At 59.7% G+C, this 55,047-nt stretch carries 59 protein-coding genes and 6 pseudogenes (3 of these 65 running past the window's edge); 28 read left to right on the top strand and 37 right to left on the bottom strand.

Features of this window, described 5'->3' with window-relative positions; genetic code table 11:
• Positions 1-2 carry a 2-nt sliver of a PhzF family phenazine biosynthesis protein gene (locus ACOZ32_RS13535; protein WP_424335310.1) on the bottom strand. It extends 415 nt beyond the left edge of the window, so just 2 of its 417 coding nucleotides fall inside the window; the start codon is cut by the window's left edge — 2 of its three bases fall inside, at positions 1-2; its stop codon lies beyond the left edge, outside the window.
• Positions 1-1,386: the 5' portion of an IS66 family transposase gene (tnpC, locus tag ACOZ32_RS13530; RefSeq protein ID WP_203227929.1), read on the bottom strand. The gene continues 51 nt to the left of window position 1, outside the view; 1,386 of the gene's 1,437 nt are visible here — the first part of the coding sequence; its start codon is at positions 1,384-1,386; the stop codon falls past the left edge of the window. Before tnpC ends, ACOZ32_RS13535 begins: the two co-directional genes overlap by 53 nt.
• Positions 1,387-1,534: 148 nt before the next feature.
• On the bottom strand, positions 1,535-2,098 hold the full coding sequence (locus ACOZ32_RS13525) for a PhzF family phenazine biosynthesis protein (RefSeq protein WP_424335309.1): 564 nt from the start codon (positions 2,096-2,098) through the stop codon (positions 1,535-1,537).
• 298 nt (positions 2,099-2,396) lie between these two features.
• On the opposite strand from ACOZ32_RS13525, the gene ACOZ32_RS13520 reads away from it, so the two are divergent.
• From ACOZ32_RS13520 to ACOZ32_RS13495, 6 genes are all read left to right on the top strand, one after another.
• Positions 2,397-2,573 (top strand): hypothetical protein, encoded by a 177-nt coding sequence (locus ACOZ32_RS13520; RefSeq protein ID WP_010904223.1) that lies wholly within the window; start codon positions 2,397-2,399, stop codon positions 2,571-2,573.
• A 20-nt stretch (positions 2,574-2,593) separates the two neighbouring features.
• Entirely contained in the window at positions 2,594-3,739 is a 1,146-nt protein-coding gene (locus ACOZ32_RS13515; protein ID WP_010904222.1) for an RNA-guided endonuclease TnpB family protein, read from the top strand.
• 701 nt (positions 3,740-4,440) lie between these two features.
• Complete coding sequence (locus ACOZ32_RS13510) at positions 4,441-5,340, top strand: OB-fold nucleic acid binding domain-containing protein (protein WP_010904220.1); 900 nt, start codon at positions 4,441-4,443, stop codon at positions 5,338-5,340.
• Positions 5,341-5,513: 173 nt separating this feature from the next.
• Positions 5,514-6,026, top strand: coding sequence for a winged helix-turn-helix domain-containing protein (locus ACOZ32_RS13505; RefSeq protein WP_010904219.1), 513 nt, complete (start codon positions 5,514-5,516; stop codon positions 6,024-6,026).
• Positions 6,023-6,487 carry a hypothetical protein gene (locus tag ACOZ32_RS13500; protein WP_010904218.1) on the top strand — a complete coding sequence of 155 codons (465 nt, stop codon included), beginning with the start codon at positions 6,023-6,025 and terminating at the stop codon, positions 6,485-6,487. Before ACOZ32_RS13505 ends, ACOZ32_RS13500 begins: the two co-directional genes overlap by 4 nt.
• Positions 6,478-7,299: an SWIM zinc finger family protein gene (locus ACOZ32_RS13495; protein ID WP_010904217.1), complete on the top strand. Its 822-nt coding sequence runs from the start codon at positions 6,478-6,480 to the stop codon at positions 7,297-7,299. The genes ACOZ32_RS13500 and ACOZ32_RS13495 overlap by 10 nt, the downstream gene beginning before the upstream one ends.
• A gap of 45 nt (positions 7,300-7,344) precedes the next feature.
• Here the strand turns inward: ACOZ32_RS13495 and ACOZ32_RS13490 are convergent, their stop codons facing one another.
• From ACOZ32_RS13490 to ACOZ32_RS13480, 3 genes are read right to left on the bottom strand one after another with little or no spacing between them, the layout of a single operon-like run.
• Complete coding sequence (locus ACOZ32_RS13490; RefSeq protein WP_010904216.1) at positions 7,345-7,896, bottom strand: DUF7342 family protein; 552 nt, start codon at positions 7,894-7,896, stop codon at positions 7,345-7,347.
• 11 nt (positions 7,897-7,907) lie between these two features.
• Complete coding sequence (locus ACOZ32_RS13485; protein ID WP_229732376.1) at positions 7,908-8,405, bottom strand: type II toxin-antitoxin system VapC family toxin; 498 nt, start codon at positions 8,403-8,405, stop codon at positions 7,908-7,910.
• Between the two features lie 6 nt (positions 8,406-8,411).
• On the bottom strand, positions 8,412-8,723 hold the full coding sequence (locus ACOZ32_RS13480; protein WP_049892658.1) for a hypothetical protein: 312 nt from the start codon (positions 8,721-8,723) through the stop codon (positions 8,412-8,414).
• A 148-nt stretch (positions 8,724-8,871) separates the two neighbouring features.
• Here ACOZ32_RS13480 and ACOZ32_RS13475 point away from each other — a divergent pair, with 148 nt between their 5' ends.
• The 5 genes from ACOZ32_RS13475 to ACOZ32_RS13455 all read left to right on the top strand — a co-directional run bounded on the left by ACOZ32_RS13475 (position 8,872) and on the right by ACOZ32_RS13455 (position 11,356).
• Positions 8,872-9,003, top strand: a complete 132-nt coding sequence (locus ACOZ32_RS13475; protein ID WP_012289749.1) for a hypothetical protein — start codon at positions 8,872-8,874, stop codon at positions 9,001-9,003.
• Between the two features lie 256 nt (positions 9,004-9,259).
• A complete protein-coding gene (locus ACOZ32_RS13470; RefSeq protein WP_010904212.1) occupies positions 9,260-10,183 on the top strand; it encodes a transcription initiation factor IIB in 924 nt (307 codons plus the stop codon).
• A 72-nt stretch (positions 10,184-10,255) separates the two neighbouring features.
• Positions 10,256-10,567, top strand: a complete 312-nt coding sequence (locus ACOZ32_RS13465; protein ID WP_010904211.1) for an AbrB/MazE/SpoVT family DNA-binding domain-containing protein — start codon at positions 10,256-10,258, stop codon at positions 10,565-10,567.
• A complete protein-coding gene (locus ACOZ32_RS13460; protein WP_012289748.1) occupies positions 10,564-10,992 on the top strand; it encodes a PIN domain-containing protein in 429 nt (142 codons plus the stop codon). Before ACOZ32_RS13465 ends, ACOZ32_RS13460 begins: the two co-directional genes overlap by 4 nt.
• 190 nt (positions 10,993-11,182) lie before the next feature.
• Positions 11,183-11,356 (top strand): hypothetical protein, encoded by a 174-nt coding sequence (locus ACOZ32_RS13455; protein ID WP_010904209.1) that lies wholly within the window; start codon positions 11,183-11,185, stop codon positions 11,354-11,356.
• 102 nt (positions 11,357-11,458) lie between these two features.
• Here ACOZ32_RS13455 and ACOZ32_RS13450 read toward each other — a convergent pair whose 3' ends face one another.
• On the bottom strand, positions 11,459-13,171 hold the full coding sequence (locus ACOZ32_RS13450; protein ID WP_012289747.1) for an L-lactate permease: 1,713 nt from the start codon (positions 13,169-13,171) through the stop codon (positions 11,459-11,461).
• 172 nt (positions 13,172-13,343) lie between these two features.
• Between ACOZ32_RS13450 and ACOZ32_RS13445 the strand changes: the two genes are divergently transcribed.
• The 5 genes and pseudogenes from ACOZ32_RS13445 (at position 13,344) to ACOZ32_RS13425 (ending at position 17,728) form a co-directional block, all read left to right on the top strand.
• Positions 13,344-13,850, top strand: coding sequence for a LutC/YkgG family protein (locus tag ACOZ32_RS13445; RefSeq protein ID WP_012289746.1), 507 nt, complete (start codon positions 13,344-13,346; stop codon positions 13,848-13,850).
• Complete coding sequence (locus tag ACOZ32_RS13440; protein WP_010904206.1) at positions 13,851-16,034, top strand: LUD domain-containing protein; 2,184 nt, start codon at positions 13,851-13,853, stop codon at positions 16,032-16,034.
• 170 nt (positions 16,035-16,204) lie between these two features.
• A pseudogene (locus tag ACOZ32_RS13435) lies at positions 16,205-16,573 on the top strand (DUF7558 family protein).
• A gap of 49 nt (positions 16,574-16,622) precedes the next feature.
• Entirely contained in the window at positions 16,623-17,222 is a 600-nt protein-coding gene (locus ACOZ32_RS13430) for a DUF7437 domain-containing protein (RefSeq protein ID WP_012289745.1), read from the top strand.
• Positions 17,219-17,728, top strand: a complete 510-nt coding sequence (locus tag ACOZ32_RS13425; RefSeq protein ID WP_012289744.1) for a hypothetical protein — start codon at positions 17,219-17,221, stop codon at positions 17,726-17,728. Before ACOZ32_RS13430 ends, ACOZ32_RS13425 begins: the two co-directional genes overlap by 4 nt.
• A 2-nt stretch (positions 17,729-17,730) precedes the next feature.
• Here the strand turns inward: ACOZ32_RS13425 and ACOZ32_RS13420 are convergent, their stop codons facing one another.
• Positions 17,731-17,991, bottom strand: coding sequence for a winged helix-turn-helix domain-containing protein (locus ACOZ32_RS13420; RefSeq protein ID WP_008526012.1), 261 nt, complete (start codon positions 17,989-17,991; stop codon positions 17,731-17,733).
• A 121-nt stretch (positions 17,992-18,112) separates the two neighbouring features.
• On the opposite strand from ACOZ32_RS13420, the gene ACOZ32_RS13415 reads away from it, so the two are divergent.
• Positions 18,113-18,373 (top strand): HalOD1 output domain-containing protein, encoded by a 261-nt coding sequence (locus ACOZ32_RS13415; RefSeq protein ID WP_010904202.1) that lies wholly within the window; start codon positions 18,113-18,115, stop codon positions 18,371-18,373.
• A gap of 41 nt (positions 18,374-18,414) precedes the next feature.
• On the opposite strand, the gene ACOZ32_RS13410 is transcribed toward ACOZ32_RS13415, so the two are convergent.
• A complete protein-coding gene (locus ACOZ32_RS13410) occupies positions 18,415-19,779 on the bottom strand; it encodes a restriction endonuclease (protein ID WP_012289743.1) in 1,365 nt (454 codons plus the stop codon).
• Between the two features lie 162 nt (positions 19,780-19,941).
• Between ACOZ32_RS13410 and ACOZ32_RS13405 the strand changes: the two genes are divergently transcribed.
• Positions 19,942-20,193 (top strand): AbrB/MazE/SpoVT family DNA-binding domain-containing protein, encoded by a 252-nt coding sequence (locus ACOZ32_RS13405; protein ID WP_010904200.1) that lies wholly within the window; start codon positions 19,942-19,944, stop codon positions 20,191-20,193.
• Positions 20,194-20,628 carry a PIN domain-containing protein gene (locus tag ACOZ32_RS13400; protein WP_012289742.1) on the top strand — a complete coding sequence of 145 codons (435 nt, stop codon included), beginning with the start codon at positions 20,194-20,196 and terminating at the stop codon, positions 20,626-20,628. It begins immediately after the preceding gene.
• 37 nt (positions 20,629-20,665) lie between these two features.
• Here the strand turns inward: ACOZ32_RS13400 and ACOZ32_RS13395 are convergent, their stop codons facing one another.
• The gene (locus ACOZ32_RS13395; protein ID WP_136361160.1) at positions 20,666-21,589 is read right to left on the bottom strand and encodes a MarR family transcriptional regulator; all 924 of its coding nucleotides are present in this window, start codon (positions 21,587-21,589) and stop codon (positions 20,666-20,668) included.
• Positions 21,590-21,727: 138 nt separating this feature from the next.
• On the opposite strand from ACOZ32_RS13395, the gene ACOZ32_RS13390 reads away from it, so the two are divergent.
• Entirely contained in the window at positions 21,728-22,051 is a 324-nt protein-coding gene (locus tag ACOZ32_RS13390; protein ID WP_136361161.1) for a hypothetical protein, read from the top strand.
• A gap of 290 nt (positions 22,052-22,341) precedes the next feature.
• Here the strand turns inward: ACOZ32_RS13390 and ACOZ32_RS13385 are convergent, their stop codons facing one another.
• Positions 22,342-23,571: a Cdc6/Cdc18 family protein gene (locus tag ACOZ32_RS13385; protein WP_136361162.1), complete on the bottom strand. Its 1,230-nt coding sequence runs from the start codon at positions 23,569-23,571 to the stop codon at positions 22,342-22,344.
• A gap of 1,210 nt (positions 23,572-24,781) precedes the next feature.
• Positions 24,782-24,946 (bottom strand): annotated as a pseudogene (locus ACOZ32_RS13380) (cell division control protein Cdc6); the annotation flags it as partial.
• 114 nt (positions 24,947-25,060) lie between these two features.
• On the opposite strand from ACOZ32_RS13380, the gene ACOZ32_RS13375 reads away from it, so the two are divergent.
• Positions 25,061-26,335: an IS4 family transposase gene (locus ACOZ32_RS13375; protein WP_424335330.1), complete on the top strand. Its 1,275-nt coding sequence runs from the start codon at positions 25,061-25,063 to the stop codon at positions 26,333-26,335.
• A 14-nt stretch (positions 26,336-26,349) separates the two neighbouring features.
• Here ACOZ32_RS13375 and ACOZ32_RS13370 read toward each other — a convergent pair.
• From ACOZ32_RS13370 to ACOZ32_RS13360, 3 genes and pseudogenes are all read right to left on the bottom strand, one after another.
• Positions 26,350-26,694, bottom strand: a pseudogene (locus ACOZ32_RS13370) (hypothetical protein); the annotation flags it as partial.
• Positions 26,695-26,697: 3 nt separating this feature from the next.
• Complete coding sequence (locus ACOZ32_RS13365) at positions 26,698-27,234, bottom strand: DUF7342 family protein (RefSeq protein ID WP_285255095.1); 537 nt, start codon at positions 27,232-27,234, stop codon at positions 26,698-26,700.
• Between the two features lie 536 nt (positions 27,235-27,770).
• Positions 27,771-29,447, bottom strand: a complete 1,677-nt coding sequence (locus tag ACOZ32_RS13360) for a transposase (protein WP_424335308.1) — start codon at positions 29,445-29,447, stop codon at positions 27,771-27,773.
• A 158-nt stretch (positions 29,448-29,605) separates the two neighbouring features.
• Here ACOZ32_RS13360 and ACOZ32_RS13355 point away from each other — a divergent pair.
• Positions 29,606-29,748, top strand: a pseudogene (locus tag ACOZ32_RS13355) (deoxyhypusine synthase family protein); the annotation flags it as partial.
• Positions 29,749-29,835: 87 nt separating this feature from the next.
• Here the strand turns inward: ACOZ32_RS13355 and ACOZ32_RS13350 are convergent.
• Positions 29,836-32,271, bottom strand: a complete 2,436-nt coding sequence (locus ACOZ32_RS13350) for a heavy metal translocating P-type ATPase (protein ID WP_424335307.1) — start codon at positions 32,269-32,271, stop codon at positions 29,836-29,838.
• A gap of 1 nt (position 32,272) precedes the next feature.
• Positions 32,273-33,124 carry a sulfite exporter TauE/SafE family protein gene (locus ACOZ32_RS13345; protein WP_079980352.1) on the bottom strand — a complete coding sequence of 284 codons (852 nt, stop codon included), beginning with the start codon at positions 33,122-33,124 and terminating at the stop codon, positions 32,273-32,275.
• 109 nt (positions 33,125-33,233) lie between these two features.
• On the opposite strand from ACOZ32_RS13345, the gene ACOZ32_RS13340 reads away from it, so the two are divergent.
• Positions 33,234-34,679, top strand: coding sequence for an amidase (locus ACOZ32_RS13340; protein WP_424335306.1), 1,446 nt, complete (start codon positions 33,234-33,236; stop codon positions 34,677-34,679).
• A gap of 523 nt (positions 34,680-35,202) precedes the next feature.
• Here ACOZ32_RS13340 and gdhB read toward each other — a convergent pair.
• The 3 genes from gdhB to ACOZ32_RS13325 all read right to left on the bottom strand — a co-directional run bounded on the left by gdhB (position 35,203) and on the right by ACOZ32_RS13325 (position 39,645).
• A complete protein-coding gene (gene gdhB, locus ACOZ32_RS13335; RefSeq protein WP_202614594.1) occupies positions 35,203-36,504 on the bottom strand; it encodes a glutamate dehydrogenase GdhB in 1,302 nt (433 codons plus the stop codon).
• 2 nt (positions 36,505-36,506) lie between these two features.
• A complete protein-coding gene (locus ACOZ32_RS13330; protein ID WP_135806867.1) occupies positions 36,507-36,650 on the bottom strand; it encodes a rubrerythrin-like domain-containing protein in 144 nt (47 codons plus the stop codon).
• Between the two features lie 112 nt (positions 36,651-36,762).
• The gene (locus ACOZ32_RS13325) at positions 36,763-39,645 is read right to left on the bottom strand and encodes a bacterio-opsin activator domain-containing protein (protein WP_285266080.1); all 2,883 of its coding nucleotides are present in this window, start codon (positions 39,643-39,645) and stop codon (positions 36,763-36,765) included.
• A gap of 259 nt (positions 39,646-39,904) precedes the next feature.
• Here ACOZ32_RS13325 and ACOZ32_RS13320 point away from each other — a divergent pair.
• Together ACOZ32_RS13320 and ACOZ32_RS13315 are read left to right on the top strand one after the other, a co-directional pair.
• Positions 39,905-40,438 (top strand): annotated as a pseudogene (locus ACOZ32_RS13320) (MFS transporter); the annotation flags it as partial.
• A gap of 41 nt (positions 40,439-40,479) precedes the next feature.
• Positions 40,480-40,995: pseudogene (locus tag ACOZ32_RS13315) on the top strand (formate/nitrite transporter family protein); the annotation flags it as partial.
• Positions 40,996-41,008: 13 nt separating this feature from the next.
• Here the strand turns inward: ACOZ32_RS13315 and ACOZ32_RS13310 are convergent.
• Positions 41,009-42,283: an IS4 family transposase gene (locus ACOZ32_RS13310; RefSeq protein WP_151147453.1), complete on the bottom strand. Its 1,275-nt coding sequence runs from the start codon at positions 42,281-42,283 to the stop codon at positions 41,009-41,011.
• 8 nt (positions 42,284-42,291) lie between these two features.
• On the opposite strand from ACOZ32_RS13310, the gene ACOZ32_RS13305 reads away from it, so the two are divergent.
• Positions 42,292-42,669, top strand: a complete 378-nt coding sequence (locus ACOZ32_RS13305; RefSeq protein ID WP_424335305.1) for a formate/nitrite transporter family protein — start codon at positions 42,292-42,294, stop codon at positions 42,667-42,669.
• 40 nt (positions 42,670-42,709) lie between these two features.
• Positions 42,710-43,981: an OFA family MFS transporter gene (locus ACOZ32_RS13300; protein ID WP_349253503.1), complete on the top strand. Its 1,272-nt coding sequence runs from the start codon at positions 42,710-42,712 to the stop codon at positions 43,979-43,981.
• Positions 43,982-44,102: 121 nt separating this feature from the next.
• Here the strand turns inward: ACOZ32_RS13300 and ACOZ32_RS13295 are convergent, their stop codons facing one another.
• The 16 genes from ACOZ32_RS13295 to ACOZ32_RS13220 all read right to left on the bottom strand — a co-directional run bounded on the left by ACOZ32_RS13295 (position 44,103) and on the right by ACOZ32_RS13220 (position 54,339).
• Positions 44,103-44,789: a DUF6166 domain-containing protein gene (locus tag ACOZ32_RS13295; protein ID WP_349253504.1), complete on the bottom strand. Its 687-nt coding sequence runs from the start codon at positions 44,787-44,789 to the stop codon at positions 44,103-44,105.
• 157 nt (positions 44,790-44,946) lie between these two features.
• Positions 44,947-45,246 carry a hypothetical protein gene (locus ACOZ32_RS13290; RefSeq protein ID WP_285266083.1) on the bottom strand — a complete coding sequence of 100 codons (300 nt, stop codon included), beginning with the start codon at positions 45,244-45,246 and terminating at the stop codon, positions 44,947-44,949.
• Between the two features lie 53 nt (positions 45,247-45,299).
• Positions 45,300-45,521, bottom strand: coding sequence for a hypothetical protein (locus ACOZ32_RS13285; protein WP_285266084.1), 222 nt, complete (start codon positions 45,519-45,521; stop codon positions 45,300-45,302).
• Positions 45,522-45,570: 49 nt separating this feature from the next.
• Positions 45,571-45,846, bottom strand: coding sequence for a DUF7389 domain-containing protein (locus ACOZ32_RS13280; RefSeq protein ID WP_285266085.1), 276 nt, complete (start codon positions 45,844-45,846; stop codon positions 45,571-45,573).
• Positions 45,847-45,869: 23 nt separating this feature from the next.
• Complete coding sequence (locus tag ACOZ32_RS13275) at positions 45,870-46,271, bottom strand: DUF6166 domain-containing protein (RefSeq protein WP_285266086.1); 402 nt, start codon at positions 46,269-46,271, stop codon at positions 45,870-45,872.
• Between the two features lie 79 nt (positions 46,272-46,350).
• Positions 46,351-46,746, bottom strand: coding sequence for a DUF7567 family protein (locus ACOZ32_RS13270; RefSeq protein ID WP_285271300.1), 396 nt, complete (start codon positions 46,744-46,746; stop codon positions 46,351-46,353).
• Positions 46,747-46,823: 77 nt separating this feature from the next.
• Positions 46,824-47,189 carry a DUF7568 family protein gene (locus tag ACOZ32_RS13265; RefSeq protein WP_285266088.1) on the bottom strand — a complete coding sequence of 122 codons (366 nt, stop codon included), beginning with the start codon at positions 47,187-47,189 and terminating at the stop codon, positions 46,824-46,826.
• A gap of 3 nt (positions 47,190-47,192) precedes the next feature.
• On the bottom strand, positions 47,193-47,684 hold the full coding sequence (locus tag ACOZ32_RS13260) for a hypothetical protein (protein WP_285266095.1): 492 nt from the start codon (positions 47,682-47,684) through the stop codon (positions 47,193-47,195).
• 106 nt (positions 47,685-47,790) lie between these two features.
• Positions 47,791-48,213, bottom strand: coding sequence for a hypothetical protein (locus tag ACOZ32_RS13255; RefSeq protein WP_285266089.1), 423 nt, complete (start codon positions 48,211-48,213; stop codon positions 47,791-47,793).
• 121 nt (positions 48,214-48,334) lie between these two features.
• On the bottom strand, positions 48,335-50,707 hold the full coding sequence (locus ACOZ32_RS13250) for a heavy metal translocating P-type ATPase (protein WP_015299293.1): 2,373 nt from the start codon (positions 50,705-50,707) through the stop codon (positions 48,335-48,337).
• Between the two features lie 60 nt (positions 50,708-50,767).
• Complete coding sequence (locus ACOZ32_RS13245) at positions 50,768-51,517, bottom strand: helix-turn-helix domain-containing protein (protein WP_006183449.1); 750 nt, start codon at positions 51,515-51,517, stop codon at positions 50,768-50,770.
• Between the two features lie 61 nt (positions 51,518-51,578).
• Complete coding sequence (locus tag ACOZ32_RS13240) at positions 51,579-51,863, bottom strand: hypothetical protein (protein WP_006183450.1); 285 nt, start codon at positions 51,861-51,863, stop codon at positions 51,579-51,581.
• 37 nt (positions 51,864-51,900) lie between these two features.
• A complete protein-coding gene (locus ACOZ32_RS13235) occupies positions 51,901-52,563 on the bottom strand; it encodes a DUF6735 family protein (RefSeq protein ID WP_006183451.1) in 663 nt (220 codons plus the stop codon).
• A 68-nt stretch (positions 52,564-52,631) separates the two neighbouring features.
• Positions 52,632-53,012, bottom strand: a complete 381-nt coding sequence (locus tag ACOZ32_RS13230; protein ID WP_006183452.1) for a hypothetical protein — start codon at positions 53,010-53,012, stop codon at positions 52,632-52,634.
• Between the two features lie 106 nt (positions 53,013-53,118).
• Positions 53,119-53,307: a hypothetical protein gene (locus ACOZ32_RS13225; protein ID WP_096396460.1), complete on the bottom strand. Its 189-nt coding sequence runs from the start codon at positions 53,305-53,307 to the stop codon at positions 53,119-53,121.
• 144 nt (positions 53,308-53,451) lie between these two features.
• Positions 53,452-54,339 (bottom strand): hypothetical protein, encoded by an 888-nt coding sequence (locus ACOZ32_RS13220; RefSeq protein WP_350338656.1) that lies wholly within the window; start codon positions 54,337-54,339, stop codon positions 53,452-53,454.
• A gap of 542 nt (positions 54,340-54,881) precedes the next feature.
• Here ACOZ32_RS13220 and ACOZ32_RS13215 point away from each other — a divergent pair.
• A protein-coding gene (locus ACOZ32_RS13215; RefSeq protein ID WP_424335260.1) for an IS4-like element ISH8A family transposase crosses the window boundary here: on the top strand, positions 54,882-55,047 show its 5' portion. It continues 1,109 nt past the right edge of the window; the window shows 166 of its 1,275 coding nt (coding positions 1-166); it begins with the start codon at positions 54,882-54,884; the stop codon falls past the right edge of the window.

The raw sequence follows: 55,047 nt of genomic DNA, 5'->3' as shown, positions 1-55,047 counted from the left end.
ATTATTGCTGACGACTCGACGAAGTTCTTCGTATGGATTGCGTCCCTGCTGGCGCCACGTCGCCAGCAGGGACAAGACCGTCTCGTGAACGAACATTCCTCGGTCATTACGGAGCGTTCCGATGATTTTCCGGAGAACCACTGGCTCACGAAGTGCGTTCTCTGCGGCATTGTTTGTCGGAGAGACCGCTGGCTCACCGACGAAGGTGAGCCAGTGGTCGAGACCTCCTTCGATCTTCCCCAGCAGTGTTGCCACTGGTCCGTCGGGTACTGACCGGTCAATCAGCGATTCAAGCTCTTTTCGCGCCACACGCTGGAGGTCTGCTCTCTCACGAGGACTTGGGTCGCTCTCCAGCCGAGCCTGGAGAGCGACGTATACCTGTCTGAGAGCCTGGTAGATCGGTTCACCTTCTGGCTGCTTTTCGGCGGCGTCCTCAGCCTCTCGAAGAATGTGCGCCCAGCATCGCTGGAGGTTGCTGCTGAAAGCTGGGTACGCCGTCCACCCGTCACAGACGACTGTTCCCGCGAAGTCCTCGCCGAGGACTTCCGCGGGAACATCACTTCCGCGACTCTCCCTGACCGCGTACAACGTGTGTTGAACGGTCTGAAACGTCCAAATCCACGCTTGTTCACCGTCGCGCTTGATGCCTGTCTCGTCGATGTGAACCACGTCAGCATCCTGAATCTCTTGACGGATCTGCTCGTACTCACAGCGACCGGCGCGCGCAGCGCGCTCGGTCGCGTGCCACGCGGATGCACCCGAGAGTTCGAGTCCGTGTAGTTGCTCGAAGCGATCAGCGATCTTCCGGTAAGGAAGGCGGTGATCGTACCGTGACAGAGCTGATTGAGCGATGACGTTCACCCCGAACTGCCCCTCATCGGGGCAGTCGGGGTGAGCCGCAACTGTCTCTGTTCCACAGGAATCGCACTGGTAGTAGTGGCGGTTGTACCGGGTGATTTCTGGGGGCTGGGGATCAGGGATCTCCTCGACGAGTCGGGGGCTGACGCCCACCGACTCGTCGAAGCGGTCGCCACACTCAGGACAACAGTCACAGGTGACTTCGATTTCTTCGTCAGGATCGGCCGTAGAACGCCACTCCGGATCGTGACCATCCTTCCGACCGGGAGTGCCACCGTCAGTTCGGACATCGTCGTCTTCGTCATCTTGCGAGGTCGGGGACCTGTCGGTCCCCGACCGTCGCTTGCTGGGTGGAGTGTGCGGATTCTCGTATTTGCGAAGACGTGTTTCGAGTTCTTCGATCCGCTCGTCTTTCTCTTGTAACTTCTCTCGGAGCTGTGCGTTGTCTTGTTCAAGCTCTTCGACTCGTTGTTCAAGTTGTAAAAACCGGGAGAGCAACTCCTCTTTGGTGAGATCATCTCCGTTCACAGATCCCACCTTCCAGTACAGACAGCAGAGGTAACGGGATGGGCTCCGTCGTGGAGCCCATCCCTGAGAATCATCACGAACCTCTGCTGCCAGTTCATACAGGCTAAGTTGTGCGCCTTCTATGAGATAGCAGCGAAATCAGTTCGGGCTAAACACGTACCACTTCATCATTAGTCTCGGCCTCCTTCACCGCACTTAGCGATTCAACTGGCACAATTAGTGTCGGAACGCCAGTTGAGATAATCTGGGCTGGGAACTGGTCATCCAAAACGTCAGCTGGTAGGGAAACCGCGTCCGCCGCCCTCGCAGGCTCAATTATTTCATCGAACGTTGGTTCCGGGTGCTCCATTAGTAAGATTTCATCACCAGTAGCTGTTTTTTCGACTGAAACGGGGATTGCGCCGACTTGTTCGTGTAACACTAGTTCATCATCGGAAAGTCCGAGCCGCTCTCGGAGAACGTACGCCGTACCGAGCGTGGGGTGGCCGGCGAACGGTAGTTCTGTCGTGGGCGAGAAGATGCGGACCTCGAATCCGTCCGCATGACTTCCATCTGGGTCGATGAATGTTGTCTCTGAGTAGTCGAATTCGTTCGCGATCCGCTGCATTTCTTCGCCGCTCAATTCACCTTCTGGTTGGACAACCGCGAGTTGATTCCCCGTATATTGGCTTTGTGCGAAGACGTCAACGATATCATAGCGGATGTCACTCATACTGCTCACGTATTTACTTACAGAGATTGGGTGATAAGTAGTCTCGTCAGGGCGAGTGTCACTGGTCTCTCTTACTCGGAGTGCGCTTTCTACTCTCCTAATTACGGGCTGTAGAAACCCGAGAAATCAAGCTTGGTATGGTTCTATGATATTTGGTTCAACTGTTTAGTCCGGTAGTGTTTTTGAGCGCCTGCGAAGGATGCAGGCGCGTTCGGTCGTGCCTGCACAGCACAGGTGATTCGGGATGTGTTACCACCGCCAGCGACAGCTGAACCGTCTGATGGAGGCGCGATGATCGATGTCGGTCGAACTGAACGAGATCGAAGAAGCCGAAGTCGAACTGGAGGAGTGGTTAGTCGAACAGGCCGAGAACGGCGTTCCGGAAATCGTCCTGATCGGGCTCCTCCGAGACTACGCGGACGACATCGAACACCTCGGCTACGTGCCCCGAATGTGGGGCGAGTCCGACCACTGATTCACTAGCTCTTCAGTTCCATGTCAGATGAACGTATCCGGACAGTCGTTGCGACACTCGTCGAGCCAACGGCGCACAAGGAGCAGAAGCTTCGCCGTCTCCAGTCGACCTACCGCGAGGCTTTCGAAGCCGCCGTCGAGGCCGGCGCGACGACGATGACGGCGGTCAACGATATCGTGACGCCGTACGACCTCCCGTATCAGGCGAAGGACGCGCTGAAGCGCCACGTTCCGCAGCTTCTTGAGGATGGCACACCGGATCTTAACGCGGCACAGCCGGTCCGGTTCACCAACCGTGCCGCCACGTTCGACCGCTCGGCGGAGCGTACCCACGAGTTCTGCTGGGAAGTGCCCCAGCCGGGCCGCGGGACGAACGTTTGGATCCCGCTCGCAATCAACCCGGCCCAGCGGAATTGGTGGGACCAGCTGCTCGCCGGCGACGCCACCGCGGGACAGTTGCAGCTCGTCCATCAACCCCGACACGACCGCTGGGAGCTCCACGTCCCGCTGACGCTCCCGACACCTGACACAGATATTGACTCCAAATCCTGCACACCGGTCGGGTTCGACGTCGGCGAGGCGATCCTGCTGACCGGCTGCGCACTCCGGAACGGCCGTCCAGTCGACCCGTTACTGGTCGACGGCGGGCGGGCCCGTGACCTCCATCAGACGCTGCGAACGACACTCCAGCGGCTGCAGGAACGCGACGCCGCCGCGTGGCGGATCGACGAGCGAGCCGCATATTTCCGGAACGCGCTCGGCGACGAGATTGAGACGGCCACCCGCCGGGCTGTCGACTACGCCGCCGGCTTCGAGCAACCGGTGATCGTCCTGGAGGCCCTTGAGTCGCTCCAGGAGGACCTCGACGTCGGGCCGCATCTCAGCCGGCGGCTCCACGCGTGGGCGTTCGACCGGCTACAGACGCGACTCGCGGACAAGGCCGCCGACGCCGGGATTCCTGTCCAGTACGTCGACCCAGCGTACACGTCCCAGATCTGCCACGCCTGCGGGCACATCGGCACCCGTCCCGAACAGGCGGAGTTCCGCTGTCCAAACGACGACTGTTGGGTGTCGGTCTATCAGGCCGATATCAACGCGGCGGCCAATATCGCCGGCCGCCTCGATCCGTGGGGTGAGAGCTGTCCCTGGAAAACCGGCCAGCGATGACACGCCACGGAGCGGGCGCACCCGTGACAGTGCCACAGGACCTCGAGAGTAGAGCCGATCACAGCGATGACGCTCACGAGTGCAGTCCTGAAACCTCAGCAACGCCTCCTGTGTGAGGGACCAGTGCGGTGAGGATGTCACTCCGGGTGGTCTGCCTGGTCGCCAGGCAGGCTCTTTTTTGCTGTGTACGTCACGGCTCGCACCGCTCGCCGCGTTCCCCCCTTCGCGTCGCTCGCGACCGACCATTCCGGGCGTGCGGGCGCTCTCCGCACCGCCCGCGCCCGTTCCGGGCTAAAATGGATGTGCCCTCGACGCCAGCGGGAAAGCGCGGAGGATTGCGCGGCGTCGCTGCTCACCCCCCACGCTTTCTCCGCTGGCCCCTCGCTCCGGGCGGGTCGCTGGAAGACTCACTCCGTTCGTCTTCCAAGCCCTGCCTCGCTGCTCGCGGGTCGCGGTGCTCCCCGCTCGCTAGCCCGTGGCCTCCCGCCGGTCAGCCACGCATCGCTCGGCAGGACGGCGCGCGGTGCTGGATAGTTGACCTCCTCGGGCGCGCTCTCGCTCGCGCCCAGGAGGGCGCTCGCGAAGGCGCGAGCGAGAGCGCACAGACGGTTCTGTCGGTCGTCGTCCGTTGAAGAAATCCGCGATGTAGGAGCATCGCGGAGTCGGCGCGTGAGCGCCTTCAGGAACTGGTCTAAGTTCCAATGTCAAGTAACAACGTCACGACGGATGTAGTTTCGGTCGATGAACAGGCATTCGAGAACGCGGGCGGTCAGGCGGTCGATGAGGACGGCTTCCCGGTCGTCGACGAGACGCCGGCGTTCGAGGCGGAGGTCGAGCAGGAGACGCAGGCGAAGGTGGATGCGAATCACCCAGATGGGATCGCGGATACGAGCGAGGATCGGATTCACGGTGTCACCCTCGAACAGGAGGAGCGTATTCGGGCGCGGGAAGCCGAACTGGAGCGCATCAGTGCCCAAGCCGAGCTGGGCACGCAGGACGGTCGTGAGCAGCGCACGCGGGCGGTCGCCGCTGAAGGGAGCACGGAGCGCCGGCGGGAGTTCCAGCAGCGGGCGGCGAGCGTGGAGCCGATGGCCGACCCCGAACGGGATGATCCCCGAGCGGAGCTCTCCCAGGATGAACTGGCGACGGTGAACACGGAGGCAGATCGACTCGCGACGCGGCTGGATGGCTGGTCGCGGGCGGCGATCAGTCGCCGGCTGGCCGAAGCGATCGTCGACGGCCGAGACCTGACGAGTGCGGTCGTGCGGGTGTTCGAGGAGTTGCAGACGGCCCCGGGGGGCACCGTGCCAATCGACGCTCTGGAGGACATCGATCGCAAGGAGGTGAGTGTTGAAGGTCGTGTGACGCAGCTGTGGGAGCCATCCAGTCCGAGCATCGCTCAGGTCGGTCTCATCGAGGACGAAAGTGGTCGTACGAAGCTGACGAGTTGGAAAGCATCGGATGCCCCGTGGATTGAGGAAGGCGAGCGAGTTCGCATTCACGGGGCTGCGAAGAACTGGTACAACGGGCGTGTCTCAGTAGCCGTCACTGGGTGGTCGACCCTGCATTTCCCTGAGCGCGGTCGGTGGTGGGACGAATAGCCAGTCGGCGCAGCCTTCTTTTTTTGCTGTGTGCCGGACCGGTCCAGCCCCCACCGCCCCACCCTCCGCTCCGTGCTCGCTCCTGTCGTCGCTGCGCGCGCAGCCACAACCGTTTGAAAGAAAGAATAGTTTCCTCAGAAAACTATTTGCGGACACAATACGTAGCACCCAGTATGGCCGAGACGGGGGACGACGTCAACGAGCAGGTCAAAGCGGACTGGCAAGACGACACCACGCCGTTTGAGCGAGTGTACGAAATCGTCGAACAGACTCACGACGGGCAGTCGGCGGCCGAGATCGCCGACCGGGCTCTCGTGAGCGAGCCGACGGCACGCCGACACTGCAAGGCGCTCGTGAACACCGGGTTCGCCGAGACCGAACAGGATGGCCAAACGACGCTGTACAAGCGCAACAGCGACCGGGTGTTGATGTCCCGGATCCGTGAACTGCGTGAGGAAGTCGATCGCCCGGAGCTGCTCGACAGTATTCAAGACATGAAGGCCGAGATCCGGCGCTACGAGGACCGCTACAACGTGGTGTCCCCGGAAGAACTCGCCCAGCAACTCGAGGCCGGCGAAACGGACGGCTGGGACGACCTGACCGCGTGGCGAACGACGCGGCAGAATCTCGCGGTCGCCCAAGCTGCACTCGCCTACGACGAGGCCAGCCACCAACTCGCGGTATGAGTGACGACGATCGTGCCGGCGAGTTCGGCCCGATCTATCTCCCGGCGCTCCAGCGGATTCGTGACCTCTGGCTCGACCTTGAGCCGTTAGTCGACGCAACGGGGTACGACGATGTCGTCGCCCCCACGGAACTGCAGATCAGTCTCAGCGATGGGCTCGGCGACGCCGACGCTGCGCGACTCGATATCCAGTGGAGCGAACTCGAGATGTATTCGTTTCACTACGTCGATAGTGAGGACGTCAATTGGCGCTTCGATCGCCATCCGAACACACACTCCCCCGAGAACCATTTCCACCCGCCGCCCGAGGCCGCGACATCGGCCGCCGAACCGTCATGTATCGACGTGACCGAGGTCTCACTCGTGACGCGTGCCGTCCATGCAATGTGGCGAGCAGCATACGAGACTGGGGATCTGGATCGGCTGAATAGTGCGTCAAATCCACCATACGGATGGAGGTAACCGAGGACGCAGTTCGGGACATCTGCACGGACGCAGTCTTCGAACGTGGCGAACGTTATCTCGCTGATGGGTGTATCCACGAGATTCACCGCGTCGACAGCACTGTCATAGCCGTTGTGAGCGGCAGCCGTCAGTACGATGTTCGTGTTGACCTCGCCACCGACGGGTTTACCCCGTGGTGCGATTGTCCGTACGACGGGCCGGGAGCGTGCAAGCACGTCGTCGCCGTGTTGCTTCGGTGTGTCGACGACCCACCGCCAAACGAAGGCGATCGACTCGACGCCGCACTCGACGGCGTCGACGCCGACGAACTCCGCGCGTTCCTGCGTGACGAACTCGTGGCCGATGCGAATCTCCGCGATCGGTTTCTCGCCCGCGTCGGCGAGCCGACGAGACAGTCGGTCGACGAGCTTCGCACCGCGATCGATCGGCGGTTCGAAGAGACGAATCCCGAGTACCACGTCGTCTTCGAGCCGATCGACTTCACGCAGTGGTTCGATCTCGCGAACGAGTACCGCGAACAGGGGCGGGACGCGTCGGCGGCGACCGTCTACCGGGCACTCGTCGAGTCGCTCGACGACAACATGGAGCGCGTCGACGGCGCGTACGACCACTTCTCGCGTGCGTTCAGTCGGGCAATCGACGAGTATGTCGACTGTGTCGCGACCGCAGAACGGGACGCTGATGCGGTCACTGACGCCGTCGCATTCCTCGAGGAGCGGGCGACATCGGGAACGCCGTTCCTCGCGGAACACTTCGAAAAGGCAGCAGTCGAGCTTCGAGAGAAGCTTGGCGAGCAGTCCTGCGAGTAGTTGTGTCCCCTTCGATGACACCCGTATGTTCGAAGATCACGAGAATTAGTTTGCGGCGCGGTCAGCCACATTGATCCGCTGTTCGCGAGCGGCTTCGACATCCGAGTAGAGCGCCAGCGCGTGCTTGATGAGGCGACGGTCTTCCAGATTCTCCTCCCAGCGCGTGATCACGTCACGGCGTTCGTGAAGCTCGTCACTTGAGAGGTCGCCGTCGGCAAGCGACTGTTCGAGCTCCTCCCACGTCTCGACGTCGTAGGTCGCCTGCCACGCCTCGATCTCCTCGGTGATTGCGGCCAATTCGCTCCGCAGCTCCTCGCGGGTGTTTTCCTCGATGAGCGTCCGGATCTCTTCGAAGAGCAGGCGCGTGTAGTCCGGTAGATAGCGCGTGGTTTCGCCGGCCTCAACGCGGCGCAGCTGGCCTTGGTTGACGAGATCTTGGAGTTCCTCGTTAGTCGTACTCCAGGCGGCGTCAGCCTGCTCGCTGATCCAGTTGACCGACCGCGGTTCGCGAAGCGTCTCGGCGACCGCCCGAATGCGTTCGCGGGCGGTCATCGACTCACTCCACGACTGAACGCCGTCCTGCGGGGATTCGGACATACTTGGCACCGCTAGTCCTGATTGCGATACGGAAGCGTTGTCACGTCGAACGCATCGTAGTGCCGGTCGTAGGTGAGGATGTGATCGACCCCTGAGGCGTCCATATGGGCTGCAACAGTGAAATCGGTGAGTGACGCATCCAGATCCGTCCACTCGACGAACGTTGCTTTGGCGTCATCGAAAACGTCCTCGGAGACGGATTCGAACTGGTAGAGCGTACTCTCGTCGAGCGTCGTCAGGAACGAGGCTGCGTTCCGCATTGACGCTTGCTTTTTCAGCCGTGTGGCAGCCTCGTCGACGATGTGATCGTTGACGATGAGGCGACGATAGGGGAGGTCACCGTCGCGGACAAAGGTCATGAACGCCCGCGAGACTGCGTGCATCCGATCTTGTGGGTTGAATAATGCGTACAGGAACTTCGGCCCGACGACGACCTGATGGCGGACGTGCCCCGGGCGAAAATGCTCGGGCGTGATCGTCCCGATCGGGGTTTCGACTGGTTCAGCCATCCGAATTCAGGATTGCGCGGACGGGTCGTCGGCGAGCGTGAACGATTCGTCGCTGCCGTCCCACTCCTCGACGAGATCGTCTTCCTCGCGGGCATCCGTCGCCGCCGACGCTGGGAGCGATTCGTCCTCGAGGTCGTCGAGGACTGTGAACGCCGGGTCGTTCGGGTCGGCCTGCTGCTGGCGTTCGATCCACTCGATAAGCGCCTCGTGGCCGGCTTCCTTGAGCGAGAGCCCGTGCTCTCGAGCGAACTCCCGGAAGCGTTCGTATTCGTCCTCGTTCAGTTCAGTTTGCACGTGCTTGGTGTCGTTGCTGCTCATAGGGACCCCAGTTGCTACTCTCATCTACTTGTTCATGAAGTATAAGATGTTCGCATGAGATAGTTCATGGCCCATATTCAAACGGGAGACAGGGCGGACTACTGGCCCTGACGTTGAAATACGAATCCGGGACAAACCACACCAACCGATGCGTGATCGCCATCTGGATTTCGAGGAACTACGGCCGACCGGCGAGGCGTCCCACATTCCGGACACGAGGCTGGACGACGGCTGTGAGAGTGAGGAGCTCTGGATCGTACCCGCTGACGTCCACTTCTGAATGCCTCGCATCACCAACTGGCGACGCGAGAGTCGCCGCCAGCGTTTTAACCAACAACTCTATCGATTCGGTTGTAGTGTTGGTTAAGACTTGACGACAGCTACGTTCTGGCCCTACTCACCCGCCTACACCGTCGACGGCGTCCTCGACGCGTCGGCACCGATCGATCGGGCGTGCGTCTCCCGCCGAGTTTGTCACCCCCCGAAGAGGGGTGCGGGGCGCGCCGAATCGGCGTGACCTCAATCAGGTGAGACCGATGACGACGAGTGAACCCTACGAGCGTGCGTTCGACGAAGACATCCAGCGTGGTACAACTGAGCCGTGTCCCGAGTGTGGGGGCCCGGTGCGAACGAATTCAGCCGAAACAGTTTGTGCAGATTGCGGACTCATCATCGACGAGCAGTCGATCGACCGTGGACCGGAGTGGCACCGCGACGACGCCGATACAGCAAAGCGAACGGGTGCACCACTCACCCCGGCCCGACACGACCGCGGACTGTCGACGGTGATCGGCAGCGGACAGGACGCGAGGGGGACTGCCCTCTCGAGCGAGAAGCGTCGACGCCTCGCGCGGATGCGTCGCGAACAGTCCCGTGGCCGATGGCGGTCCACGAAGGAGCGCAACCTCGGGCATGGACTCACGGAGATTCGGCGGATCGCGAGCGCACTCGGCCTCGCGGATTCAGTGCGTGATCAAGCCTGCCAGCTGTTCCGGACGGCACAGAACGAACGACTGCTCAAAGGCCGATCAATCGAGGCGATGGCGGCCGCGAGCGTCTTCGGCGCCTGCCGGTGCAACGGGGAGTCGTGGCTCATCGACGATGTGGCGCCGATGGCGCAGGTCGGACAGAACCGCGTCGAGAACGCCTACACGGTGCTCAACGAAGAGTTGGGGCTGCCGACCCCACCAGTCAGCCTGGACCAGTTCGTCCCGCGACTCGCGTCCGACCTCGGCTGCACGGACGTTGTTCGACGCCGGGCAGAGGAGCTCGTTGTGCAGGCCGTCGACGCCGGCATCACGACCGGCGTGCATCCATCCGGATTCGCCGCCGCCTGCCTGTACATGGCGGCGTGTGTCCACGACGCGCCGTTGACGCAAGCCGATGCCGCGGCGGCCGCCGGGGTGACCGTCGAGACGATCAGGAGCCATCGCGATCGGCTGCTCTCCATCGTAGAATAGAGAGCTCGTATAGCCGTTAGGTTGCCCGTCAAGCCCATATATGAGTGTGGTAAAGTAATGGGTAGAGAAAGTATGAGTGAATCAGAGTCTGAAAAAGTCGTCTCGGTATCCTCTCGCGGACAGGCGACGATCCCGAAAGAGTTTCGCGAGGAACTAGGGATCGATACTCCCGGCCGGGTAAAGTTCGTTCGCACCGACGAAGGGGAGGTCATCGTTCGTCCCATTCAGTCGGCCACGGACCTTCGCGGCATCTTGGCGGGAAAGACCGACGACCAAGGGAACTCGGCAGTCGAACGGCTGCGTGAGGAACGAAAACAGGACAAAGCTAGTGACGAGGAGCTGCAGGAGCGGTATGTCGGTCGCGATACTGAGGATACGAAATGACAGCAGCACGTGAGCATCCCGACACTATCGTTTTCGACACGGAACCGCTAGTTGCGTACTTCTGTGATGAGCCGGGTAGTGACACCGTCGAAACCTACATCGAAGCGGTAGAAGGATCGGCTGATGGCTATATCTCCGCGATCAACCTCGCTGAGGTCCATTATGTCGTCCGCGCTATCGACAGTGAAGCCCGTGCCGACGCCATCGTCAACGTCCTTGAAGAAACCGGGATACGGCAAGTCGATACCGAGGAGACGTGGCCCAGTGCAGCCGACTTCAAATTGCGCTACTCGCCAGCACTTGGCGATGCGTTCGCGCTCGCAACCGCGAACCAAGTCAGCGGCATGCTACTCGTCGGTGCCGATGACGATTATGACGACGTTGACGACGTACCGATTACGCGCTTCCGACCGGAATCAGCGTAGCAACCAACCTGATCGACGCAGACATCGTAAAGGCCCCGGGTTCGCGTGGCGTGTCTGTCGGCGCTGGGAGGCGTGCGGCGCGCGACAGTAAGCGCGGCGTGACTCACCATGCTCCTGCCGACAGTGACGGAACAGTGATCCGTGATGCCGCGGTCTCGACGACGCGATTGTCGCCGCGGCGCCGACGAGCATGGCGACCGGGGTCTATCTGGCGTTGATGCCGCTGACCGTCGGTCGCCTTGCAACCGTCCCCGACGGCGAACTCGCGGACATCAGGCCGAACGATCGGCCGATCGCGACTACGAACTCCGCGTTCGAGCAGATACCGAACCGGGAGAACGGGGCGCTCACGGAGTTCGTTTAGACCGAGCAGTACGAGTTCGGTGAGTTCGTTTTGGCTCGTTCTATTCGTTCACCTCGTTTCGATTCCGGAAGCGGCGGAGCCCCGGTACGTCGTCGACCGGGGTCAGAACAGGCCGGGAACCAGAACGTACGTCAGCAGCATCCCGAACAGGCCGGCGAAGACAGCGAACAGCGCCATCGGGATGATCGCTTTCCGCAGGAGGTCGCCTTCACGCCCAGTGATTCCAACGACACCACAGATAGCGGCCACGTTCAACACCGAGACCATGTTTCCGAGGCCGCCGCCGACGTTCTGCAGGCTGACGGCGATCACCCGGGAGACGCCGACCGTCTCGGCGGCGTTGTACTGGAGTACGCTGAAGAGGATGTTTGAGGACGTGTTGCTCCCCGTCATGAACGAGCCGATAGCGCCGATCCACGGCGAGATGAGCGGGAGCAGGCCGCCGGCGCCCATCGCGAGCGCGCGGCTGAGTGCCTCCATCATGCCGAGGAGGTCGGCGGTGTTCGTCTGCGACTGAATCATTATCTGCGTCATCGAGACGGCGATAATGAGCGTGAGGGCGGCCGGAGCGATCTGCTGGATCGACCGTCGCCACGCTTCCCCCATCTGTGTGGTGTCCATCTTGTGAAGGAAGCCAGTGAGGATCGCGATGGGGATGAACGGCATCGTTCCGGGGAGATAGAGGTACTGAAGAGTGTATCCGAGTTCAGTACCGAGGATCGAGTCGAGTCCGACGGAAAAACTCTGGATCCAGTCGAGGACGGCGACGCCGGCGACCGTGAGGTCCGGCCACCGCGTGACGAGCAGTGCGAGCGCAACGAGCAGGTACGGGGTCCACGCCAACAGCACAGACATCTCCTTTTTGGGTTGGTCACGGGACACCTCGTCAAGATCGAGGCCGCCGAGCCACGTGTCGCTCCATGTCGATTCCTCGGGGAAGTCCCACTGGTCATCAGGGATGAGGATATCGTTTTTTGCGAGCAGGAGACCGATGCCGAGCACCACGAACCCTGCGGCGATATCGGGGAGTGCAGGCCCGACGAACCACGCGATTACCAGCTGTGTGCCACCAGTGACGACGCCGAGCAGGAGCGCGAACGGCGCGATGGGGAGAGTGCTACGCACGGCGGTTCCGATGCTGCGTTCACCGTCACCGTTCCCGAACCAGTACGTCAGGAAGAACACGCCGAGCAGTCCCCAGAACACGTACGTCACTCCCGTGACGACGCCAGTCCATGCGGAGACCATCGAGAGGAACTCGGATACACTCACCGACCCGGACAGCGCTGGGTCGATGACGGCACCGGTGCCGCCGATGACAGGCGTGCCGGCGGCACCGAACGGCGGGTTCGGGGCGTTGAAATAAAGCCCGAACACCGCAGCGGCCAACGGGGGGAATCCGAGGCCGATGAACAGCGGTGCGGCGAGTGCTCCCGGTGTCCCGAACCCGGCTGCACCTTCGATGATGGTCATGAACCCGAGACCGATGAGCAGCACCTGGATGCGCCGGTCTTCTTCGATCTGCCCGAAGTACCACCTGATCGTAGCAATGGCGCCACTCCCCTCGAGGTAGTTCATCAGGAGGATCGCCCCGAAGACGATGAGGATGATGTCGACGGCCTGCAGCGCGCCGTAGACGGCCGAGGCCACCAACCAGGTGGGCTCCATACTCCAGTACGTGAGTCCGATTCCGGCCGCGAGCAGCCACCCGACACCCATTGCGCGGGCAGCGGACCACCGGAGCCCAGCGAGCAGTACGAACGCGACGCCGATCGGGACGACGCCGACGAGAGCCAGTATGAGAACATTAGGCATGGTTGGAACTCTCCACTATTGGGCCATCTCATAACCATCCATATGTAACTTACTTTCTGCATGATATGTACCTGCAAATACGGCCGGATCGGGCGATTATCCATAACGAAAGAAAATCATGGTCGGGCCGGGGAGGAAACACCCATTAACTGTTGGTACAATTTTTTGGGACATGTCAGCCGAGCCAATTGCGACCTTCGAGTCGTCACTCGACGAAGTCGGCGTCGAACTCGTGCGAACCACGGCCGACGAGTTCGCGTCGACGCTTTCACCCCTGCTCGACGCGCCCACAGTCGGCACCTCACTCCCCTTCGAGACCGTCTCGCTGCCGGACAGCGTCGAGACCGATCCGTCGATCGCGGACCTCGAGGCCGCGGCGACCGGCGTCACTGCTGCCGGCTACGGCATCGCCGACTACGGTTCGGTGATCATCCAGGGCGGTACCGACGGTGAGGAGCCGGTGAGTCTCTACGCGGACGAACACGTCGCCGTCGTCGCCGCCAGCGACGTACTCCCGGACATGGACGCGACGTTCGACCAGCTCGCCGAGGACATCCGGAACGGCGTCGGACAGTCCATCATCGCGACGGGGCCGAGCGCAACCGCAGACATGGGCGCGCTCGTGACGGGCGCTCACGGCCCGATGGATGTGACGGTCGTACTTCTGGAGGGCAAGTAGATGAGCGCCGACACCCGCCGGCAGAAGGCCGAGCGCATCCGCCATCTCCTCGACACCGAGGGCGACGCCGTCCACGAGAACACCCAGGTCTTCAACGAGGGCCGGTACGAGTCCACCGCGAATCTCGATGACTACGACGAGTTGAAAAACGAGGCTCGTGCCATCAAGGAAGACGCCATCGAACGCCTCCCTGAACTGATCGACCAGGTCACCGAGGCCGTCGAAGCCAACGGCGGCAGCGTCTACGTCGCCGACGACGCCGCCGACGCGAACCGATACATGGAGGAGGTCGTCGACGGCCGCGACGTGGTGAAGTCAAAGTCGATGACCAGTGAGGAGATCGAGGTCAACGAGTCGCTTGAGGCACGCGGCGGGGACGTCTGGGAGACCGACCTCGCAGAGTTCGTCCTCCAGGTCGCCGACGAGGCCCCCTCACACATCGTCGCCCCGGCGATCCACAAGTCCCGCGAGGAGATCGCAACCCTGTTCAACGAGGTGTTCGACCCCGAGGAACCCTTGGAGACTGCCGAGGAGCTGACGCGATTCGCTCGTGAGTACCTCGGCGAGAAGATCCTGGACGCCGAGGTCGGGATGACGGGCGCGAACTTCGTTACCGCGGACACCGGCACGCTCGCGCTCGTCACGAGTGAGGGGAACGCCCGCAAGTGCGTGCAAGCGACGGACACCCACGTCGCAGTCGCGGGTGTCGAGAAACTCGTCCCGAGTGTCGAGGATCTCCAGCCGTTCGTCGAACTGATCGGGCGGTCCGGGACCGGCCAGGACATCACCTCCTACGTCTCGCTGTTCACCCCGCCGAGTGACTCCCCCACGTTCGGCGGGAACGAACTCGAATCCGGCGACGACCGCGAGTTCCACCTCGTGCTCATCGACAACGGGCGGATGGAGATGCGCGAGGACGATCAGCTCCGTGAGACGCTGTACTGCATCCGGTGTTCGGCGTGTGCGAACTCCTGTGCGAACTTCCAGCACGTCGGCGGCCACGCCTTCGGTGGCGAGACGTACTCCGGCGGCATCGCCACCGGCTGGGAGGCCGGCGTCCACGGCGAGGACAGCGCCGCCGAGTTCAACGACCTCTGTACGGGTTGTAGTCGGTGTGTGAACCAGTGTCCGGTGAACATCGACATCCCGTGGATCAACACGGTCGTCCGAGACCGCATCAATCGCGGGAAGGACGGCGACCTCGACTTCCTCGTGGAGGGGCTCACCCCGGACGAGGAGCCTGGTGGGGTCGACCTCCAGAAACGGCTGTTCGGGAACTTCGACACGCTGGCGAAACTCGGGTCGGCGTTCGCACCGCTCTCGAACTGGGCCGCACGGACCGGTCCCGCGCGCTCGCTGCTGGAGCGAACTCTCGGCGTCGACAGCCGCCGCGAACTCCCGGAGTTCGAACGTGAATCACTCGTGGAGTGGTTCGAGAAGCGGGGGCCACGCGTCGGTCGCGACGAGGCACGCCGACAGGTCGCGCTCTACCCCGACGCGTACACGAACTACGTGCGCACGGAGCGCGGGAAGGCTGCCGTCCGCGTCCTCGAGGCGCTCGACATCCGCGTCGACGTTCCGCCCGCAGGCGAGAGCGGGCGCGCCCCGCTCTCACAGGGGATGGTGTCGACGGCCCAGTCCAACGCCAACGCCGTCTACGACGCGATCGCGCCCGCCATCGCGGCAGGTCACGACGTCGTCGTCATCGAGCCGTCAGATCTCGCGATGTTCCACCGCGAGTACGAACGGCTCCTTCCGGAAGACGACTACGCCGCGCTGCAGGAGCACAGCTACGAACTCATGGAGTACGTCTACGGCCTGCTAGAGAACGGGGCGGACATCGATGTACTCCCTGGCGGCGGCGACGAGCGGATCGCTTACCACAGCCACTGTCAGCAGCGGACGCTCGATCTCGAACCGTACACGGTGGCGGTGCTCGAAGACTGCGGGTTCGACGTGACGACCTCGGACGTGGAGTGTTGTGGAATGGCTGGAAGCTTCGGCTACAAGTCCGAGTACTACGAGCTCAGCGTGGACGTTGGCGAGACACTCGTCGATCAATTCACCACGGAAGACACCGCGGACCGTACTGTCGTCGCCAGCGGGACGTCGTGTCTCGAGCAACTCGACGCACTCCTCACGCGCCGGCCCGCACATCCGGTACGGCTACTCGATACACAGTAGTCCGGCCCGGATGAGAGGTCGCTATAGGGTGTTCCGGCGGCAGTAGTCTTCCCTTCCAGAGCTGTTCGGTCGGGGAGAGCGGGATGATTAGTGTGCTGTCACACTAACCGTTTCGCGCGGTAGCCTTCGTTTCTGGCAGGAGTAGGAACCGGAGCGACGCTGAAAGCAAGATGTCGGGGAAGCAAGCGAACATTCCTGCATGGACCTGCCAAGAACTCAACGGATGTGCTTTCTTCGACGCCCCGCCCGGTACCGAGACTGGCGAGGCCCATACCTAGGGACAGGACGAACGGGTCAGCCATCCGATCTGTGTCGACTGTGCGATCCAGACGGAGCCGGATCCCGACGAGTGCGATCACGTCGCCTGTGACGGCTGTGGGCTGGTTGTCGACACGCTCGCAGCGCTCACGCGGTTGTGGGTGGAACTCGGGCATCTGGAAGGCCCGTTGCAGCTGTGCGCCCCCTGTCGCCTGGGTGGGCTCGCGACGTACTGGACGCGTGATCTCGAGGAGCATCTCGTCGCGACGCCGGCAGAGTGACCCAAACACTCTTTACTGTTTCGCTGTAAACTGTAATCAAGAACGAATCGTGTCACGCACCTCAAACCGCGCCGACGGCGACATCGTCCAGGACTTCCTCTCGGTCGCCGATCTCCTCGAGGAGCCACAGCTGGCCCAGCTGTACGCGTACCTCGCTCGGGAGGGGGAGGCGACCGTCCAGGACGTGATGGACGACCTCGAGCTCGCACAGGGAACCGCCTATAGCTACGTCAACCGGCTCGTCGACGCCGGCGTCGTCGACGTCACCGACGACGAGCAGCCGCGCCGGTACGCCGCCCGGGAGATCGACCTGACCGTGACGACGGCCGCCGGTGACCGCGAGTACACGATCACGCCGGCGCTCATCGACGCCGTCGGCCGCCGCGAGACGGACGCCGACATCGACACTTACATTGACCGCCACGGCGTCGCCGGCCTCGCGACCGCGCTCACCTACGCGATTGCTCGGGAGCGTGGGGAAGTGACCCATCGGCTGATGGCCGAGGACCTCGACATCTCCCCGCTGGCTGCGGAGATGATCCTCCAGGCGCTCCGGCCCGTCGTCCACGAGCACTACGACATCGAGGAAGCTGGGGCAGGACTCGACGAGTTGGATATCGACGACGGCGACGGCGCTGACGACGCGTGAGCCGGCTCCACATCGCCGACACCGGCCTGTTCGTCGCGATGGGACAACCCTCGAACAGTCGGTACCAGGCCGTTCGGCGGTTCGCTCGTCGGAACGACGTCGCTATCGTCCTGCCCGAACGGGTGTACGAGGAGCTGACCGTCGACGAGTCCGACGTTGAAGCGCCACCTGTCGACGCCGCGATCGACGAGGGCTGGGCGACGGTTGCGGCGCCGCTGGAGTTCTCCGAGCCTGTCGTCTCGCGGGTGATGGACGGGGTCCAGCGGTACATCGCGAACGCCGATGACCGACCCGCCGACGAGGTCGAACGCGCGGACGCTGCCCTCGCTGCGCTAGCTGCCCAGCACCTCAGCGCGGGGACGACGACCGAGGTCTACATCTACACAACAGATATCGCGGCCGGCGAAGGGGCCGAAACCGTGCTCGCGAGTGAGGGGTACGGTGACTCGGTGACGTTCGTGAACGGCTTCCGGTTCATCGAGGACCTGGTCGCCGGCGACAGTTAACGCTATTCGGGGTCGAGGTCACGAGCGTCGAGGTCGCCGGCGAGATACTGCTCGCCCTCTCGTGTGATGTCGTAGACACCGTTGCCGAGGTGGACGAGGAGTCCATATTCGACGAGTGTCTTGCAGCGGGCGTTGATGTGCTGCCGGGAGAACCGGACGCGGTCGCTATCAGCCATTTCCTTGGGGGTATCAGGGCCGTCCTCAGAGAGATGCTCCAGAATGCGGTCATCGGCGCGAGACATCCAGTCGGCGTCAAAGCGCATAATCGCTTCTGGTTGCGCCGACACTATCCCGAACGCGCTAAGTCAAATAGAGAAGCGTATCGCTTCCGTGGTTGACTCCTAACGTTTTAAACGTCTGTCACCCAAAGCCCTGAGCGCTTAGATGCGCCATTCTCCATCAGATAGTTCGGACCGATCGAATGACCTCCTCATCAAAATCATCGAAACGCTGGAGGCTTGTGGGATCGAAGAAGACACATACCAACTCCACGATTACGTTGACTTGGACGCACTCGAACAGTTGCTGGCATCACCAAACGACGACATTTCGGTTCAGTTCACCGTCGAAGGAGTTCAACTCGATGTCTCACCCAAGAGTGTGGATGTTCTCGGCGAGGACCGATCAAGCACTACCGAAGACTAGAGTCTCCATTTCGATAGGGTACGTGTGAACACCGAGTCCGCTCAGATGATGCCACCGATGACGAGGAGCCCGACGACGAGCAGCAGCGTCGCGACCACGCTCCCCCCGGCCAGCCACTTGTTCTCCATCGTTTTCTCGTGGAGCGGCATATCGGCGTACTCCTCGCGGAACGCCTCGAGATTCTGGCCGTCGTAGAAGTACTTCGTCTTCAGCGCAAACCGTTCCGTCACCGCACAGCCCGTACAAATAGGCTCGCCTTCCAGCCGCTCCGTTTTGATGTGAGTGGAGCAGGCGATTGCCCCGCAGTTCGGACAGTAGGTGTACGTCTCGTCGACGCCGCTCGTGTCACAGTAGACGCACTGATGGATCCCGTCCTCGGCGGTCACTCGTGACGGGCCTGCCGCGTAGTACTCGTAGGGGTAGGTGTACTCCTGGATCTCGGTCATCTGTCGAACTTCGGGAAGGAACACCGGCTCAATTGATTGTACTGAGATGTCCGAGAGATTCGGCTCACACGTCTTGTTGTAGGTGACGTTGTTGTCGCCAGTGTAGGTCACTGTCGTCGTGTGATGCTGCTGAAGACGCTCGACGGTCCACTCTTTGTACCCCGTTTGCGTCTGGCCGAACCGGCGCTCCTCGACTTCGTCGAATATCTCCCCAAGCTGTTCTGAGTCCAGCACGACCGTGGCGTGGAGGTTCTCGGTGACCAACGTCGCGACGTTCTCATCAACGACCTGTGGCTGCCCGCGTTCAGCGTGGGCAACAAATCGGGTCTGGTCGTTGATTCGGTGAATGACGCCAACCGACGTCTCGAAGACAGCGTTCGTGTCGGCAGTAACCGCGACCACCGGGCGGAACGTCACAGCCGAATGCGGTGTCGGAAGATCGGCAGCTTCGATGTTTTCGATGTCATGAAATGCCTCTTGAATGGGTGCATCGAGATCTGTTGCCGGGTCGTAGGGACGTAGCGTTTCATCGCAGAGAATCTCGATGCGACCGTTATAGAGGTCGAGGCCAATCTCGTCGGCAATCTCCCGGAGGTCCTCGCCGTCGAGCAACTCGATTGGGTGCGGGTCGTTGTTCTGCTGGAGGCGGTCGGCGTACTCCTGGGCGGGACTCGTGAACCGCCCTGTTGTGACAACCATACCCCGCTTTGGACCGTCAAAATCGAACGTCGCAATGGCGGAGTGGAGTTTCTGGACGACCGGTCGCCCGACTGTCCCCGTGTGCTTACACTCGACGACGATCGCACGCCGGGTGCCGTCGACGACCTCTTCCATAATGACATCGCGACCTTCGTCGGCTGTCTTCTCAGCCTGCCGGACGTTCTCGTAACCGAGGGTGCGGAAGACGTCCTCCATCACATCCTCGAACTCGAATCCCGAGAGGTCGTCCAGTACAGCCATCTGGAATTAAGAGGATAGTAAGTTCCAATTGGGAAATACGTTTCCGAACTTATCTCAGATCCCTGGGTTCGATCGGCGCCCTCTTCTGAGAGATTTCTCTTGTAGTACTGAGTAGTGTGGCGGCACACTAGATATTTCACGGCTGGCCACCTACCGGGAAATATGAGCAGCGACAGAATCGACGCCGAAAGCAAGGTATCTGGAAATCAGGCAAACATCCCCTCCCGGATTCGGCGTGAACTTGATATCGATGATGGCGATCAGCTCCGTTGGCATCTCGAAGACGACGGGAGCATCCGGGTCCACGTGATCCAACAGCAAACGGGCACGTTCGCCGATTTTGACGGCTACGCTGGTGAGGAGTCGACCGATGTCACGAGCGATCATGACGCCTGGGGCGTCGACGTCGAGTAAATGCCTCGTGCACTGATCGATACGACAGTTCTCTTTGCCGCCGCATACCGGCGGGATGGATCCCACGATGCCGCGCTTCCCGTGCTCCAGGGCATCGATGATGGAACGCTCCCGGAAGCTGTCGTCCTCGACTACGTACTCGCGGAAACGCTCGACGGCCTCACGACCCACGCCGGCCACGACGCAGCCGTCGACCTCCTCGATCGCATGGAAGAAAACGCCCGCTTCCACATCGACTCACTCACCACCAACGCCATCGCGACAGGGAAGGCCCTCTTCCGCCAACAGGAACCGCTCTCCTTCGTCGACGCCTGCATTGTCGCGTATATGCAAACCGAGGGGCTCGGCTATCTATATGCGTTTGACGACGATTTTGACGCTGTCGAGGATGTCTATCGACTCGATACAGCAACGAATCCCTATGACCCAAACTGACGCCGGCTGGCACCACGGCTGGCGACGACGTTCGGTCTCAGGATAGTCGGACCTCGTACTCAACCGCCAGCTTCTGAAACTCGTCCCACTCCGGGAGCCGCTCGTCAACAACCTCGCCGTGCGTCTCGAGGTAGCAGAGCAAGACGTCGATTTCGTCTTCGAGGCCATACTTCGCCGCCTGCTCTCGAAGGTCCGCCTCGTCGACGTCGACGTGACTGAGCAGGAGGAGACAGTACGAGCGGTAACGGCTGCCGCCGTCGATCACCAGCGTGTGACAGCAGAGTGCTGCCGTCGAGATTGCGTCGAGTTCCTCGGAGTAGACGTAGTAGCGGTGGCCGGTGAGTAGGAACAGGAGGTCATAGACCGCGAATCGAGCGAGGCCGGTTTCGTGGAACCCCTCTACGTCGATCTCCGTCTCGGTCTGAGCAAGGAATTCGTCGTAGTCCTCCCAGAGAATCGTGCCCTTCGGGGCAACGGCTTCGAGGCGTTGACGATGTCGATGATGTGTGAGTTCACGGGCGAACTCGTGGAGGCAGTCGAAGTCGGCGTTGAACTCGTAGTGGCCGTCGACAGTTCCGACGAGCCCACGGTCGCGAAACCGTTTGAGGACGCGGTTAACGGTGTTGCGATAGTTATCGCTCCGGTTGGCAATCTCGGAGACGGTTCGCGGCTGATCGAGGTAGTACAGCACCTCGAGTGCCTTGCCGGTCAGTAGCTCGGGGAAGTCAATGTGAGAGTGCTGGCGAACGAGGTCCTGATAGAGCTCGACGGCGCGAGCATCCGACGGGATGACTCGTTTTCGCCGCCCGTCGTGTTCCGTGTAGACGAGCCCTTTCTCGACGAGGTCGCCGACGGCACGAGAGAGGTAGCTCTCGCTGTGGTCGAGCTTCGCCGCGAGCTCGGAGATCGTGTCGCCGCGGTCGACCGTAGCGAGGACCTTGAGTTCGATGCGCCGGAGCACGGTGTAACATAGTACGAAACTTGTATATAAAGAAGTTTCGAGTAGTGTTACAGCCAACAATCGCGAGAACCGCCCCCATCGTCTTAACCAACAAAACTATGGACTCGTGAGCCGTGTTGGTTAACACGAGAGTAGCCGATGTCCTACGAACCCCCGACCCCACCGGCAGACCTCCCAACAGAGATCGTCAACACACTCAACGAGTCGGAGTCGGAGCAGCTCCGAGACGTTGCAACGTACGCTGAAGCGCTCGCCGAGCATAAGGAACGAGAGGCCCGTCTTGAGGAGTCGGCAGATCAAGAAGCGGTCGAAGAGCGACCAGACGATTTCCCGGATGACGTTCCTGCCAAAGCGACGATCACGATCAAAGCGATCAACGACAATCGCTACTACTACTGGCAGTGGCGGGAAGGAGACAAGGTGAAATCGAAGTACAAAGGGCCAGTCAACCCGGACAAGTAGCTCGCTCCGAAATCGGAAGATACCCACCCCACGTTTCCGACGTATCGGGAGGCATACCCCTGATCATGAGTGTGGTGTCCGAGTGAACGATCACCGTCAGAACAGAAACTCCATATCACCCCTGGTGTCGAGTGTAAATGACCATAAAGTAGGTTATCAGGCCCTATTGACACCATATACAAATTCGGGGAGTGCGTCACTCCGAGAGGTAGAGTGGGACACCCCGACTGTCGAGTGTAAAATTATGGAGAATCGAGGAGATAACCTCACGATTCAGCGCGGGGAGGGTGTCAACCGTCAATGGAGAACCGCTGATCAGATTCAATAGCACTTTGCACGACTTCAGGCTCTTCTAGTAGGTAGTAGAAATTAGTCATTCCCTTCCCACGACCACGACCAACTCGATCTGTGACACCTAGAATATCGAGAAAAACCTGTTCGTTCAACCGATCAGACATTCGCCGTTGTGAGAGAGGGTCAATATCTAGTGATTCAGAGAGTCGCTCATATCGTTCATAGATTTCACGGGTAGGGAATTCTTCCTGTTTACTTCCATCAGCAATCAATGAGAGGGCATACACTGCAGCTTTTGATTGTGTTGGCTGGTCTTGAAGCAGCTTAGAGAAACGATCGATATCAGCTTTCTCCCGTGCATTTCGGACATGTTCTTCCCGTACAACGTCACTATCATCGTCTTTCGCAAGCTCGCCTGCATTTCGAAGAATATCTAGTGCCTTTCGAGCGTCACCGTGCTCCTGTGCAGCGAATGCAGCCGCAAGGGGAATCACATCATCGGTGAGAGCACCTTCACGAAATGCGTCCTGACGGTGGCGCATAATTTCGCGAAGTTGATTTGCGTCGTAGGGTGGGAAAATAAACTCACGTTCTTGGAGACTGCTTAAGACTCGTTCATCCAAGGAATCTTTAAATGAGATTTTGTTGCTGATCGCGAGGATCCCTACCTTACATGAGTCAATCTTTCCAGCTTCCCCAGCACGGGAGAGTTGCATTAGCACGTTGTTTTCTTGGAGTTTGTCGACCTCATCAAGAATGATGATGACGACGTCGTGGAGAGTGTCGAGGACCTGCCAAAGACGATCGTAGTATGCATTCGTCGATAACCCAGAAAGTGGTACGGAGATATCCGTTTCATCTGATCGGTTGAATGTTCGAGCAAGTTTGATAACGACCTGTGTCTCCGTCGTTGCTTGAGTACAATCGATATATGCGCGATCGAGTCTCGTACCCTGCTCGTGAGCAAAATTTTCGGCACTTTGAGTAACGTGTTTAGCCACGAGACTTTTTCCAGTCCCTGTTTTCCCGTAGATCAACGTGTTTCTAGGCTTTCCACCTCTAATTGCGGGATGAATACTATTGGCGAGGTTGGATATTTCATCCTCACGGCCAATAATCCGTTCTTCATCTGGGATATGTTCGATATCTAGGAGCTCTTTATCTGCAAAGACCGGATCCTCGCTTTCCCAAATTGAGTCGAGAGAACTCTGATCCTCATTACTCATCTGAGTAGTCGACCTCCAAGCATCCGCCTCATAATACACACGACGGTCGGTGGAGTATATAAAACTATGTCTCGGCCACACACCACCTGTCGAGTGTAAATGCTGAAATACGCCGGTAAGAGTGTCCAAGGAAATAGAATAGGAGAATGTAATTCACGAAGAAGATCGATAGAGTGCATCTCCAAGTGTCGAGTGTAACACCGGCACTTCTCGATACTCCGATCCTCGAGAAACGTATGTGCTCAAAGACACACACACACCCCGGGTGTCGAGTGTAAATTGAACACGGTAGCTGTGTCGAGTCTACTGACCAGCCGCTTCAGCGTACAAAATGGAAGTTTACACGGGGTAATCTACTGTTAGCAGCCGAAGAAGACGATTACTAGACTTCACACAACTCCTAGAAAGGCTTTGGTCCTGTGTCTCTGTGATTGCTTATAAATGAAATTCTATTAGGACCTATACTAGCCTAAAATCGATTGTACTATCTAATCTCACATCTGTGTTTGCCTATATAATAAAATATATAAATAGTATATAGATAGTAGTAGTAAAACTACTATAAATAAGGATTTGAGAGCTTCTTCTCTGGAAAAATCGCATCTAACAACACCTACTGTTCTAAAGATCGCTGAGGAGTAGCCTACCGACGTATCGATTTACACTCGACACCCGGGGTGTGTGTGTCCGTGTAATGAAACTCGAGACTGTTATCGAACCGCGCTACTGTGGCAGGCCGATCCTCTAAAGCAAATAATCCGTATCAGCCGCCGAGTTCTTATTGGGATTCAGCACGAACTACCGGACATAGGATAACCGAGCTTGATGAGAAATGTGCGCAAATAACCCGCGATCGCTCCCAGAGTGGATCGAAGACGCTTACGAAATCCTAGTACCCGAGATAGAGAATAGGGAAGGTGGGCTCTCGCAGGTACAGGCATATGACCGACTGTTAGCTCATGATACGTTCCCATCCGAGCGGGCCGATGCGGAGTATGCTGTCGAACGGTTACTTGACTCCGGCTGGTTTTATCACGTTGATGGGTCTCTCCGAGTTACTGATCCAGACATCTAACTCTATTGGGGAGTAGCGCGATCGAGTTCCGCGACCGGATGGGCGGCTCCCGGCTGATTTGGACTGATCCTGATTAACCAACAAGAAAAAAGATTCACTCGTGATCAGGGGTGTGGTCAGCGACCGAAACGGGAACTAGGCCAAGTCTTCCAGCCGGCTGTCCCGAAGGACTGATTTCAGCACGATGCCGGTATCCTGAACCAGCCGGTGCTCGAGATAACTACCTTCACCCCGGCCACCACCGGTCCGAGTTGATTCAACGACGCCGAGGAACGCTTGCTCTTTCAACAGCTCGTAGACATCCGTCTTTAGCTAAGACGAGAACCGCGTGACAGCGACGGCTTATCGAGGCTACTTTTCGAGAGGAATGAGGAGGAGAAGTCTGTGCACAACCCTCGCTCCTCAACGAGAATCATGCGTCGGCTCACTACACTGTTTCCCTCCGAGTTCCTCGAAGAGCACGCCGAGGAACTCGGCGTGGTTGAGCGAGAGGGCAAGCTTCAGATTCCCGTCCTCGTGTGGGCGCTCGTGTTCGGCTTCGCCGCAGGCGAGAGCCGAACACTCGCCGGGTTCAGACGCTGCTACAACTCCACAGCTGATGAAACGATCTCTCCCGGTGGATTCCATCAGCGGTTGACGCCGACGTTGGCAGAGTATCTCCGCGACCTCGTCGAGCGTGGTCTCGACGAGGTCGCTGTTCCCAACGCTGTTGACGCTGATATCGACCGATTCAGGGACGTGATGATCGCTGATGGAACGGTGTTGCGGTTGCACGAATTCCTCTCTGATGAGTTCCAAGCCCGTCACGAGGAGCAGGCTGGAGCGAAGTTCCACCTGCTCCACAACGCCACCGAGCAGACGATTGAACGACTCGACGTGACCGATGAAAAAGCGCACGACAGCACGCTGTTCAAGACGGGTTCGTGGCTCCAAGGACGGCTCGTTCTGTTCGATCTAGCGTACTTCAAGTACCGCCGGTTCGCGTTAATCGACGAGAACGACGGCTACTTCGTGAGTCGGCTGAAGCAGAACGCGAATCCGGTGATAACGGAGGAATTACGGGAATGGCGCGGGCGCGCCATTCCCTTAGAGGGCAAGCAGATCCACGATGTGGTCGATGATCTCTCTCGGAAGTACATCGACGTTGAGGTCGAAGCGGAGTTCAAGCGAGGCCAGTACGAAGGAACGCGGTCGCTGGACACGAAGCGGTTCCGCGTCGTCGGCGTCCGTGACAAGGACGCCGACGACTACCATCTGTATATCACGAATCTATCGCGAGAGGAGTTCTTCCCGGAGGATTTAGCAACGCTGTATCGGTGTCGGTGGGAGGTAGAAACGCTGTTTCGTGAACTGAAGACGCAGTACGAGTTGGACGAGTTCGACACAAGCGACCCGGATATCGTGAGAATTCTGCTGTATGCGGCGTTGCTGTCGCTGCTGGTGAGTCGTGAGCTGTTGGATCTGGTGACCGAGCAGGCTGATGACGAGATCGTGTTTCCGCCAGAACGCTGGGCGGCGACCTTCCGGTCGCACGCCCAGCTCATCCTCCACGAACTCGGTGAGTATCTCGGTTACTCACCACCGCCGTTGCTGGAGCGGCTGATCGAGGATGCTCAGAAGATTCACCAGCAACGTCCGGTCTTACAGGAGACGCTCGCTACCGCTACGCAACCGAGGTGTGAGTCTTAGCTAAAGACGAATGAGTCGTCCGTATTGGCAGTGGAATACTGGAAATGTGCCCGACCGAGGTCAGGGTGGTCTTCGTCCTGATGCCAGCCTGCGTGAAAGCCTGTATTTGGGTCGGTGTAGTTGATACGGAACCAATCGTGTGGGTCTTGGCGGTACCATTTGACGGTCAATTCCGGCGATTCTGGTCCCGTCGGTGGGGTGAGCCGGTTTGGATCGAATACTGCTCGGAGCTGTTTGGCCTCGATATCATCAGGAATGTACTCAACTGCCGTAATTTGGGGCACACGGTCGAGGACATCGCGCTTTAGCTGTGCGTAGAGATTCGCATTCGGGTCACCGCCGGGATGTGGGACCGACATCCGTCAGCTACTGGCCTCAGCGGGCTCTGTCGGGGCGAGAAAGTCCCATTCACGGATGGCGAACCCGACGATTTTGATGCGGCGTTGGAGATGTTCCCATTCGCGGGCAATCTCACGGCGACGGGCTTCCTCCTCGGCGTCGAGAGACTCGTCAGCAAGCGTCCCGCGAAGCTGGTTCGGTGACTCAACGTCGAATTCGTCCTCCCAGTTTCGAATTTGGGTTTTCATATCGGCGAGACGGTCCGTGAGTTCCTCAACAGAATGCCCACTATCCCGCAGGCGCATCGCCTCTTGCATTGCCTGACGGCGGTAATCAGGGTAATATGTCGTGTGCGGCCCGCTTTCGTCACGGTGGAGAATCCCATCGTCGACGAGGCGTTCGAGAACGCGCTTGGTTGGCTCATGTGACCAGTCTGCTTCGGAAGCGATCCAATTGACCGTCTGAGGCTCCGAGAGCTGCCGAGCAACCATCCGAACTCGGTCTTCACCCGTGGTCTGGCGGTCCTTCAGACCCCTGGAATCCGATTCGTCTGTAGTCATATTCATTAGTTCGCGCTCCATCTTAATATAGGTTGAGGTGGTTCGTTCTATAGTGAGGGTAGCCGTTCAGTAGTTCGACCATAGTAACTGAGTGAGACGGGAAATCACGAACCGCTGTGGTGACGGCTCTACCCTGGGAAAGCGGGGTTCTGGGGCGGTTGCATCTTTCGTGCTTCACCAACAGCGGCAAGGTACTTCAATCTGGTCGTGATTATTGGAGTAATCACGACCATCAAGGCAAAAGTTGGAATTCATCGATTTCACCGGTTCCCAGACCCCTATCTATCGAATAGGCCGAACCCGCCACCAAATAAACTATATTCTGCTATATCAAATATCCAGTCTGGAAGTTGAGACTACGGCGGGTTTAGCGGGGCTGTAATGCGTGGTTTCGGGCGAATTTGTGAGGGGAGGACGCTTCGAATCCTCTTTCGAGGATCTTCTCGTGTCGTACTACCGACCAGATCGGTGAGTTTCCGAGATCCCCGACAGCGTTGCCACTCAGGAATCCGCATTGCCCCGGACCGAGTACCGCCCTATCCAATTCCAGTCTCCTTCTTCAGCAGCGTCAGCGTATTATCGGCAGTCACCATCGGTGCGTGTTCGTACTCACCCGTCAACTCGACTTGGACGAGTAGGTCGACTGCTCGCCAAATGGAGTACAACAAACAGGCGAACGCGAAGTAGAAGAACCGCAGCCCGAAATTCGTCGATGTCGTCGCAGCCATGAATCGCTTGATCGACCGATAGCCACTCTCAATCTCCCACCGATGGCCGTACTCACTGAGAAAGCCGCCACCTCGGTTGGACATGAACACCGAGTACTGCCGGTGATCGTCGTGTTCAGAGTTCTCTTTACGTCGGTAGATCAGCGTCGTCTCGTGCCACTCGTTCTTCCCGAGATGGAGTTTGCGGTCGGTCTCGTACCGGTCTTGCCCCCGTTGGAGGAGTCGTTTTGCCTGGGCTTTCTCGCTAGCCTGCATCCGCTTTGGGACAACATAGGAGAGTCCCCGCTGGCTAATCATCTCCAAGAGGTGCTGACTATCGAACTCTCGGTCCATTAGCACGTTATCGACGTGAACGAGCTCTTCAGCGGAGTTGAGCAGGTCCTTGACGATCTCCTTTCGTGACTCACCCTTCCGTACTGGGCGGGCATCGAGGACGAGTGGAACAGCGTTGCCTACGAGCTGGACTGTTGCCCATTGGTAGGCGTATTCGTCGGTCTTCTCTTTCGTCCCGATGATCTCGTCCTCGTGGCCGGTTCGGTCGCCCGTAAAGGGATCATCCTCAGTGATGTCGATTGCGACGATACCCGCCCGGAAGAACTCCTCCGTCCTCGCAAGTTCGTTGATGAGTTGCTGGACCGCCTGTCGGTACATCTCGCGAATCCGCTCGATAGAGAGATCACGAATCTGATCGCGATGGCCGTGCCCCAGTGGCGTTCGCTCCCGCGTTGACTCGTGGATGAAGCTGCGAGCGCCCTCGTTAGCCGCCAAGTTCTCACGGAGCCCCAAATAGGTCTGTAAGCCCCAGTAAGCGTTCTCAGGAATCTCACAGCCCTCACCACGATTGAGCGAGAACGCGGGGAACACGACGCGACTGATGTGGTCGGTGACCCTCTCGGCCTTGTCGAGGATGGCCTGATCGTTTGGGACAGATTCGTCCGCGTCGTCGCCTCGATGTGAGAGGTTTCGTTCTGGTTCGCGTGGCACGGCGACATCCGCGTTCTGCGCTTTGATGAGGATCGTGCGAGCCGCTTTCTGGATCGTTTCCCGAATATTTCCCGTGAAGCGCTCGTTCCAGGTGCGCCACAGTGTCGATTGATTAGGGGCTGACTCCAATCCCAGGCGTTCACAAAGTTCGGGGTGGCTATCGAGGTACTCGACGAGAGATGTTTCGTGCTGCCATCCGTGGAGTTCTTTCAGCATGAACACGCGAAAGAGGGTGTCCATCTCGTAGCGTGTGGAACTTCCGTAGCAGTCGTGGGGCTCGAAGCGGAAGTAGGCCAGAGGAATCGAGCAGACCAACTGTTCGAGTGAGTTATGATTGGGGTGCGTAAACCAGACACTCGAGACGACTCGAACGTCCGATTCTAACCCACTGAGTGAGGAGCGATCGTACAGCGGTGTCGAGTCATATGCGGGCCACTCGACGCGCTGCTGGTGTGCGATTCGTCGAAAGACGCTGCGCCGAGACTCGCAAGTCGCAACCACTACAGAAGAATAGTTCGGAGACGCTCAAGAGTCCGTCCAACCGGCAGTAGAGAGAGTTCTGTGCTTGTTGGCCCTCCTCAATCATGAACAGGGGTAATGCAGCTGATCGTTAGATATAGAGCGTGTGTCTCTCAGAAAGAAGGACTCGTGACCGCTGGGATGGATCGCTCTCTGGAGCGCCCCCGAACGAGGCAGTATCGTGGGGGAAATCAAAGACGATGAGCAGACGAATTACACGCAGGTCGAGGCAGAAGCAATGCTCGTCTTCCCACTGCTTGTGGCAGGTGCTTTTAGCGAGTGAGTGCGATCGGCTCACTGAATCGCGTATTGTAGCAGACTGTTGTAGAACCGTAGCAGAGGGGTCACGACTATGCTTGCGTTCGAGCACTCAGTCCGAGCGGGCTTGAGGTTCGAGTCGCTCGGTACATTCGCTAGAGTCAGGCTCAGCCGAATGATCTCCGTTCGTAGGGAGGAGTCGGCGTTTCGAATTAAAGACGACAATGAGACTACTGACCGCCATCATAACGGCGGCGATCAACGGCGTGATCACGCCAGTCATTGCCAATGGGAGCGCAATCGCGTTGTAGCCAGCCGCCCAGACGAGATTCTGTTTGATTCGGCCTCGAGTTTCACTTGCCAGCTCGAAGACCTCGGGAACGGCGTCGAGACGGTCGTCCAGCACTACCGCGTCGGCCGCCTCGATCGCCAGATCGGTGCCGCTTGAGACCGCGATCCCGAGGTCGGCGCTGGCGAGTGCGGGCGCGTCGTTCGTTCCGTCGCCGATCATTGTCGTCATCCCGCGTTCGCGGAGTCCTTGGACGATCACTTCCTTCGACTCGGGGCGCACGCCTGCGAATACGTGATCAACTGCGGGATGGTTCGCAAACGTCTCGGTCATCCGCTCGTCGTCGCCAGTCAACACGACGATTTCTCGGTCCGCGTCCGCGAGCTCGGAAACCACGTGTTCCCAGTTCTCTCGCGGCGTATCTCGGACTGTAACGACTCCTCGGACGACACCCTCCCAGGCAACCGCCGTGGGATGAGTGCCCGATTCGTAGGCGTCCGTGACGGCTGTCTCGATCTCCGCGGGAATCGTCCACTCGTCAGCATCGAAGGAGTCTGGATGGCCGATAACTACGCGGGTATCGTCGACGAGCGCTGACACGGTACGGTCGGCGCTCTCGAAGCTCGACACCGAGCGCGTGGTCGGCGGGGCGGCATCGTCGATCGCAGCGGCGATGGGGTGGCTTGACCGACGTTCGACGGCGGCCGCCATCTCAAGCACTTCGTCAGGATCGTCGCCAGCGATGTCCACAAGTTCCATCTCCCCAGTGGTGAGCGTCCCAGTCTTGTCGAACACAACGACTGCGGAGTCGTCGATCCGCTCAAGCACTGTCTCGTTGAGAACGAGCATCCGATTGTCGGTGGCATCGCGGGTGGCCGCCGCGAGAGCAAGCGGGGTCGCGATCCCGAGCGAACACGGACACGAGACCACTAGCACGGAGACACCGGCCATTATAGCTGTGTTTAGGTCGTTGCCAAGGACGAACCAGCCAGTCGCAGTCAGCGCGGCAAGCCCGAGTACGAGCGGGACGAACAGCACCGCAAAACGGTTGACCATATGCTGGACGCCCGTCGCAGAACTCTTGACGTTCCAGAGGAGTTCGACGAGGCGATCCATCGTACTGGTGTTTTCCGGACCAACTTCGACGACAACCGCATTGTCAGTAGGGATCGACCCGCCGAGTACGTCGTCCCCGACGGATTTGCGTTGCGGGAGAGATTCACCCGTGATGAGTGCCTCATCGATCGCGGCAGTCCCGTCGATGATCTGGCCGTCGACTGGGATCCGTTCGCCAGGTTTGACTAACAGCTGATTGCCAGGCTCACACGCTGCAATGTCGATAGTTTCGGTGGCCTCGCTGTCGTCATCGAGCCGGCGGGCCTCATCGACGCGTGAATCCGTGAGATCCGCACGATTGCCGAGTGCAGCGTGTTTGACCCGTGACTCGAGATGGTTGCCGATGGTGACGATCGCGAGTACCATCACTGCGACGTCGAAGTACGGGTCGCGCCCACCCGTGAGATAAGTCGCCAGCGAGTAGAAATACGCTGCGAGCACCGCAATGGCGATCAACACGTCCATGTTCGGGCGCCCAACCTTCATGCTCACGTAGGCCCCGCGGAAGATGGGGAATCCGAGCCCGATAACGATGAGTGTGCTCCAGACCGCTAGCGGTCCGAACACCATCGCCTCAACGGTACTCCCGTAGAGGAAGCTCTCAGGATAGATGCCGAGGTATACCGGATAGATGAACAGGACGTAGAGAATCAACACAGGCATCATCAGTACCGCCGCGAGCACTGCACGGTATTTGCCGAACTCGACGCGCGAACGCAGCGAGTCGTTTTCCTCGTCGGGACCGTGGGCCTGATAGCCCAGTCGACTGAGTGCAGCGGAGATCGCGTTACGGTCGATCTGGGCAGGATCGTACACCACCTGCGCCATTTCAGTGGCGTAGCTCGCACGCGCCTCGTGAACACCGTCCTCTTCCTCGGCAAGGAGTTCGATGAATCCTTCGCAGGTCTGACAGTGCATACCGTCGATCGAGAGGTAGGCCGTTTCGGCGCCCTCGGGGACATCGGGTTGGGAATCCTCGGCCGCGACACGGTCACGGACGGCCGTAATGGAGAGGTCGACGTCCTCACCGTTGTCAACCAGGCGTGCGACCTCTAGACAGCCCCGACAGCAGAACTCGCCGTCGATGGCCTTGTCGATGATTGGGTCTTCGACAGGGAGGTCACAGAGTGTGCAGGTGGTCATGTTACGCAACCGCCTCCGAGCCGGAGATCGGTTGATAGTACGGGATGTCGGGCAACGGGAGCACGACGCCAAACCGCATGAGCCCCATCGCTAACAGGACGTATCCGAGCCCAATGAACAACACACCGAGTCCATAGTGGACCACCTGTCGCTGGCGGGCGCTCACTGACTGGATCACCGTTCCGTAGAGGAACACGCTAGGAATCGTCCCGAGCCCAAGCGCGGCGAGCGAGAGGAGACCATATACAGGCGAGCCCTGTGCGAACGCATACAGGAATGCGGGATAGAGCAGCATACACGGCAACAATCCATGAAGCGCGCCAAGCCCGACGATGCCGATGCCGTTGACCCAGCGGTCGATCCGTGTCGAGATCACTGTGTAGGTTCGCGCGAATACTGATCCGATACCAGTATCGGCAATCACACCTTCGACGGCTCCTTGTTGGTAGCCGGCCAATCGGGTGATCCCCATCCCGAGGATTGCCACGCCGATGCAGATGCCGACGACACCCTGGACTGGCCCGAGAATCCCGGCGAGCCCGATCGTCCCATAGAGCAGCGCGCCAGCAGCCCCGAAGACAGCCCCGATGAGGGCGTAGCTCATCGTCCGGCCGAGGTTGAACAGCGCGTGCTGTCGCACTTCATAGAGGGTGAGTGCGCCCGACCAGCGGTCGTCGGTTTCCATACGCTCGGCGTAGGTTGCAACGAGCGGGCCGCACATTCCAATACAGTGTGCACCGCCGAGGAGGCCAATCAGAAAAAACACCACCAGTCCGTAGCCACTCGCGATGCCGATCTCACTCAGTTGTACTAGGACTGCCGAGATCATACTCACGGCTGGCAAAGCCAGCATAGATTAGAGTATACCACCCGTCCTGTGTAGTTGGTTTCGGTTCGGGCCGTGACTTCGAAGGTCACTGATGAGAATACATAGGAACACCCAGCCCAGAAGTTCACCAGATATGGCCGAATTCATGCAGCGATCGGCACGGGAACTTGCGTCTGAAGCCCGTACTGGATGTGTGTCTGCGCTAACCCTCCTCGAGTCAACCCTAGAGCGTATCGGAGCAATCGATGATTTGAACGCGTTCATCACGATCACTGAGAAATCGGCACGGGAGCGTGCTCACGCGGCCGACGCTGCAGCGGCCCGTGGAGAAGACCTCGGCCCACTCCACGGTGTGCCAGTCGCAATCAAAGATCTTCGGAGCCGGAAAGAGGGTGTCAAGAATACGATGGGACTCGCTCCATTGGCCGATAACGTGGCCGACGAGGATTCCATCACAGTCGAGCGGCTGGAAGCTGCCGGTGCCGTCATCGTCGGTACGACTAACACACCGGCACTCGGTCACACTATTAAGACAGAGAATCGGTTCGTTGGTGCGACTCCGACCCCGTTCGACTCCGATCATTCTGCGGGCGGCTCATCTGGCGGCTCGGCAGCGGCGCTTGCGGCGGGTGCCATACCGCTGGCCACCGGGTCGGATATCGGTGGCTCGCTCCGGGTCCCAGCCTCCTGTTGTAACGTCATCGGGCTGAAACCGACGTTCGGGCTCGTTCCCGAACGTATCCCATTCGACGGATTCGGCACCCACTCTCCGTTTTTTGTGGGTGGGCCGATGGCACGAACAGTTGAGGACACAGCTCTCTTACTCGATGTCCTCGCAGGCTATGACGACCGAGACCCATTTAGTGTGCCCCGTCCAGAGACGGAATACGTCGAGGCCACTAATCGGCCGACTACTGAGCTATCGGTTGCGTACAGTCCGAATCTGGATTTACAACCAGTTGCATCGACGGTGCGTGAAACAGTTGATGCTGCCGTCACGGACCTAGCGGCCGGCGGTGCGACAGTCGATACTGTGGACGTCTCGCTCCCGTCGTATGAAGAGCTCTCGATGGCGTACGTCACGCAGGTTGGCGTCTTCTTCAGTGCATTCGCTCAACGAATCGAAGACCGGTACGGCATCGACTTCGAGACGGCAGATGTCGAAGACACGGTTCGATCGACGATCGCATTAGGAACAGAGACCGACGCTGCCGACAATCGATTACAGAACGCGCCACGGACTGATGCATACGATGGCATTCAGGACGCGCTGACTGGCTACGACGTTCTCGTGACACCCACTCTTACCGTCCCACCGTTCAGCAAGCATCTCACCGACGGCTATCCAACGGAAATCAACGGTCAATCCGTGATTGGTGTCCCGACAGACGTGATGTTGACATGGGTGTTCAATATGACTGGCCATCCTGTAGCGTCGGTTCCTGCTGGGGTTACCGACAACGGTCTCCCTGTTGGGTTACAGATAATTGGCAGGCGATTTGCCGAAGCTGATATTCTGAGCGTCGCTGCAGCACTCGAACGAGTTCGACCGTGGATGGATCAGTATCCTGTACGGTGAACTGACCAGTCATCGGTGGCTGACACAGTGTCTGAATCTCTTGAGCAGTTCCCGAGATCAAACACAGTAACTGGTTTTCTCATTGTGCGAAATTATTTTTCATTCCTATAGAAGACTGCTTACTATATCAGCGAGATATACTTGGACAGCCCCAAATGTGACTCGCATAGTAGCGGCCCCAAATCCAAGAGCGATGAAACTCATAATGACAACGAAATTGGCCTTCGAATCGTTGGGGCTAAGCAGGAGCGTGAGTACAGCAAGCGTTCCCGCCATCGTACTGATGAAGAATCCTGCCAGAAATGACAAACCCGTGAAAAATGGGTCAGTGAAATCCATCACGGAGTACGCTGGATCATAGATCCCGACGACGGATAAGCTAAAGCCGATGACGACGTATCCAACAAAGCAGATAGTAACGAGGAAAGCCCCGGGGCTAGCAAGTTGATACAGTCGAAATAGTCCTCGTTCAAGCGGGGTGGTTGGCTGTCGAATCCGTCTGAATGGTCGATGATCCATCTCCCTACGGCCAGAGCCCCCGCGCCTCGTGGGCTTCAGCGATTCGTGAGAGTGCGACAATATAGGCAGCATCGCGCCACGTGACGTCGCGGTTCTCGTATTCGTCTTTGACTGCTCGCCAGGCAGCCTGCATCTCCGCTTCGAGTTCATCGTTGACTCGTTCGAGCGACCACGCTCGCCGATTAATGTCCTGGAGCCACTCGAAATAACTCACCGTGACACCGCCTGCGTTGGCGAGAATATCGGGAATCACGGCGACATCCCGGTCGGCGAGAATCGAATCAGCCGTAGACGTCGTCGGGCCGTTCGCGCCCTCGACGACGAGATCGGCGGCGATTGCTTCCGCGTTCTCTTTCGTGATCACGTTCCCCAGGGCGGCCGGAATGAGGACATCGACGTCGAGGGTGAGAAGCTCCTCGTTCGAAATCACGGTGTCCGCGTACGTGGTGACGGCTTCCGGCTCTTCGTCGTGGGACGGAACTGAAGCTGTATCGATTCCGTCCGGCTCGTACATCGCTCCATTCACATCGCTGATCGCGACGATGGTCGCGCCCCACTTGTCGAGGAGTCGGGCCGCATTCGCTCCGACGCTCCCGTACCCCTGAACTGCCACAGTGGTCTCATCGAGCGGCTGGTCGTAGTACTCGCAGACCAACTGTGTGATGATCGCAACGCTCCGTCCGGGGGCTTCTTCACGCCCTTCGCTGCCGCCGACCACTGGCGGTTTTCCGGTGACGACGCCCGGTGTTGTCTCGCCTTCCTGCATCGAGTACGCGTCCATCAACCACGCCATCGTCTGCGGATCCGTCCCCATATCCGGAGCGGGGATATCTTGGTTGGGCCCGATAACGTCGCGAATTTCTTGTGTGAACCGACGGGTGAGCCGCTCCTTCTCTTCCGGACTCAGCTCCTTCGGGTTGACCGCGACACCACCCTTGGCTCCGCCGAACGGGAGGTCCATGACGGCGCATTTCCAGGTCATCCACATGCCGAGGCCAACACACTCGTCTCTGGTCACGTCGGGGTGGTATCGCAACCCGCCCTTGTATGGCCCTCTGACGCTGTCGTGCTGCGCGCGGTAGCCCGTGAACACCTCGACCGTGCCGTCATCCCGTTCGATGGGGATCGTCACCTCGTGGACCTTTTTGGGATATTTGAGCCGTTCGACGATGTTCTGGTCGATATCGAGATAGCTGGCAGCATGGTACAACTGGCGGCGGGCGGTTTCGAGTGCCGATTCGGGTTCGGTCGAATCTGCCGCCTCGTCGCCTGACTCGTCGTGGGTGCTATCAGATTTCGATGCCATGGTCATTCGAGCGGCATTCGACGGTTTCGCATCGGACCGCTACAGTCGGGACACTGGCCCGGGCTATCCTCCGCGATGATGATTTTGCCACATTCGAAGCACTCGTAGGGGGTTTCTTCGTCTGATTCAGGGTCGACATCTTTCATTGTGAGTTCACGAGTGCCGCCAGGCGGAGTGGCGCACTCTATAAGGTGTAATAAGTGTATAAGGGAATACTCGGTTGTTGACTACCAAACAGCACTCCAATCAGTGGGTTTGTTATTGAACTGTCTCCGCTTGGGCCGTCACCGGGAGATTGTTCTCTTCGAAGAGTGCAGCAAACAGTTTCCGTTGGACGGTCCGCGCGTGTTGATAGAACGCGGGTGGGGAGATGCCGAGTGTCTCCGCTACGTCTTCGCCCGTGCTCTCACGGGGCGACTCGAAGAACCCACTGTAGTACGCCGTCTGGATCACCTCCAGTTGCCGCTCCGTCACTGAATCGAGGAACTTCGAGTAGAGATTGTGTTCTGCGGTCTGATCGAGCGTCTGCTTGGCACGGAGTTCAGCGCCAGCGAACGTCTCACGGACGAGCTGCGTGATCGTTCGGACGTCGATGCTGTCCGGGATATCGATGACGAGCGTCGTCGTGGTTGGATCAGCGGTCGCTTCGCGGAAGACGGCACCGTGATCAGCCAGCTCCAAGGCGAGGAACGGCTGTGTGAGTCGAAGCCGTAGCACGCCCCCCTCGCCGTCCGCGCTGATCTGCTGCACGTCGTCGATACCGACCAGCTGCGAGGCGGCGTCTGCCACGTCAGTTACCGCCCGGTCTTCGACGGTCACGAACACGTAGCTGCCTTCCGTGGACTGCTGGACGCCACCTTGATACGAGAGGGTGCACTCCGCGTCCTGTGCCAGCCGTGAGAGGACAAACTTCGGGTCCTCGATGGTGAACTCGACACGTGTCATCGACGTCGTGAGCAAGGCATTCTTCCGTTCGATCGCACTGAGAGCGGATGCGATGGTTTCGCCGAGTTCTCCTAGGACGGCCTTCGCCGTCTCGTCGAACGCATCCTGGGTCGGTGCGTACACCGTCAACACGCCGTGAGTGAGGTCGTTGTACACGAGCGGGATGCTCAATACGGACAGGTAGTCCCGGGAGATGGCGTCTTTCCGCCACGCCTCGTCACGGAGACCAGCAGCGACGTTCGTCACCATCGTCACATCGCCAGTGGCTGCGGTTTGTCCGGCCGGTTCTGCACCCGACGCCTGGACGGCGAACGACTGACTATCCAAGTACCCCTGTTCGGTCCCTGCCCAGGCCCGAGGCTCCAGGGTATCGGTCGTCGGATCGATCGTCCCGATCCACGCGAATCGGAACCGGTTGTCGGCCGTCAGCAGTTCACAGACCGTGTGATCGATTTCCTCGCGCGTCTCCGCCTGTACGAGAGCCTGGTCGATCTCCCGTATCGTCTCGTTGATGCGGTTCAGGGCGGTCAATTGCTCGTTTTGCGTCTGGAGTGTTCGGTCCTGTTCCCGGAGTCGTGATTCCCGTGTGACGCGGTCGAGGGCTGCTTCGGCAGTAGCCGCGAGCAGATCGGCCAACTCTCGCGTCACCTCATCGAATGCACCGACCTGGTTCGAGCCCGCAACGAACACACCGTGGTTGCCGAGCGGAATGTAGGCCGCAGTTCGGAGGTCAGTTGCTCGATTTTCGAGTCTATCCGCGTCGTGAACGTCGTCGAAGAACAGCGCTTCGTCTTCAACGAAACTGTAGCTCGGGAGCGTTTCCCCGTCGGCGTGTACGGTCGGGAGTGGCCCGTTCAGCTCGGTCATCGTCGCCGAGTGGGCTGCGGGTCGAAGATTGTTGGCCTCACCGTCGAAGAGGTAGACCGCACTCGCATCGAGAGTGAGTACATTAGGTGTGTCGTCGACGACGTGCTGGGCGATCTCCTGATGGGTTTCGGCGTAGAGGAAATCGCGGGCCGTCTCGTGGAGCGTGGCGAGTGCCTCTTCGCGCTGCTTGCGTTTCGTGATATCCCGACAGCTGAAGAGGAGAGTCCCGTCCTGGATCGAGACTTCGCGAACGTTGACGAGGAGCGTGTGCTCGCGCCCGGCTTTATCGGTCGCCGTCGTCTCGATGTTCTTGAGGACACCGTCTTCCGCGAGTTCCTCCCGGTCGAAGAGGTCGTCGCCGAGGAGGTCGTCGATCGTTCCGAGGTTCCGGATCTCATCGACCGTGTAGCCGAAGATGAAGTGGACGTTGGGACAAACGTAGGTGTACTCGCCGGCCTCGTCCGTGATGAGGACGGTATCGGTCATGTTGTTGAGCGTGACGCGGTGCAGTTCTTCGGATTCTCTGAGATTCCGTTCGAGATCGACGCGCTCGGTGATATCGACGCCTTCGACGACGATCGAGACGAGGTCGCCGCGCTCGTTCTCGACCGGGCGCACGGAGAGGTCGATAACGCGCGGCTCATCGACGTCTGGCGGCTGTGGGACGACCGCCTTGCCGAACGACCCGTCGAGTGCTTTCTCCACGAGTTGGTGGACGTCCGTGTTCGGTGCATCAGCCTGTGACCACCACGGAAGCACCCAGAAGGGTTCGCCGACGATCGTGTCGATGTCTTCGTCGACCATCTCCCGTGCTGTCTCATTCACACGGGCAAGTGCGCCATCCGGGTCGAGCACCCACGTCGCAGTTCGCGAATCGTTGAAGATCGCGTCGAACTGTCTGGCCCGGTCCCGTTGCGTGGCCGACCGCTGTGCGGCCCGGATCGCACGTTCGGTTCGTTCGATGAGTTCGTCGGTCATCTGTGCTGGCGGGTCCGAGAGCGCGATGTAATCGGTGACACCGGCTTCGATGGCCTCGCTGGCGATGGCTTCACTCCCGGCAGTCGTCCCGAGGATGACGGGGAGCGCAGTCGTTTCCTCGCGGATTTCTCGGAGGAGATCGAGTCCGGTCGTCTCGTCGAGCGCGTACTCGCTAATGAGGCAGTCCGTGGGGCGCGTCCGGATGGTGTTGATTGCCTCCGTCTTGGTTCGAACGTGTTGTACGCTGGCATCAGTCCGTTTCTCGAGCGTCGTGGCGAATTGTGTGAGCCAGTCGTCTGTCCCGACGAGCAACACCGTCGACGAATCCAGAACGGGTGGGGAAGCGGTCATTATTCGACCACTGAGGGACAGCGAATGGTTCTCTCGGTGCCGTTTCGAGCTCGCCTCCAGCTCCGGTACTGGCCCGGATCGGAATGTACGTCCATTGATAGTTAACTATCTAACCGCCCCGCGCCAAAGACGTTTGTTGTTTAACCCCGTGAGATAGGGAGCGCGCTACGGAATATGAAAACGCGATTATCGGGACTTTTCGCGGTCGACCGACTCTTCCCGATTTCAGCGTTCCGCTATCCGACCAGACACTCGAGGAATGACTACCCGACCTCCCACCACCCAGCCCGAAGACGCCACGAGCAAGGAACCGCAACAGCAGCGCCAGTCGGCGTGGAGACTCGTCGCTGGAGCGAGTCTCATCTCGACGGGGCTCGCTGCCTATGAGATCGTCCCGGCGAGTGTTACCCCGCTCATTCGCGACGCACTGAATATTGGGCCGACGATCGCAGGGTTCCTGGTCGGGGTCATGTTCGGCACCGCGGTGATCGCAAGCCTCCCAGCTGGAGCGGCGCTCGACCGGGCGGATTCCAGGACTGCGATGGCACTCGCAGTGCTGACACTCGTTGTCGCCGGGACGTGGGGATGGATCGCTGGGCGGCGAGGGGATTATCGATCTGTGATTGCGTCACGAGCGCTTGGTGGGGTCGCCTACGTCGTCGTCTGGAACGCTGGCATCGACATCGTGAGTCGGGCAGCGACCAGCGAAAATCGAGCGACTGCTGTCGGCATCTTCACCGCGAGTGGCCCGATCGGATTCGCGCTCGGTCAGGGGACCGGGCCACTGATTGCGCTGGGGCCTCACTCTCATATCGGAACATTCTGGAATGGGAAATGGAAAGCGCTCTCAAGGAGATTAATCGTCCTCCGAAAGGCGTGTTCCTCTCTGGACTGTCTGCTGGACTCAATCTGAGTTTCGGGGCGTTACTCATGGGGATGGCCCTGACGTTCTCCGGGGGATTCGAATCGAAACTCGTTCAACAAGTCATTCTTGGTGGTGTCTCCTCGATTGCGTTCTTATTCGTCGTTATCGGCCAAACAGAGCTGTTTACTGCACATTCGACGATGGCGATTTTGCCAGTCCTCGATGGCCGTGCCACAGTACGAGGACTCGGTCGAGTCTGGAGCGTCACGTACGTGTCGAACCTTGTCGGCTGTGCGCTATTTGCGGGTCTGATTACTATCCTTGGACCGGCCCTTGGAATTATTGACGCGGAGGCATTCGGCACGTTAGCGTCAGCGTTGCTCCCGTATTCATGGTGGGTAATATTTTTGAGTGGAGTGATTGCTGGCTGGCTAATGGGATTGGTCACTTGGCTCTCCGCGGCCAGTCGAGACACCGTCAGCCGACATTCGTCTTTAGCTAAGACTCACACCTCGGTTGTGTAGCGGTAGCGAGCGTCTCTTGTAAGATCGGTCGTTGTTGATGGATCTTCTGAGCATCCTCGATGAGCCGCTCCAGCAACGGTGGTGGTGAGTAGCCGAGGTACTCACCGAGTTCGTGGAGAACAAGCTGGGCGTGCGACCGGAAGGTCGCCGCCCAGCGTTCCGGTGGAAACACAATCTCGTCGTCAGCCTGCTCGGTGACCAGATCCAACAACTCACGGCTCACTAGCAGCGACAGCAACGCCGCATACAGCAAAATCTCCACCACAACAGGGTTGCTCGTGTCGAACTCATCTAGTTCGTATTGCGTCTTCAACTCACGAAACAGCGTTTCTACCTCCCATCGACACCGATACAGCGTCCCTAGATCTGCTGGGAGAAACTCTTCTCTCGGTAGATTTGTGATATACAGATGGTAGTCGTCGGCGTCCTCGTCCCGGACGCCGACGACGCGGAACCGCTTCGTGTCTAGCGACCGTGTTCCCTCGTACTGACCCCGCTTGAACTCCGCTTCGACCTCTACGTCAATGTACTCCCGCGAGAGATCACCGACCACGTCGTGGATCTTCTCTCCTTCCAAGGGAATGGCGCGCCCGCGCCATTCCCGTAGTTCCTCTGTTATCACCGGATTCGCGTTCTGCTTCAACCGGCTCACGAAGTAGCCGTCGTTCTCGTCGATCAGCGCAAAGCGGCGGTACTTGAAGTACGCTAGGTCGAACAAAACCAGCCGTCCATGCAGCCACGATCCCGTCTTGAACAGCGTGCTGTCGTGCGCTTTTTCATCGGTCACATCGATCCGTTCAATCGTCTGGTCGGTGGCATTGTGGAGCAGGTGGAGCTTCGCTCCAGCCTGCTCCTCGTGGCGAGCTTGGAACTCGTCGGAAAGGAACTCGTGCAACCGCAACACCGTTCCATCAGCGATCATCACGTCCCTGAATCGGTTGATATCACCGTCAACAGCGTCGGGAACAGCGACCTCGTCGAGACCACGCTCGACGAGGTCGCGGAGATACTCTGCAAGTGACGGTGTCAACCGGTGATAGAAGCCACCGGGAGAGATCGTCTCATCGGCTGTAGAGTTGTAGCTACGTCTAAATCCAGCGAGTGTTCGGCTCTCGCCTGCGGCGAAGCCGAACACAAGCGCCCACACGAGGACGGGAATCTGAAGCTTCCCCTCCCGTTCGACCACGCCGAGTTCCTCGGCGTGCTCTTCAAGGAACTCAGAGGGAAACAGTGTAGTGAGACGACGCAAGATTCTCGATGAGGAGGTCTCGTTGTACACACTCGACACCTCCTCATTCCTTCCGAAAAGTAGCCTCGATAAGCCGCTGCTGTCACGCGGTTCTTCGCTTAGCTAAAGACGGATGCGTCAGCCGAATTCTCTTCGTACTTCTCGTAACCGCTGTAATCGGATCAGGCCCCTTCCATCACAGTATCCTTGGGACTACGGAGATTCTCTCTGCGATGTTTCTGGGTCAAGGTGTCTCTCTCGGTGACTTCGGTCATTTCCTCCTCTGGACGACATCCGGCAATATCGTTGGTGGAGGAGTCTTTGTCGGCCTGCTCAACTATGGGCACGTCGCGCTTGCTGGTGAACAGCAAGATGTCGATTTCGATGCCACGAAAGAGAATGAATGAGGCTTAGTAGCGCTGTGAACGTTTGCAGAATAACCGTATAATGAACAGCGAGTCCTCTCACACGCACTCGACACCTGACATTAGTGTCCGAGCTCGGGAAACGCTGGGTAGGTCACGGTGGTGGCAGGTGGCAGCTGCGGCGATTATGATGGCGCTCGTGAGTCCGTATCAGTACGTCTGGTCATCGATCGAAGGCCCACTAGCGGCCGATCTCTCGATTCCGCTTCCGGCTCTCGGACTGGTTTTCACACTGTTTGTTGGGTTTCAGTCGCTATCGCAGTTTCCAATCGGCTGGTGGCGGGACACGCACGGTCCTCGCTTGATCAGCTTTGCCGCAGGCATCCTTGCTGGTGGCGGCTACGTCGGCCTCGCATACGCGACCGAAGTTTGGCAGCTGTACGTGCTCTATTCACTCGGCGCCGTCGGCGTCGGAATCGTCTATACCGTCGCAGTCAATACGGCACTCAAGTGGTTCCCTGATCGGCGAGGGTTGACGACGGGAATCGGAACGATGGCGTTCGCGGCCGGGAGTGCACTGTTTATTCCATACGTACGTGCCAATGCGACGGTCGCTGGCTATTCGACCGTTCTTCGTAACATGGGAGTCCTCATCGGTGTCGGCGTTATTGTAGGGGCACTCATTCTTCGAGATCCGCCAGAAGACTGGACCAAGAAACCAGCAGAGAGCACAACTTCGAGTAATTACTCGGAAGCACAAGGACGGCGTGAGTATCGATGGCAAGAGATGGTCCGGACCTGGCAGTTCTGGCTTCTCCTAATGATGTTCACGCTCGTGAATACTGCTGGGCTGATGCTGACAGCGAAGGGCGTCTCCCTAGCTCAGCAGTTTGGGCTGTCGGCGGCCATCGCAACTGCTTCTGCAATGGTTCTTGCCCTCGTAGGCGGGCTCAGCCGTATTCTCGTAGGTGGACTCTCCGATCGAGTCGACAGACGGCTCACTATTGCGGTGACCGCCATGTTGTGTGGTGTCGGGATGTTTGTTCTCGTCTGGGCTGGCTTGCTTGGTTCGCAGTGGGGGTTCGTGGCGGCCGTTATCGTCGCGACGTTCTTTTGGAGTCCACAGTTTGCCTTGTTCCCGAGCATTGTTGGCGACTACTACGGACAGTCACAGTCTTCGACGAACTACGCGCTGGTTTATCTGGGAAAGGTAGGTGGTGGTCTCTTCGGTGGCGTGATCGCTGGTGTCCTGATCACGATGACGGGCTGGTCTACGACGTTCCTTCTTGGCGGTATCTTAGCAGTTTGCGCGGGATTAGGTGCACTTGTTCTTCGACCACCGCAACCGACATAATACAATTACGGTCGACTCGATCGGAGAGTCAACCGCTCGAATTTTCGGCCGATGCATTCCAGCGCTGTGATGGCGCATTCGATGAGTTGGTACGTGGCCCGCGAGAGTCGGATGTTCTCCATCAGATCTCCTCCTCTGGCTCGACGAGGTCGTTACTCTCAGCGACGAGTTCCTGAACGGGTGAAGCAGGATCGTTCTCGACCGGAAGTGTTCGATGGTCAAGCGGGGCGGGATACGCCCGGTCGCCCTGCGCGCAAAGTATGATCAACCACTCTTCGCTCCCTTCGGCGAGGACGACGTAGTGGTCTATATCCCGACGTTGGAAGACTGTCCGATCTGTCCGACTCACCGCACTCCAATTCGCCGGCAGTGACGATGACGGCGTCCCACCATCTGGCGTGAGTGCTCGGTACTCTTCGAATACGGCGAGTGCCGCCTCGATATCCTCCCCGGTGAGGTGCCAGCAGTCGGCCGGGCCATCACACACCAGCTGACTGACCACGTCGTTGCGGAACTGGATGTAGTGTTGCTGGGCGACGGTTTCGTTGTCGGTGTAATCGAGGAGGAGCGCACAGGCGAGCTGTGCCGGTCCGCTTCCCGTATAGCCCCAGTCGAATCTCGCCGGGCTATGCCGCACGAGACCGAGACTTCGATTTGGGGAGAGGCGTTCGTGTGCGGTGAGGTTCAGGACCACTGGCGTTCCCTCGACACGCATTCCGACGTACTCAACGCAGTCTGCACTCGCCTGCCATCGCTCACTCACATCCTGTACGACTGCTCGTGGGTCGGTAGTCGAATTCATCTGCATCGGTTGCATGCGGGCGTTCGGATTCCCCGCACCCCTGCTGGGGGTCGAAAAACCACCACCGGCTATTAGCCCCTCAGCGTCGCTTCAAAGTTAGAACTCAGACTATTATAGTCCAGACTACAACAATTCATCAGACATCCAATCGATAGAGGCAAGTCTATTCTTCGAAGAGACAGCGAGCGGCTGCATCGTCGCCAGTGAGGGTCTGTTGATCCTCGTCCGTATCAGCGAAGAGTGTTGACTGATCTCCCTCGGATGTTTGCTCAACTTCGGGTCGATCGTCGACGCCGAACTCACACGCCTCGGGCTGATCAAGACGTGAATCCCGGTCACGATGATCCACGTCAGCGCCGAAGTCCTCAAGCGAGGTCTCGACGCTTGTTTCGGTTACTTCGAGTTGGCCATCGTCACCGAATGCGGTCTGTCGTTGAATCTCGATCTCTGTTCGGTCGCTCATCTGGATTGAGCCTCCACCCACCGAGGCTCCGACAGAAACCTCCGGGCGCTGGGTCAATCGTCTTGTGCGCGGAGTTCGCTGGCCCGCTGTTCAAGCCGGCGGAGGATCTGGACCCGTTGCTGATTCGCGTTCTCGTAGGCGACGCAGGCTCGCAGCGTCTCCATATCGTTGATCGTCACGATACCAGCGTTGATGAGTCGCGTATTCGGGGGCTCGAGCCGTTGTTCTGGCGAAAGCTCGCTTGCGTCTGTTGTTTGACCGTCTGGATTGCTCACTGATAATCGCCTCCGCCACTGCTGAGGCGACAAAAAACGGCCCTCGTCGTTACCCGTCTTCTTCGGGTTGGATTTGGCGAGCGTCCTCTGCGAGATCGTGGATGTATTCTCTGAGGGTTTCCATGTCCTCGCGAGCGTCTTCGAGGGTCTTGCCTTTCGCTTTCGCGATTACCTCGTCCTGATCTCTGGTACCAGTTCCCCGCTTGAGCTTTACGGTGAGGGAGACGCCGACGTCACTGTGTTCGACGTACTCCGTTCGTGTCGTCTGTTCGCTCGATTCAGCCGATTCGCCATCCGTACGAGATGGTTGGGTATGTTCTGACATGGGTTACTTTCGGTGATTGGTATTTAGATGGACGGTGCGGCCGGCTCGCCGGGTGTTTCGTGAAGGACTGCGTCGATCTCGGCCCCGGTGAGTCGCCAGCTTCCAGCAGACCCAGCACAGTCCAGCTGGCTCACGACCTCGGTTTTGAACTCCTGGTAGTGGTCGAGGGCGAACGCTTCGTCATCCGTGTAGTCGAGGAGGAGTGCGAGCGCGAGCTGCGCCGGACCACTACCACCATATCCCCATTCGAATCCCGAGGGACTGTGATTCACCAGCGCGAGACTCCGCTCTGGTGTGAGCCGTTCTTGGCCGGGACGTTTCTCAACGATAGCCTGCCCACTCTGCCGATACCCGACGTAGGCGATGTCGCATTCGGTCGCTGGGCGTGACTGTTCAATCGAGTGTGTGTCGCTAGGTCTACTCATCGGTCTGTTCGGGAGCTGCTCGTTCGAGCACCCCCGCACCCCTCAGGGGGTGAAAAACAGTCACAGGGACTGCTTGCCCCTACGCGAGATGGGAGATATCGGCTGGTTCGTCGACATCGTCGAACTCGTCTCGTTCGACCGGCTGCCAGTCATCACCGGGTGCTGGACTCCACCAGTCGACCTTGTAGGCACCTGGTGCGCCGAGGATCTTCACTCGTGCCGAGCCGTCAGGCAGATCACGACGGAGCTTCTCGTCGACGTGAAGGTTCCACGTCGAGTCGGTGTCGAAGCACGCGAGCACGGCCTCCTCGTAGCCACGGTCTTCTCTGGATTCCCGGAGGATGACCTGCGTGTTGCAGTTCTTGCAGAACACTCCCTCGAAGGGAATGTGACTGAATATCTCGTGCCCGCAGACCGGACACCAGAGGAACTCGAATAGTGCTTCGCTGTGGCGGTCGATGACTTCCAGACTCATCTGTGGATCTGACCCGATTGAGACGGGCCACCCATTCCGGCCCAAAATAAACGTCACCGTAGATCCGCACCAATCAATCAGCGCTCGGCGCCGTACACGATTTGCGAGGATGCTTCGTACCCACAGCTCCGACACTCAAACCAGCGCTGAACCTTCGCGCAGTCAGCCGCTTTTCCGCCGATTGCTACATCGCTGTTCGGACACTCGGGACAACTCAGTTCGGGCGCTGGCCGTTTCCGGAGCTCGTCACGGAACGATTTCGCGTCTTTTGTCTCGTACCCCCGCGACCACACCGGGTAGCCGTCGACGAGGATTGCGCCACGCCACTTGTAGCGGTACGAATCCGGTGCTCGGTGTAAGACCGCCCGAGCGCCGGTCTCGGTATTCCGGTATGCGAGTGTGGGCGTGCGGCTCTCGCGCTTCCAATTTGTGATCCGGGACATCTGTTAGAAGTGGACGTCGGCGGGAACGATCCAGAGCTCCTCGCTCTCCTCCAGCACTCGATCCAGCTGCTCACGGTGACGGATACCGTTCGCATATTCGTTGTACAGGAAGATCGTTGGCCCGTCGTAGGCGCCCACCTGATGGAACGCGTGGCGGGCGAGATCTTCGTCGCGCATAATCTCCTCGTCGGAGAGTTCCTCGATGGCCTCTTTCACCCGGTCGAGATTCCGCTCGAACTCCTCTTTCGTCGCCTCCCAGCCACGCTCAAGCAGGTCTTGGCCGTCATCGGAGTCGACGGGGGCTGCAGTTGGCAACTCACCCCATCGCGCCTTCCCCGCAACGGACGTGTCCTCCTCATCGAACGTCACGTGGTAGTCGAAGACGGCGCCGGCGTGTGGGTCCGCGCCGACCAGGCGGTCGAACACCGTCTTTCCGATGGATAGTGCTTCGTCTTCTGTCGATGCTTCTACCAGACTGTAAATGACAATGTGCATCTCGAACACCTCGAAGCGCCGACGCACCGGGAGTCGTTGCTCGCTCGCTCCTGCTGCGCCGGCACCCATCGCCGGCGCTCGAAAAACCTGATTTAGCGGTCGATTCTTAGGACTCGTTCGCTCGGTCGACTGTGATGGTTAGATCGCCCGACGCGTAGTCGGCTTCGAAGTCGACGGTGAACGCATCCGAGTCGTACGCGGCGTGGTAGGCACGGTGTCGTTCGAGCGACCCGGTCGCCTTGAAGTGGAAGAACGCAGCTGAGGTGTAGGGCTTGCTCTGGGTCTCGACCTGCGTCTCGACAGAGGCCGGGAGCGCGATTTGTGGTGTGTCCGTGTCGATACTCGCAGCGAACGCCTTCGCTTCCTCGACGGTCGCCTGCGAATGTGCGGGCGTCTCGCCGGTGAGCACGTTTACCGGCGTCTCGGTATCGTCGGTGAACAGGACATCGTGGAAGGTGCGTGTCCCGAGGACTGCGTCGGGATCTAACTCGCAATCGTGGAATTGGTCGTCGTCTGGTTTCTCGGGCATCCAATCACGAGCCTACGGTGGGGCTCAGTCCTTTCTGCCCCAGAAAAACCACAACTAGTCTCGATGTAGCGGAGGTAAGTCCCGAAAGAAGAGCGTCCTGCCCGCACTTCCCGCCGCAGAATCAGGCGTCGATGATTCGATCGGGCTCGATTCGTGACAACCGCATCGCGTTCCCGGTGACGCCGAGGCTCATCCCCATATCTCCGACAACGACTGCCAGCGCAACGCTGACCAGGCCCAGCGGCACGCCTAACGCGAGCAGAAGCTTCACGCCGAGGCTCGCCCAGATGTTCTGCCGGATCACGCCGTTGGCCGTATGCGACAGGTCGTACAGGTACGGGAGTTTCCCGATGTCGTCGCCCATCAACGCAATATCAGCCGTTTCGAGGGCGGTGTCGGTGCCCGCCGCGCCCATCGCGATGCCGACCTCCGCAGTGGCCAGCGCGGGGGCGTCATTGATGCCGTCGCCGACCATCGCGACCTCCCCGTACTCCGCCTGTAACTCCTCGACTGCGTCGACCTTCTCGTCGGGTAGGAGTTCGGCGCGATATTCATCGACACCGACCTGCTCGGCGATGGCGCGGGCGGTGCCCTCGTTGTCCCCGGTCAGCATCACCACGCGCTCGACGCCCAGCTCGTGCAGGCGTTCGACAGCCCGCTTCGAGGCCGGGCGCACCTCGTCGGCGATGGCGATTGCACCCAGCAGTTCCGACTCCGTCCCGACGATAACGACCGTCTTGCCCTCCCGCTCCAGTGAGGTGAGCGCGTCCTCGGCGAACGCCCCGTCGTCGGCCTCGGTCGCCTCTTCCGCCACGACGCCGCCGTCTGTCTCGCGGCGTGCTCGAGCGAGGTCGAAGCCCAGCTCCTCGAAGAGCGCGGGCTTGCCCGCATAGTACGTCTCGCCGTCGATCTCGCCCCGGATGCCCTTCCCCGTGAGGCTCTCGAAGCCACTCGGGTCGGGCAGGTCGCCCACGCCCGCCTCCTCAGCACGGGCGAGAATCGCCGCAGCGATGGGGTGCTCACTGCGCCGCTCCAGCCCGGCGGCGCGACGGAGCAGATCATCCTCAGTGGTGTCGCCGACCGGGACGACATCGGTGACGGCGAGTTCGCCCTTCGTGAGCGTCCCCGTCTTGTCGAGCGCGACGGCATCGACTTCGCCCATCGCTTCGAGGTAGTTGCCGCCCTTGATCAGGACGCCGTTCTTCGCGGCGCTGGTGATGCCCGACACCACCGAGACGGGTGTGGAGATGACGAACGCACAGGGGCAGGCGATTACCAGCAGGGTGAGCCCGCGGATGAACCAGGTCTGCCAGTCGCCGGCGAAAGTGAACCCGTACCCGGCCACGTCCACCGAGATGGGGTCGGCGATAACCAGCGGCGGGATAGCGGCGGTCAGGATTGCCAGCACGACGACGAGGGGTGTGTAGTAGCCGGAGAAGCGGTCGACGAACTGCTCAGACTCGGTCTTCTTCGCCTGTGCGCCCTGTACCATCTCGATGATGCGCGAGAGCGTCGAATCGCCAGCGGTCGAGGTGACCTCTACCTCGAGGTACCCCTCTTCGTTGATCGCGCCGGCGTAGACCTCGTCGCCGGCAGTCTTGTCGACGGGGACGCTCTCGCCCGTGATCGGCGACTGGTCGACTGCACTCTCGCCGTCGATGACCGTTCCGTCGAGCGGAATCTTGTCGCCGGGGCGGACGACGACGGTCTCGCCAACGTCGACCTCCTCGGCGGGAACGGTCACTTCCTCACCATCGCGAAGGACGGTCGCCTCGTCGGGCGAGAGTTCCATCAGCTCGCGCAGGGAGTCCCGTGCCCTGTCCATCGCGTAGTCCTCGAGCAGCTCGGCGATGCTGAATAGGACGGCCAGCGTGGCGGCCTCGACGAAGTAGCCGATACCGGTCGCCGCGATGATCGCCGTCCCCATCAGCAGGTCGATGTCGAGGCTTCGGTTCTTCGCGGAGTAGTACCCGCTACGGACGACGGGGATGCCGCTGGCGGCGACGGCGCCGAGGAACAGGACATCTGCGATGTGGAGCGGGTACTCGAGGACGCTCGCCACCGTGACGTTCTGTCCGGTGAGGAGGAATTCGAAGAGGAGGCCGAGCGTGACGAACGCCGCGCCGAGCCACGTCTTCTTCGCGCGAGGACTCGTCCAGACCTCCGATGGTGGCGCGATGTCGACGCCGTCGGTCGCCTGGTTGTCCTCATCATCGCCCTCAGCGTCCGAGCCCCCGACGACCTCGTAGCCGGCGCCTTCAATCGCCTTGATTACGTCGGCTTCGCTAGTCCGATCAGGGTCGTACGTGACGTTGGCCGTGCCGGTGGTCGGCTGGAGCGTGGCGTCAGTAATGCCGTCGACACGCTGGAGGCTCTTGTCCACCTTTTGGGCGCAAGAGGGACAGTCCATCTCGGGAACGGCGAGGCGGGCGGTCAGCTCACGTCGCTGTCCGCCGCCGCTCGTTTCTCCTGCTGCGTCCGGATTCTCTGTCATTACCTCACGGTAGGAGTGGGAGTTCCATATGTCTTTGTTGGAATATTCCAACTGCGGCCCTCAGTGCGATGCCAGCCGTTCTTCCGCTACCCGCTCGCCGGCGACATGTTGCTTCGCCAAATGTTCTTCCGCCCGACGGAGTCGGTAGGTGAGTGTTGACCGTGGCACGTCGAGATGCTCGGCGAGTTCGCCGACGTCGACCTCGCGGGGTGACTCGTAGTAGCCGTGTTCGACAGCGGCCTGGAGTGCGGCCTCCTGTGCTGGCGGCAGGCCGCTCGGTGTCCCGTCGCCTCCCCCAGCTGATGTCGTCGTATCCGCGGTGCGGAGCATCTCCATCTGGGCGCATTCCCCGACGGCAACCCCGAGGGAATCGAAGAACGCCGCCACATCGCCCTCGTCGGAGTGAATGAGCCGCCACGTGTAGTGGCGGCCCTCGTGACGGGTCTCGAACAGCACACCGTCGCCGAGGTGGTCGCGGGCGATGTGGGGGACTGAGGCACAGGCAGGGGTCCGCTCCCAGTCGGAGTAGAGGATGAGCGTGTCGTCCGTGCGGTCGAGGACACGGGTGGTCTGGGTTGCGCCGCAGTCCTCGGTGGCGAGACAGTCGGCGTAGTAGTCGCTGTTGCGAAACGCGTCCTCGATGGCGTCGAGTGCGTCCGGAGTGCCGGTGGCATGGTCGACTCGCCAGAGCTGGTCGGCAGTGGCGTGCAGCGAGAGTGAACGAACGCGAGCGTCGGGGTGGTCTGCGAGGGCGTCCGCCACCCTGTTGCAGCCGGGCTCGTATTCGAGAGCGAAGACGAGTTCGCGCATACCCCGACTAAGGCCTGCCACGACATAACCCATGGCTTGGGGCGATGTCTACTGGCGGGTATCAGATCACGTCGTCCGGGTCGTGAACCTCCTGCATTCGCTGTGCTTCGGCCGCGTATTGCTCCTGGAGGTCGGGGTCATCGACCATGCCAAGATTGCCGGGTTCAGCATCGACTGCTGCTGTCGTATCTCGGACGTCGGTGAAGGACGTGAGTGCGCGTTCCTTCCGATAGTACTGTTCTCCATCGGGTGTTGCGTAGGTGAGGATGATCAGGTTCTGCTCGTCATCGGAGTACGTCCGTTCGACAAGCCAAACACGAACGTCATCTTCAGACTGATTTGACATACTTAGACGTCCCCCGATATCCACTAAGGGATTGGTGTTACGGCTTGCCGAGACTCGCTGTCTCGAAGGGTGATTCTCCGGTCGGAATGAGCAGCTCCTGTCGGTCTCCGACCCGCTCAGCGAGCTTCCGTTTCAGATACTGTATCGCCGTTGACGGCGTGAAGACGCCCTTATCGAGCATGTCGCCGACGACGTCTTTGAGGGCCGCGAACTGTCCCTGTAGGTGGCCGTCGCCGACCGGCTTGCCGTCGTACCAGCGCACCGTCGCGAGCGCGCCGTTCCCGACTGTCTCTCCCTGTTCGACCGTCTCCGAGTCGTACTGCAGCCCGAACCACAGCGTCCGATAGGCGGTCACCTCGAAGGTGGGTGACACCACGAAGATCGCCTCGTGGTGGAGATAGTCGAGGTGGTCCGCGACGATCTCGTCGAGGGTGAGCCCGGTGGCACGGGGCTTCGGCTTGACGACCGACGACGGACGATCCTCGCCGGCGAGGTAGCCGTCGACGCCATCTGCTTCGAGGCCATCGGCCAGTTCCGCCAGCAGCTGTTTCGCCCACTTGGAGTCGGTGTCGTCGCCACCGAACGGTGTTTCGGCCGAGATTCGGTGCTTGAGCTTGAGATTCGCTGCACCCCAATGAGAGTAGTGGAGCGTGTACTGTCCGTCTGTGCGTTCGTACGCAACGAGTGCGCGGTGGCCCATTGAACAATCTCCTTGCAGGACGACCCACGACTGGATCGCCCCGCACCCCTCCCGGGGGCCGAACAACGCTACTCGTCGATCGGGTCGGGGGAACTGAGGTCCGCGTGGAGGACTTCGCCGTCGCGAACGACGTACCGTTTCGCCAGCACGGGAAACCGGCACTTGGTAAATCCGGCTGTCTGGATGTCGAATTCTTCGTTCGGTTCGAGATACTCCGCGAGCGACCGGAGGAACTCGTGAGTGACGATGCCACCGTCGTAGTCAGGAAGACCGTTCTCACGGGCCTCGTACACTTCGAAGCTGTCGTAGCCCCAGATAACGAGTTCGCCGTCGTCGTCCACTTCCCAGTTGAGCGTCCCGAAGCAGTGGTTCTCACAGAGCTCGCGGACTGCCTGTGGATCCGATACGAGCGCGCCGGTCGATGTCGTTGCGGCTTGCAATGTTGCCATGGATTGTTCTCGGGAGCGGTCTCGCGCCCCCGCACCCTTTCAGGGGGCGAGCAACTGCTCACGCTGTGACGGCCACATGACGTTGCGCTGCCGATGCGTCGAGCTGTCAGGATTCTCTGTTGATGTCACCGTCCCTCGTCGTATTCGGTTGGGTGAGAAAATCTACCTGCTCGAGGAGCGTCGTCGCGGTGCTAATTCGCTCTCGATCAGCGGGCTCCAATTGGTCGCTGTCGATACTGGTGAGGCTACTGAGCGCGCGGTGGAGTCGATAGCCGGGGGTGTCTCGTGGATCCATGTGTGCGCCTCCGCCAATTCTCGGCGCCGAAAAACACCGGCGGGCAGTCAGCAGGTGTGGTATCGTCGGGTGGTCGCGAGCTGGCTTCTGTTAACCAACAACTCCGAGCCGACACCAGAATTGTTGGTTAATTTGACGTCGTCTTTACTGATCGGCTTCGGGTTCGGGCCCGTAGCGTGGCGTGCCGCACCGCTGACAGCCCCACATTGGCTGCCCGGTCCACTCGTCATCAGGGACCGTCTCGAATTCGCGGAATCGATGCTTCGTCTCCCGACCGCACTCCCGGCACTCGAGGTGAGTTCTGTTCGGGCGCTCGCGTCGTGGCTGTTCGGTATCGGTCTTGTCAACGGATTCCTGGAGCGCAATCGCTGGCACCAGCCAGAGGTCGTTGTCTGCGTCCTCACGTAGGCTTGCAAGACGAGCTTCGGTGCGAACCTCGCTCCCGGTTTCGTCGTAGAGAAACGTCGCGTGCTCGCCGTCGTGACAGGACTGCGTCGTCTCTGTCCACGCCGTCCGCTCACGAGCAGCCGCGAGCAGCTGATTACCACATTCAGACGTGACCCGTGTCGCCGAGGGGAGCGAGGGCCACTGATCGACAAGCTGTGGGGCCGGTTCCTCGTCGAGATCGTAGATTAGCTTGCAGTCATCGACTACTGGGTCATCATCTCCCTTCGCGAGGAGGGTGGCCGCAGCAGATCCCTTCCCGACGGCGCCGTAGAACGTCGACGCCTCAACGAGCAGCTGGATGACGTGGAGGAGAGTCCGTTCGACATTCGATGTGTCCTGGTCGTCGGCTCCTTCGAGATGGTTGGTGAGACAGAACCGGCACTTCGACTGGCCAGCGGGGATTGACGCTCCACAGGAAGTGCACTCGGTCTCATCTGCTGTCGGGTCGTCTGGATAGTCCGTGTTGACGCCACCAGAGCGTTGCCGCCGGGGCTCGCCACTACTACTGGCGAGTTGGTCGTCGGGAACGTGGGTCGCTTCGCCGAGCGGTCGGAGGGCTTCGTAGTCGGCGTACTGATTGGTCATAGAGTATTCTGGCCGTATCATGCTTCGTCTTCGGGTTTAAACAATAGCTCTCACATCAATTAGCCTACAGACAGGGGGTGTCATAGAGCGGTTCGGCTCTATTGAAATCCTCAACGGATAACATATTCTGACGCAGGTCGGTAAGTACAGGCGACCCACAGATCGTTCGGTACAGCGACCGAATCAACCTACACAACTTCTTATAAGTCGTCGAAGTCAGCAACGGTAGTCGCCATGCCGAGAAACATCAACCCAAACCCAGCGGCACCTGCCGGGATCGAGCTCTGTAGGAGGAATCCGCCGGTGAACGCACTAACACCGCCAACAATAGCTCCACGCTTCCTTGCCGGGGCGGCCTCACGAGAGAGAGAAATAAACGTTCGGCGATGTGCTATCATTATTGAACTCACAGCCACATAGAGCGGTAACATCCGTCTTTAGTTAAGCGAGAAACCGCGTGATAGCGGCGGCTTATCGAGGCACCTTTCGGAAGGAATGAGGAAGTCCAGTCTGTGCACGACAAGGACTCCTCATCTCGGATTATGCGTCGGCTCACTACACTGTTTCCCTCTGAGTTCCTCGAAGAGCACGCCGAGGAACTCGGCGTGGTCGAACGTGACCGCAAGCTCCAGATCCCTGCCTTCGTTTGGGCATTCGTGTTCGGCTTCGCCGCAGGCGAAAGCCGAACACTCGCCGGGTTTAGACGCT

Source organism: Halobacterium sp. MBLA0001, from assembly GCF_049705385.1.
Classification (GTDB): domain Archaea; phylum Halobacteriota; class Halobacteria; order Halobacteriales; family Halobacteriaceae; genus Halobacterium; species Halobacterium salinarum.
This window is presented reverse-complemented; position numbering and strand designations above follow the sequence as displayed.

Bases quoted from the DNA above. Each gene is read 5' to 3' on its own strand.
- ACOZ32_RS13525 (WP_424335309.1), bottom strand. From the start codon at position 2,098: ATGAGTGACATCCGCTATGATATCGTTGACGTCTTCGCACAAAGCCAA.
- ACOZ32_RS13520 (WP_010904223.1), top strand. From the start codon at position 2,397: ATGTCGGTCGAACTGAACGAGATCGAAGAAGCCGAAGTCGAACTGGAG.
- ACOZ32_RS13515 (WP_010904222.1), top strand. From the start codon at position 2,594: ATGTCAGATGAACGTATCCGGACAGTCGTTGCGACACTCGTCGAGCCA.
- ACOZ32_RS13510 (WP_010904220.1), top strand. From the start codon at position 4,441: ATGTCAAGTAACAACGTCACGACGGATGTAGTTTCGGTCGATGAACAG.
- ACOZ32_RS13505 (WP_010904219.1), top strand. From the start codon at position 5,514: ATGGCCGAGACGGGGGACGACGTCAACGAGCAGGTCAAAGCGGACTGG.
- ACOZ32_RS13500 (WP_010904218.1), top strand. From the start codon at position 6,023: ATGAGTGACGACGATCGTGCCGGCGAGTTCGGCCCGATCTATCTCCCG.
- ACOZ32_RS13495 (WP_010904217.1), top strand. From the start codon at position 6,478: ATGGAGGTAACCGAGGACGCAGTTCGGGACATCTGCACGGACGCAGTC.
- ACOZ32_RS13490 (WP_010904216.1), bottom strand. From the start codon at position 7,896: ATGTCCGAATCCCCGCAGGACGGCGTTCAGTCGTGGAGTGAGTCGATG.
- ACOZ32_RS13485 (WP_229732376.1), bottom strand. From the start codon at position 8,405: ATGGCTGAACCAGTCGAAACCCCGATCGGGACGATCACGCCCGAGCAT.
- ACOZ32_RS13480 (WP_049892658.1), bottom strand. From the start codon at position 8,723: ATGAGCAGCAACGACACCAAGCACGTGCAAACTGAACTGAACGAGGAC.
- ACOZ32_RS13475 (WP_012289749.1), top strand. From the start codon at position 8,872: ATGCGTGATCGCCATCTGGATTTCGAGGAACTACGGCCGACCGGCGAG.
- ACOZ32_RS13470 (WP_010904212.1), top strand. From the start codon at position 9,260: ATGACGACGAGTGAACCCTACGAGCGTGCGTTCGACGAAGACATCCAG.
- ACOZ32_RS13465 (WP_010904211.1), top strand. From the start codon at position 10,256: ATGAGTGAATCAGAGTCTGAAAAAGTCGTCTCGGTATCCTCTCGCGGA.
- ACOZ32_RS13460 (WP_012289748.1), top strand. From the start codon at position 10,564: ATGACAGCAGCACGTGAGCATCCCGACACTATCGTTTTCGACACGGAA.
- ACOZ32_RS13455 (WP_010904209.1), top strand. From the start codon at position 11,183: ATGGCGACCGGGGTCTATCTGGCGTTGATGCCGCTGACCGTCGGTCGC.
- ACOZ32_RS13450 (WP_012289747.1), bottom strand. From the start codon at position 13,171: ATGCCTAATGTTCTCATACTGGCTCTCGTCGGCGTCGTCCCGATCGGC.
- ACOZ32_RS13445 (WP_012289746.1), top strand. From the start codon at position 13,344: ATGTCAGCCGAGCCAATTGCGACCTTCGAGTCGTCACTCGACGAAGTC.
- ACOZ32_RS13440 (WP_010904206.1), top strand. From the start codon at position 13,851: ATGAGCGCCGACACCCGCCGGCAGAAGGCCGAGCGCATCCGCCATCTC.
- ACOZ32_RS13420 (WP_008526012.1), bottom strand. From the start codon at position 17,991: ATGCGCTTTGACGCCGACTGGATGTCTCGCGCCGATGACCGCATTCTG.
- ACOZ32_RS13415 (WP_010904202.1), top strand. From the start codon at position 18,113: ATGCGCCATTCTCCATCAGATAGTTCGGACCGATCGAATGACCTCCTC.
- ACOZ32_RS13410 (WP_012289743.1), bottom strand. From the start codon at position 19,779: ATGGCTGTACTGGACGACCTCTCGGGATTCGAGTTCGAGGATGTGATG.
- ACOZ32_RS13405 (WP_010904200.1), top strand. From the start codon at position 19,942: ATGAGCAGCGACAGAATCGACGCCGAAAGCAAGGTATCTGGAAATCAG.
- ACOZ32_RS13400 (WP_012289742.1), top strand. From the start codon at position 20,194: ATGCCTCGTGCACTGATCGATACGACAGTTCTCTTTGCCGCCGCATAC.
- ACOZ32_RS13390 (WP_136361161.1), top strand. From the start codon at position 21,728: ATGTCCTACGAACCCCCGACCCCACCGGCAGACCTCCCAACAGAGATC.
- ACOZ32_RS13385 (WP_136361162.1), bottom strand. From the start codon at position 23,571: ATGAGTAATGAGGATCAGAGTTCTCTCGACTCAATTTGGGAAAGCGAG.
- ACOZ32_RS13375 (WP_424335330.1), top strand. From the start codon at position 25,061: ATGCGTCGGCTCACTACACTGTTTCCCTCCGAGTTCCTCGAAGAGCAC.
- ACOZ32_RS13365 (WP_285255095.1), bottom strand. From the start codon at position 27,234: ATGACTACAGACGAATCGGATTCCAGGGGTCTGAAGGACCGCCAGACC.
- ACOZ32_RS13350 (WP_424335307.1), bottom strand. From the start codon at position 32,271: ATGACCACCTGCACACTCTGTGACCTCCCTGTCGAAGACCCAATCATC.
- ACOZ32_RS13345 (WP_079980352.1), bottom strand. From the start codon at position 33,124: ATGCTGGCTTTGCCAGCCGTGAGTATGATCTCGGCAGTCCTAGTACAA.
- ACOZ32_RS13340 (WP_424335306.1), top strand. From the start codon at position 33,234: ATGGCCGAATTCATGCAGCGATCGGCACGGGAACTTGCGTCTGAAGCC.
- gdhB (WP_202614594.1), bottom strand. From the start codon at position 36,504: ATGGCATCGAAATCTGATAGCACCCACGACGAGTCAGGCGACGAGGCG.
- ACOZ32_RS13330 (WP_135806867.1), bottom strand. From the start codon at position 36,650: ATGAAAGATGTCGACCCTGAATCAGACGAAGAAACCCCCTACGAGTGC.
- ACOZ32_RS13325 (WP_285266080.1), bottom strand. From the start codon at position 39,645: ATGACCGCTTCCCCACCCGTTCTGGATTCGTCGACGGTGTTGCTCGTC.
- ACOZ32_RS13305 (WP_424335305.1), top strand. From the start codon at position 42,292: ATGAGGAGGTCTCGTTGTACACACTCGACACCTCCTCATTCCTTCCGA.
- ACOZ32_RS13300 (WP_349253503.1), top strand. From the start codon at position 42,710: ATGAACAGCGAGTCCTCTCACACGCACTCGACACCTGACATTAGTGTC.
- ACOZ32_RS13295 (WP_349253504.1), bottom strand. From the start codon at position 44,789: ATGCAGATGAATTCGACTACCGACCCACGAGCAGTCGTACAGGATGTG.
- ACOZ32_RS13290 (WP_285266083.1), bottom strand. From the start codon at position 45,246: ATGAGCGACCGAACAGAGATCGAGATTCAACGACAGACCGCATTCGGT.
- ACOZ32_RS13280 (WP_285266085.1), bottom strand. From the start codon at position 45,846: ATGTCAGAACATACCCAACCATCTCGTACGGATGGCGAATCGGCTGAA.
- ACOZ32_RS13275 (WP_285266086.1), bottom strand. From the start codon at position 46,271: ATGAGTAGACCTAGCGACACACACTCGATTGAACAGTCACGCCCAGCG.
- ACOZ32_RS13270 (WP_285271300.1), bottom strand. From the start codon at position 46,746: ATGAGTCTGGAAGTCATCGACCGCCACAGCGAAGCACTATTCGAGTTC.
- ACOZ32_RS13265 (WP_285266088.1), bottom strand. From the start codon at position 47,189: ATGTCCCGGATCACAAATTGGAAGCGCGAGAGCCGCACGCCCACACTC.
- ACOZ32_RS13260 (WP_285266095.1), bottom strand. From the start codon at position 47,684: ATGCACATTGTCATTTACAGTCTGGTAGAAGCATCGACAGAAGACGAA.
- ACOZ32_RS13255 (WP_285266089.1), bottom strand. From the start codon at position 48,213: ATGCCCGAGAAACCAGACGACGACCAATTCCACGATTGCGAGTTAGAT.
- ACOZ32_RS13250 (WP_015299293.1), bottom strand. From the start codon at position 50,707: ATGACAGAGAATCCGGACGCAGCAGGAGAAACGAGCGGCGGCGGACAG.
- ACOZ32_RS13245 (WP_006183449.1), bottom strand. From the start codon at position 51,517: ATGCGCGAACTCGTCTTCGCTCTCGAATACGAGCCCGGCTGCAACAGG.
- ACOZ32_RS13240 (WP_006183450.1), bottom strand. From the start codon at position 51,863: ATGTCAAATCAGTCTGAAGATGACGTTCGTGTTTGGCTTGTCGAACGG.
- ACOZ32_RS13235 (WP_006183451.1), bottom strand. From the start codon at position 52,563: ATGGGCCACCGCGCACTCGTTGCGTACGAACGCACAGACGGACAGTAC.
- ACOZ32_RS13230 (WP_006183452.1), bottom strand. From the start codon at position 53,012: ATGGCAACATTGCAAGCCGCAACGACATCGACCGGCGCGCTCGTATCG.
- ACOZ32_RS13225 (WP_096396460.1), bottom strand. From the start codon at position 53,307: ATGGATCCACGAGACACCCCCGGCTATCGACTCCACCGCGCGCTCAGT.
- ACOZ32_RS13220 (WP_350338656.1), bottom strand. From the start codon at position 54,339: ATGACCAATCAGTACGCCGACTACGAAGCCCTCCGACCGCTCGGCGAA.